We start from the raw sequence: 57,671 nt of genomic DNA on the forward strand, positions 1-57,671 counted from the left end.
CGCACGTATCCACACTAAGCTCTAACGAACTTTTTTGTGTAAAAACTATTCTGCCCAGCCACATCTGTCACTAAGGCGAGAAGCGGGTGCTTCTACTTCCATTTCTCAACTTAAACACTATACCATATAACCCTATCTACGTCAATTATTTATACTATTTTTCTTTATTATTCGCTAATTCCCCAATTTCTTTTTCTGTATTTAGTCCGTTTGTTCAAAATGACCAAATACAGATAGTTCTTATTGTAACTTTTGACGGTTTCTTCTTTTATCGATTATGGTAAATTAGCAATTACAAATATTAAAAATTATCTGACGATTCAGAAATTTATTTATTTATTTATAAAAAGGGGGATGAGAAAGTGAAAGCAAAAAAACTAACATTATTAGGCGCTATTTCTGCTACATTACTATTAACAGCTTGTCAAGGAAATTCAACAAACCAAGACACCCAAGGTAACAATGCCCAACAAGATTTAGAATTAAGTTCTTCAGCAGCTATCTCTACAATGGAGCCTAGTCAAGCTGGTGACACAACTTCAACTTTGGCTATGAGCCAAGTTTTTGAAGGTCTTTATGTTTTAGGACCAGATGATGAATTGCAACTAGGAGTTGCTGCAGAAGAACCTGAAATCAGCGAAGATGAAACAGTCTATACATTTACTTTAAGAGATGATGCCGAGTGGTCTGATGGCACCCCTGTTACAGCTGATGATTTTGTCTTTGCTTTTCAAAAAATCACAGATCCAAAATATGCAGCACCCAACGCTGATGTGCTTTTTGATGTAGTGAAAAATGCCCGAGAAATCAACTTAGAAGATGGCGATATTGACACATTAGGTGTCAAAGCAATTGACGATAAAACATTAGAATTTACCTTAGAACGGCCTGTTCCTTACTTCAAGTCACTACTAGCTTACCCAGTATTGTATCCGCAAAATAAAGAATATGTAGAAAACCAAGGGAAAAAATATGCTACTGACTCAGATCATTTAATTTATAATGGTCCATTTAAATTAAGTGATTGGAGCGCTTCTGGTGACGATTGGGGTTATGAAAAAAATGAGAGCTATTGGGATAAAGATGAAGTCAAATTAGACAAAGCAAATGTCACTGTAGTAAAAACACCTTCTACAGCAATTAATTTATATACGACTGATGCTTTAGATATGATTGATAAACTAAGCAGTGAATACATCCCAACCTATAAAGACGATCCATCGTTTGAATCCGTCGAACAATTTACCACTTTCTTTTTGAAAATGAATAGTGAGCGCGATGGCAAAAAGAATGCATTAGATAATGAAAATATTCGTAAAGGGATTGCCCAAGCATTTGATAAGGAGAGCTTTGTAAAAAATATACTACAAGATGATTCAAACCCAACGGATCACTTAATTCCAAAAGGGCAAACTAAAGCTCCTGATGGTAAAAAAGATTTTACTGAAGTAGCAGATGAAAGAAATGATTATCTATCATATGACCCTGAAAAAGCCAAAGAAGCTTGGGAAAAAGGGAAAGAAGAACTTGGTGTTGATAAAGTAGAACTTGGTTTCTTAACTGACGACACCGAAGAAGCTAAGAAAAATGCGGAATTTTTCCAATATGAACTACAAGATAACTTACCTGGTCTAGAAATAACTGTTGAACAAGTTCCTTTTACTGTTCGCGTAGATCGCGACTCCAACAAAGAGTATGATTTAGAACTAGCAGGTTGGGGAACTGATTACCGTGACCCACTAACAGTAATGCGTATCTTTATGTCTAGCAGTGATTTAGGAGGCGTTACTTACAGTAATGAAGATTATGATAAGTTAATCCAAGATACAAGAGAAGATCATGCGGCTGATAAAGAAGCACGATTTGATGATTTTGTTGAAGCACAAGATATACTAATTAACCAAGATGCAGTGATCGCTCCTATCTACAATAGAAGTCTTTCTACTTTAGTAAATCCAAGTGTTAAAGACTTACACTGGCATGCCTACGGACCAAGTTATAATCTGAAATGGGCTTATAAAGAATAAGTCGGATGGTAACATAGCATCTTAAGCAATAAAATATCCGAACGAACAAAAGATTGTTGCTGCAATAAGCAGACCTTCTCAAATGTAGTTCGGATATTTTTACTTATGACATAAGCTCTGGTGATCACTCTAGCTCGTTTTCCTGATAAAATTTTAACGCTAGTTGTAACGACAAGGCAATATTAGGTTCAGTAATATCTATGGCCAAAATATTTTCAATGCGTTCAATACGGTATATCAATGTGTTGCGATGAATATAGAGCTTTCTTGCGGTAACTGCAATATTTTGGTGATTAGCTAAATAACTTGCTAAAGTTTGTAGTAAATTTAGCTGATTCTTTTGATCATAAGCAATAAGTTTGTATAAATAATGCGCAGAAAATTCGGCAGCAGCTTGAGTAGAAATTTGTTCTGATAAAAAGGTATCTAGATAAAATTCATTTAAAAAATGAATCCCAGTTTGTTTTGCAGCGATTGTTTTTAACATATTGGTTGCTTCAGAATAACTTTTAGCAACGGATAAAACCGACTGACTAGAACCTACTACAACCGAAAAGTGTAATGTCCGATTGATTTGTTGCTTTAAGTACTTCAACAATCTTTTTAATACTTTACTTTGTTCAGCTTGAATGGCAGCCTTTTTTGTCTCTTTTGCATTACCTAGTAGTCCTATCAATTGATTCCCTTGTTTAAACACATTTGAATCTAAGAAATTATTTTGAATATAGCGATGTAGAGCTGACAATAACATCTGCATCGCCTGTTCTTCGTACTTACGTTGTTCAAAAAGTGTTTTATCCGTAAGTTTGGGAAAATACACAGAAATAATATAAACAGAATATTCCAGCTCTACGTTGATATCTATATTAAAAGACCTTAAAGTTTCAACGTCTGTTATTTTTTCTGCAAATAAACGAGCAAAGAAATCACGATAAACTTGATTGTTCACTCGTTCTTTTTCAATTTGATGAGCGACTTCTAAAGCAATAGACATGGTACAACTTTCTAAGGCAATATGATCCGTATTCACTAGCGAACGATTCGTTAAATAAACAATAATATAACCATAATTAATTTGATTAAAAAAAATCGGCATAACACAACATAAAATTTCTTGCCCGTTTTTATATAATTTACGATAAAATGGGTGTTGTAACTGCTCTACATTTTTAGGAAGGTTTTGCAAATTTTGTTTCGGGAAATGATACGCTTTTCCTTGCTTCATTAAGCTAGTACGTAATTCATTTTCAAAACCTGTTAAAGACAAAACTTCCCAATTAGATGTAGTAACAAGGACAGGATTTTCCACAATTGCTCTGAGTTTTTTGGCAATATAATCGATACCGCCATTATTTAAAGAAGATTCGAAAAATTGCGAATAAATATCTAATGTAAATTGTTGTTCACTTGCTAAATCAGAAGATAATTGATTCATTATCATCTTTAAAATTTTTGAAAAAGCAATCCCATAAGGTATTTCAATCAAAGGAATCTCCAATTGTTGACTAAGTTTTATAAGATCACTCGGAATTTCTTTAAAAAACTGCCCTGTTTTAATACAAACTGCGGCAATATTTAATTCCTGAAAATGTTGGAAATAACGTTTTTGCTGGGCATAGTTTTCATAGAAAAAGTAACCTGATGTAATAATCAGTTCTCCTGCTGTCAGCCAATCATCTGCTTTAGGATTATCCAAGATATTAGCCCCCGTAATGTTATGATCCATCCCTAGATCATCCCCAGTGAGTAATTTAAAGTTATGCGCCATTGGTAATTTCAGAAATTCAGCAATATTCATGGCAAACACTTCTTTCTTTAATAATTTGTATAAGTATATATGATTTAAAAGATAGAAACAATAAATAAACTAATTTTTAAGGAGTGAAAAAATGAAACAATTGATCCGAAACGCCCGACTAGAAACTGGTTACCAAACAAAAGATGAAGTAGTGATAAAAACAAACACTGAAATAACAGACCTATTAATAGAGGAAGGTCACTTTACCAAAATCGGTCCTCATTTACAAGAATCAGCGGATGTCACGATAGATGCTAAAAAGCAGCTATTACTCCCTAGTTTACGTGAAATGCATATTCATATCGACAAAACTTATTTTGGCAATGGTTGGCAAGCCCCTATTCCAGCAAAGAATGGTATCTATACTCGTTTAGAAGAAGAAAAAACATTATTGCCAGAACAATTAGAAGTTGCTGAACAACGTGCCCATACTATGATACAACATTATATTCGGCTCGGGCACACCCATATCCGTACGCACGTAAATGTAGACCCGCAGATTAAAACGAAACATGTACAATTGGTTAAGCGTGTTTTACAGGACTATGAAAATCAGATTACTTATGAAATCGTTGCTTTTCCTCAGCATGGATTGCTACGTAATGGTTCAGAATTTCTAACTATCTTAGAGGATGCATTAAAATTAGGTGTGACTCACATTGGTGGTGTAGATCCTGCTTCTTTGGACCGCAATATTGGCGAGGTTTTAGCAACAACTTTTGCTTTAGCCAAAAAATACAATGTTGGCATTGATATGCATTTACACGACCGTGATACGCTAGGCGCTTTTGAAATCCATCGCATCTTAGACTTTATTGAGCAAAAGAAATTCTCTCAGCCAGTCACTCTCAGTCATGCATTTGCTTTAGCAGGTATTAGTGACAATGAATTAGATGAATTAATGCAACGAATGGCCGAAAATAAAGTAGATGTCACCACCACAGTGGTTATTAGTGATGAAAATCTTACCCTTCCAGTTAAAAAATTATACGACAATGGTGTCACGGTTTCCTTTGGTCACGATAGTTTAACCGATCACTGGTCTCCTTTTGGTACGGGCGATACGATTCAAAAATTAAATTTATTTATTGAACGTTGCGGTTATATCGACGAGTACCAGATCAGTCAATCTTTAAGATATGCTAGTGGTGGTATTACGCCTTTAAATGAACAGGGAGAACAAGTTTGGCCAAAAATCGGTGATCAAGCAAATCTTATCTTAGTAGATGCCGTAAGTAGTGCTCACATGATCGCCCGCCAGTGTCCTATCTCAACAGTAGTTTCTGCTGGTGAAATCATTTATCAAACAGATATTGCATTGAAAGGAGCTTACCGTGGATGAAAACATTAAAAAATGTGCGCTTAGAAACCGGAGAATACTTTGATAACCGACATCGACTGCAGACAAAGACAGAATTATTTGATCTAAGAATTGACGGCAAAAAAATTACACAAATCATACCGACTAAGCAAAACTCAGAAGAAGCTGGTATTGATATGCAAGGACAACTATGTTTACCAGCCTTCAAAGATATGCATAACCATTTAGATAAAACCTACCTATCCTTGCCTTGGAAAGCTTGTATACCTAGCAAAAATTTAGCACACCGCTTAAAATTAGAAGCAGAAGAATTAACAGAATTAGCGGAAACCACTGAGCAGCGAGCTTCTACAATGATAGAAAAATATTTGGCTAGCGGAGTAGACCACATCCGTACCCATGTTAATATTGATCCTTTCATCGGTTTAAAAAATCTTGAAGGTGTTAAACAAGCACTGAAAAAATATGAAAAATATTTAACAGCAGATATTATCGCTTTCCCGCAACATGGTCTACTTGCCCATCCTGAAATGCCAGATTTGTTAAGAAAAGCATTAAATTCAGGAGCAAGCATGTTGGGCGCTTTAGACCCAGGAGGAATCGATCAGGATATTGAACGTTCTTTACAAATAACGATGGACATTGCCAAAGAATTCCAAGTAGATGTTGATATGCATTTTCATGATCCTGGCCAATTAGGCTATTATACAATGGATAAGTGGTTGGACATGGTTGAAGAACAAGATTTTAAAGGAAAAACAGGCTTTAGTCATGCTTTTGGATTATGCGATTTGTCAAATAAAGCATGGGAAAACATCTATCCACGCTTACAAGAACACGCAGTTCAGATTCTTACAACCATTCCTATCAGTATGAAGAAAAAGCTCTTACCTATCGAAGCCTTACAAAAGGCTGACATTTTTGTTGGTATAGGTTGTGATGGCTTTTATGATTCGTGGAGTCCTTATGTATCGGGAGATGTAGTAGAAAAACTACGTAATTATTGTGATTATACTGGAAAAAGTAATGAACAAGCTTTAAGACAAAGTTTAAGTTTAATTACCAATAATCTTACACCTCTTGATGAAAATGGACAGAAACAATGGCCCGAGGTCGGTGATACAGCCAGCTTTGTTTTCACTGATGCTGTATGTAGTGCGCAAGTTGCAGCTCGCATACCGGAAAAAAGAATACTAATGCATGAAGGAAATTTTTATTCTTCTAAATAAAATTTTAATCCCAAATTTGAACAAAAAAACTAGTAAGTAAGAAGGAAGGTAGTCATTCCTCTTACTTACTAGCTTTTAATTTTAGTTCATTATTATTCAGCAGCTAGAGCGGCTTTATTAATATAATTATATGGTTGGTTGAAATGTGGTAAGAAGAATAAATCAAGCATGCCCAATTCGTCAATCGTTACTTGGCGTTCAATTGCTAGTGAGAACATATGAATCGCCATAGAAATATCTGAAGTTGTAGAAGACATTTGTGCGCCTACAATACGGCGAGATCTTGTTTCATAGACAATACGTAATTTTACCGAGTCATTTTCTTTCATAAATTCTGGTTTTTGTGTGTCTTCAATATCTGTATATTTAACATCTAAATTAAATTTAGCTGCCGATTCCACAGAATAACCAGTTGATACCATATGATGTCCAAAGATTGAAATACCGTTTGATCCTTGAACTCCTGGAGATTCTACCGGATTACCCGCAATATTTTCACCAGCAACAATGCCTGTACGTAGAGCATTTGATGCTAGAGCAATATAAGTCGTTCCTTGTAAAGCATTTGAATAAACAGTCGCACAATCTCCTACTGCATAAACATCGGGGTCACTTGTTTGTTGGTGACGATCTACTAGATAAGCTCCGTTTACAAACAATTCTAAATGATCTTTTGCCAATTGATTGTTAGGCAAAAAACCGATCGCGTTAATCACTAAATCAACGTCATATTCGCCTTTTTCAGTCACGATCTGTTCCACTTTGTCTGAACCTTTATATTCCTTAACCAACTCATCATAATGCAATTCAATACCATGATCAGCCAAATTTTTGTCCATATCATCAGTAAACCAGGTATCATAATAATTAGGTAAGCAACGGTCTAAGGCATCAAATAACAATACATTTTTATTACGACGTTTAGCAGCTTCTGCCATTTCTACACCGATATAGCCAGCGCCAATAACTGCGATATTTTTCACATTTTCATTTTCAAACATTTGGTCTATATTTTGACCTTCTTCATATTTTTTCATAAAGGTAATGTTTTCTAATTCACGACCAGGCACCTTAGGAGAGATAGGAATGGATCCTGTAGCTAAAACTAGTTTGTCATAGCTTTCTTCGACCTTATCACCCTGCTGTGTTATGGCATGAACCACTTTTCCATCAAAGTCAATAGATTCAACAGTTGTTTGTGTACGTACTTTAGCGCCTTTAGCTTCAAAATCTTCCCGATTCGTATAAAACAAGCCGTCTACACCGTCAATTTGTTTACCTACCCATAAAGCAGTGCCACAACTTAAATAACTAAAATTTTCATTACGCTCAATCATCACAACTTCTTGATCTGAATTATCTAAAATAGCATTTGCTGCTGCTAGACCTGCATGATTCGTTCCTATAATTACTGTTTTTGCCATCTATTTTTCCTCCCTTATTTTACATATATAATATATCAAGATTGTGAAGATAAGAACTATCAATATTTTTTGCACAACCTAAAGAATTGCAAGGAAATTCACATGAAAAACTAAATCAAAGGATTTGAATCATAGAAAAATTATCTATAAAAATTTATTTGTGAAAAAGGAGGAATATTATAACTTTTTTTCACAAAATAAAATGTTCACTATGAACCTCGTATTTCTGCGAACTTCACGTTAATCATCGACAAAACTTGCTGAGATATCTCCAAACTTTCTACAAAATTCAATTGCTCTCCATTAATTTGGATTTTAGAACTATGATTATAATTTTCATACCATGCAGCGTAACGCCGGTTTAATTCTTTATAATAAGCATCCAAACTAGGATTGTTAATTAGGATATTCTAGCTTTTTTCCTCTAAAAAACCTTAAGATTTGACTTTTTTTCTTATAAAACGTTTTGATTACTTAACGAGAACCTATTAATTTAGTAAAATGTTTAAAGGATAAAAAATGAAAACAGAAAGAGGGACAACATGTTATTTCAGGGAAACGGTCGATCAAACGGAAAAATCATTTTAATTGGGGAACACTCTGCTGTTTATGACAAAGCAGCTATTGTTCTCCCTTTTAATGACACGCAGATTCATGTGACTGTGCAACAAGCGCCTAGAAACTTTTTAATGTCACGTTATTATATAGGTTATTTAACAGACGCTCCTGAAAATCTACAAAGTATCAAAGAACTAACTTATAAATTACAAACTTATTTACATACACCTAATTTTCAGTTAAATATCAATAGCACTATTCCCGTTGCCAGGGGCATGGGATCAAGTGCTGCCGTTGCTATTGCCATTACGCGTGCTTTTTTTGCTTGGAAAGAACAGTATCTTGATCAAGAAACTTTACTATCCTTTACTGATTATGCTGAAAAAATTGCACACGGTAATCCTAGCGGAATGGATGCTGCGGCTGCTAGCAGCAAGGAACCTATTTTTTTTGAGCATAAACAATTCACTACCTTTCCGATGAATATTGACGCTTACTTACTTGTGGCTGATACGGGGGTTCTTGGCCAAACAAGAGCAGCTGTTAAGTCTGTCTCCCAACGATTAAAAACATTTCATAAGCAAACGAGTCATGCAATTGAAGAACTGGGCTTATTAACTGAACGAGCAAAAGAAGCCATCATTATGAACCAACCGGAAATTTTAGGCGAAGTTATGAACCAAGCACAAAATCATTTACGATCATTAACAGTCAGCAATAAATTGTTGGATGATTTGATTCAATTTTCTTTAGAAAACGGTGCTTTAGGAGCAAAGTTAACCGGTGGAGGCCGCGGCGGGTGCTTTTTAGCCTTAGCTAAAACAAAAGAAGAAGCTGAAGAATTAGCCCAACTTTTACAAGAAAGAGGCATAAAAGAAAGCTGGATACAAGGATTAGGAGTTTACCAATATGCATAATGGAAAAGCTAGAGCATTTACTAACATCGCGCTAATTAAATACTGGGGCAAAAAAGATCCACAGTTGATTTTACCTATGAATAATAGTTTATCTTTAACATTAGATGCTTTTTACACTGAAACAAGTGTTTCTTTTTCTAAGGAGTATACAGCTGACAGCTTTTATCTTGATGGTCAATTGCAAGACGAAAAGTCTACAGAAAAAGTTAGGCGGTTTTTAGACTTAGTTCGTGAACAAAGCCAGATTTTTGAATATGCCATTGTTCAAAGTCAAAATTTTGTCCCCACAGCAGCTGGTCTGGCTTCTTCTGCCAGTGGCTTAGCTGCTTTAGCCGGTGCTTGTAACGATGCTTTAGGACTTAACCTTTCCGATAAAGAGCTATCCCGTTTGGCTAGAAAGGGGTCTGGCTCTGCTTGCCGAAGCATCTATGGCGGATTTGTCGAATGGGAAAAAGGAGATTCTGACCAAAACTCCTACGCTTTTCCTGTACCGTCTAACCATTGGGAAGATGAATTGGCGATGATTTTTATCCTTATTAATGATAAAGCCAAAGATATTTCTAGTAGAAATGGTATGCAACGTACAGTAGGCACTTCAACTTATTATACCGATTGGGTAAAAAACGTTGATGTAGATATAAAAAAAGCAAGAGAAGCCATTATTGAACACGACTTTCAAGCTTTAGGCGAAGTAACCGAAAGTAATTGTTTAAAAATGCACGCGACGACTCTAGCGGCTTCTCCACCCTTTACTTATTGGACACCTGATAGTCTAAGAGCAATGAACAAAGTACATGACATGCGTCAGGCGGGTCAAGATTGTTATTTTACTATGGACGCAGGTCCCAATGTAAAAGTTCTTTGTCAAAAAAAAGATAGCCAAAAGATCTATAATGAGTTGCAAAAAGAATTTCCTGTAGAACAACTAGTGATGGCTTATGCAGGAAAAGGAATGGAAACTTTAGAAACGGAAGTGGCAAAATGATTGAGGTCTCTACCCCGGGAAAATTGTATATCGCAGGCGAATACGCTGTTGTTGAACCGGGTCATCTGGCGATCATAGCAGCTGTAGACCAATTTATTAATGTAACTATCGAAAGTGCAACAGAAAACGGCAGTATTCAATCCCAGCAGTATAGCGACCTACCTATACGCTGGACAAGAAGAGAGGGCGAACTGGTTTTAGACCATCGTGAAAATCCTTTCCATTATATTTTAGCTGCTATACGTTTAACAGAACGCTACGCTAAGGAACAAGGGACTTTATTAAGTTTTTATCATTTAAAAGTTACTAGTGAACTTGATAATTCTAGTGGGCGCAAATACGGTTTGGGTTCAAGCGGTGCAGTTACAGTAGGAACAGTTAAAGCACTTAATTTGTTTTATGACTTGCAAATGGATCCACTGATGCAATTTAAAATTGCCGCCCTAGCTCACCTCGCTGTTCAAGGAAACGGTTCTTGTGGTGATATTGCTGCTAGTTGCTTTGGCGGTTGGTTAGCTTTTTCAACCTTTGATCATCAGTGGGTAAAAAAAAGACAAGAAACCTGGAAAATCAGTGATCTACTTAAAAGCGATTGGCCAAAACTTTCTATTCAACCGCTACAGTCTCCTAAAAATATGCGTTTATTAATTGGTTGGACAGGTAGTCCAGCCTCTACTTCTGATTTAGTCGATCAGGTGAATCAGTCCAAAGAAGATAAAGACGATATACAAAAGAATTATGAACAATTTTTAACTGATAGTCATCATTGTGTAGAAGATTTAATGGATGGTTTTGTTAAAGATGATGTGACAAAAATAAAAAAAATGATTAGAAAAAATCGGACATTACTGCAAAACCTGGCTAAAGCAACAAATGTTGTAATTGAAACCCCCGCTTTAAAACAATTGTGTGATCTAGCGGAAAATTGTGGTGGCGCAGCAAAATCTTCGGGCGCAGGTGGCGGTGATTGTGGCATTGTGATCGCCGATCAAAAGACAGGAATTCTGCCTTTAATGAGCAAATGGGAAAAAGCAGACATTATACCATTACCTTTACATGTTTACCATTATCGAGGAGGACCCAAATGAACCGAAAAGATGAACATGTTTCACTTGCAAAAGCATTCCACAAACCACATCATAATGACTTTGATGAAGTAAGAATTGTTCACCAATCTTTTACTTTAAATCGTTTTAGCGATGTATCTATTCGTACTGAATTATTCCAACGTGAGTTTTCTAGTCCTTTTTTTATTAATGCGATGACTGGAGGCAGCGAATGGACGAAAAAAATCAACCAGCAGTTAGCGATTGTCGCCAGAGAAACTGATTTAATGATGGCTACAGGTTCGGTTTCTACCGCCTTAAAAACACCTGAAACCAAAGATTCTTTTTCTATTGTTAGAAAAGAATTTCCTGATGGTTTTTTATTGGCTAATATAGGCGCTGGTTCTTCTTTAAAAAGCGCGCAACAAGCAGTTCATTTGTTTCAAGCAGATGCTTTACAAATTCATTTGAACACTCCTCAAGAGCTTGTAATGCCTGAAGGAGATCGCGATTTTGCCGACTGGCTTTTTTTACTAGAAGAAATCGTAGAGCATATTGAAGTTCCGGTTATTGTCAAAGAAGTCGGTTTTGGTATGAGCAGGGAGACGATTAATCAAATACTGGCAACAGGCGTTAGAACTATTGATATCGCGGGTAGCGGCGGTACCAGTTTTACACAAATCGAAAATGCTCGTCGAAAAAAAAGAGAATTTAATTATTTAGACCAATTTGGTCAAACAACAGTCGAGTCTTTGTTAGAAGCAAATGAAATTTCCCAAGAATTTAATTTGATCGCATCCGGCGGAATTCGAAATGCCTTTGATATTTTTAAATCTCTTTGTTTTGGTGCAAAGATGGTAGGCATCTCTGCTACAATTTTAAATTACCTATTGACCAATGGTTGCCAAGCAACCATTGAACTTATCGAACAATGGAAAAATGAATTAAAAACCCTTTATACGATGAGTGGTGCCTTAAAAACTTCTGATTTAACATCCGTTCCTTTAATTTTATCTGGGAATCCCGAAAATTGGTGTCAGGCTAGAAACATTGACATAAAAAAATATAGTATGCGTAAACCTGTATAAACAAAGCCTTCCACTTTGTTTATACAGGTTTTTTTATAAAAAAAAGACTAGTGCTATACTAGCCCTTAATCTTATGATTTTATTCAAACAACTATTCTTGTGATTCGTCTTTTTCTTCTTGCGATTGTTCTTCAGCATTTCTATCTTCATTATTTGCCTCTTCTGAAGGTTCTGGTGTGTTATCTGTAGGAGGCACTGAAGTGCTTTGTGCTGTTTCTTCACTATAAGTTGGTTTTACTGTACGAATAGACGCACGGTCAAACTCTAAAAAGATTCCTTCACAATCAAGTGTCACTGTCTTTTTGTCATCATCAATTTCTGAAACTACGCCATGTAAGCCACCAATTGTTACCACTTGGTTGCCTGGACGCATGCTATCTAATACCTCTTGACGTTTTTTTTGCTGTTTCTTTTGTGAACGTTGCATAAAATACATCAAAATGATGATAGGTACCAGCATTATAAGTATTTCCATTATTTTTTCACCTCAACTTTTATCGTTTCATTCTCTACTTTATCAGAAGCAAGTACTTTTCACTAGTATTTTTCTAGAAAGTTAGAAATTTTTCGCATTTTCTTCATTAAATCCGTACGCTTCAAAAAATTGTTCCCGAAATTCAAGTAACTGGTCGTCTCTTATCGCTTGACGAACTTGTTCCATCAAGTGTAATAAGAAATAAAGATTATGGTAAGTCGTTAAGCGTATACCAAATGTTTCATCACATTTTAATAAATGCCGCACATAAGCCCGCGTATAATTACGACATGTATAACAATGACATTGTTCGTCGATCGGACGGAAATCTCGTGCAAATTTTGCATTTTTTACAACCAAACGACCTTTTGAAGTCATACAAGTCCCGTTACGAGCAATCCGAGTAGGCAATACACAATCAAACATATCAATGCCACGAATGGCACCATCGATTAAAGAATCGGCCGCGCCCACGCCCATTAAGTAACGAGGTTTATTTTCAGGAATCAAAGGCGTTGTATATTCTAACATACGATTCATTTCTTGTTTAGGTTCTCCTACAGATAATCCCCCGATAGAATATCCTGGAAAATCTAAGCTCACCAAGTCTTTCGCACTTTGTTTTCGTAAATCTTTATAACCTGCCCCTTGAACAATGCCAAACACGCCTTGTGTTTGAGGATTAGCATGAGCTTTTAATCCTCTTTCTGCCCAACGCGAAGTGCGTTCAATAGAATCTTTCACGTAGTTATAGCTTTCGTCATAAGGTGGACATTCATCAAGGCTCATCATAATGTCTGAACCCAATTTATTTTGAATATCAATTGCCTTTTCTGGAGATAAAAACATCTTTAAGCCGTTTAAATGATTACGAAAATGAACGCCTTTTTCTTCAATATTACGCATATCAGCTAAAGAAAATACTTGAAACCCTCCGGAATCAGTCAAAATAGGTTGATCCCAATTCATAAACTTATGCAAACCACCTGCTTCGGCTACAAGATCTTCTCCTGGACGTAACCATAGATGATAAGTATTACTTAAAATAACACCAGCGCCCATTTCTTTTAATTCTTCTGGTGACATCGTTTTTACTGTAGCAAGTGTACCTACTGGCATAAACATTGGTGTTGGAAAAGTTCCGTGCGGAGTAATTAATTCGCCTAAGCGAGCGCCAGTATGCTTTTCTTTTTTGATCAATCGATATTTAATGGCGGGTTGTGTCATCGTTTCGCCCTACTTTCTTAAGTTTATCAGTTAAAAAATACCCTTAACTTTCAAAATATTTACAAACCACCTTTTATCATAAAGGTAAAAACAAGATTTTGCAATATCCAAAGAGACTATTGATACTTCTTAGTTTTGCTTTTTATCGCCCTCTGTTATACTATTTATAAGATAACAATATCTAAACAGATAAAGGAGGGTTTTTATGAAATCAAATGCTGAATTACGTGCTGAAGCTAGACAAATGCTAAAGGGGCGCTGGAAAGAAAGTGTGTTAATGAACTTAGTTCCCGTACTGATTACATTTGCTATAATTGCAATTATCACGATACCCGCTATATTATTTCTCAGCCAAAACTTCCAAGCTATAAATGAACCAACTGCTTATAATACTGGTTCTGATGGATCGAGTGGTAGTTCTTCGGGATTTATTTCAGGGCTTATCACTACTTTTTTTACCGTAGCTATGAGCTGGACATTTTTGGATATTTTACGGGGAAAAAAGGAAATTATTCGTCCATTTAGGGATGTTTTCCGAACTTTTCGCGCTCCCTACGCTTTAGCAGTTCTTGTTATTTACTTGCTGACGGCAATATTCCAATTTTTGTGGACATTATTGCTTGTCATTCCTGGTATCATTAAAGGCTATTCTTATTCACAAAGTTATTTTATCTATTATGATACTTATGAAAAAACAGGAGAAACTCCTCGTTACCTTGACTCTATTACTGCTAGTCGACATTTAATGGACGGTTTTAAAGCAAAATTATTTTTCTTAGATTTAAGTTTTATCGGATGGCATATTCTTTCTTTCCTTACTTTAGGAATTGGTTATCTTTGGTTAATGCCTTATATCTACGCTACCAAAGCAGCGTTTTATGACAGCTTGCCTAAAGAGTAAATAAAATGATTATAAACATTTGGCTAGTAAGACAGCACTTTATCATGTGCTGTCTTTTTTTTGCCCATACAAATATCACAACGAGAAATAAAAAAACCAAACGTCTTCCCTTCATCTTATCGATAAATGTGAAAACATTTGATTTTAATTTTATTTAATAAACATCGCATCGCCAAAGCTAAAGAAACGATAACGCTCGTCAACCGCATGTTGATAAGCGTTTAAAATATTATCTCTACCAGCAAAAGCACTGACCATCATCACAAGTGTGGATTTAGGTAAGTGAAAGTTGGTAGAAAAAGCATCAACAACTTTAAATTGATAACCAGGCGTGATAAAGATATCCGTCCAGCCGCTATCTGCTTTAATCTCTCCATTAAATTTTGTTCCAATCGTTTCAAGCGTACGAATGGAGGTTGTTCCTACAGCAACAATTTTTCCGCCCTGCGCTTTTACTTGATTCAAACGATCTGCTGCATTGTCTGTTAAGCGATAAAACTCACTATGCATATCATGATCTTCAATATTTTCAACGCTCACAGGACGAAAAGTGCCTAATCCAACATGTAGCGTTAAATATACAAGTTCGATCCCTTTTTGCTGGATCTTATCTAATAACTCTTGGGTAAAATGCAATCCAGCTGTTGGCGCCGCGGCTGATCCATTTTCTTTAGCATAAACGGTTTGATAACGTTCCGGGTCATCTAACTTTTCTTTAATATAAGGAGGCAGTGGCATTTCACCTAAAGCTTCTAGGTTTTCCAAAAAAATACCTTCGTAACTAAAACGAATCATTCGTCCACCATGGTCTAGTTCTTCTTCCACTACCGCTTTTATACGACCATCGCCAAAAGTAATTTGGGTGCCTACTTTGGCTCGTTTAGCAGGCTTTACTAACGTTTCCCAAACGTCACCTTCAGTGTTATTTAACAATAAAACTTCAAGATGTGCGCCTGTTTCTTCTTTTTCTCCATATAAACGAGCAGGTAATACTCTTGTATCATTCATAACCAGCGCATCTCCAGGATGTAACTCATCGATAATGTTATAGAAATGCTTATCTTGCAATTTTCCAGTCTTTGAATCTAATACTAATAGACGAGAACTTGTACGATCTTCTAATGGTGTTTGCGCAATTAATTCTTCAGGTAAATCAAAATCAAAATCTTCTGTAGTTAACATTGTTTTCACTCTTTTCTACACAATCTGTTTTACATTTTAGCACTTTTCTTCCTTGCTTCAAAGCTTGCCATTCTATTTATAGAATTGTGTTATAATAAAGATATATTTCTTCTGTATAACAGCCAAAAAAGATGCGGTAGTATAAGTCTTATTCTCTTTGTAACTTTGTCCATAAAAAATGTTACTTTTAGTCAAAATCTTATTTATGCATATTTCTTACTAAATATAAGCTTCAAGCAAATTATTTACAATATATATCGCTTATTCGTTCGTAAATCAATCATTTTATCATTTCCAAAAGACACAAATGTTTGTTTTTTGAACTTAACTGTTGTATTTTTTTAAGTTTTATGCATATTATATAATATAGAGTAACAAATAAAAAAAGTTTGAGGGTGGAAAATTTGATTGAATTTCAAGATGTATCAAAAATCTATAAAGGTGGCAAAAAAGCCGTCGACGATATCTCCTTTATAGTCGAAACAGGAGAAATGGTTTGCTTAATTGGCACAAGTGGAAGTGGAAAGACAACATCTATGCGAATGATCAATCGTATGACTGACCCCACAAAAGGAAAAATTTTGATCGATAACCAAGACGTTACAGATATTAATCCAGTAGAACTTCGTCGCAGAATTGGATATGTTATCCAAAACATTGGGCTCATGCCTCACATGACTATTCGAGATAACATCACAGTGGTTCCTAAGTTATTAAAAACATCACAAGATGATCGAAATAAAACTGCAGAACGCTTGATTAAGCTAGTAGAAATGCCAGAGGAAATGTTAGACCGTTATCCACATGAATTATCCGGTGGACAACAACAACGTGTCGGCGTTATACGAGCTTTAGCAGCCGACCAAGATGTCATCTTAATGGACGAGCCGTTTGGTGCTTTAGATCCGATTACACGAGACTCTTTGCAGGATTTAATTAAAGATTTAAATAAACGGTTAAAAAAGACGATCATCTTTGTAACTCATGATATGGATGAAGCTTTAAAACTAGCTGATCATGTAGCCATTATGAGCGAAGGAAAAGTCATCCAATATGACACGCCAGAAAATATCTTACAAAGTCCAGCCAATGAATTTGTTGAAGAATTACTAGGCGAAGATCGTTTGATGCAAGCTCAACCCGATAATACTTTAGTTAAAGATGTAATGACAACTGCCGTTACAATCACTTCCGAAAAATCAATACAAGAAGCGATTACCTTGATGCGCGAAAAAAGAGTAGATACTTTACTAGTAACAGACAATCGCGAAATTTTAAAAGGTTTCATTGATATTGAAACAATTAATCGAAGAAGCGATCGTACAATGAGCGTTGGTGATATCATAAAAACAGACGTCTCATCTGTAAAAGAAGATACGCTTTTACGTAACACATTACAACGTATTTTAAAACGTGGACTGAAGTATGTCCCTGTCGTTGACGATAAAAATCGCGTTGTCGGTATATTAACTCGTGCTTCATTAGTCGATATCATTTACGATGTCTTATGGGGAGAAGAACAATCGATTAGAGATGCTGTCGAGTCATTTAAGCCAGAAGATACAGAGGAGGTCTAGATTATGCAAGCCTTCTTTTCAGAATATGGTTCACAATTAATGAGTAACCTATTTGAACATATTATTATTTCATTCATGGCACTGTTTTTAGGTACCTTAGTCGCAATTCCTTTAGGCGTTTTATTGACAAGAACCAACAAAATCGCCGGTATCGTGATCAGTACTGCCAGTGCTTTACAAACTATCCCAGCACTAGCTCTACTTACTTTAATGATCCCATTTCTTGGTGTAGGACGAGCACCTGCAATTGTTGCACTATTTATTTATTCTCTATTGCCGATTTTGCGTAATACATATATCGGTATGGAAAATGTAGATCCCAACTACGTAGATGTAGCAAAAGGCATGGGCATGACAAATATCCAATCGATTATAAGTGTAGAACTGCCAATTGCAGTCCCTACTATCATGGCTGGAGTACGATTAGCAGCTACTTATGTTATTGCTTGGGCAACACTTGCTTCTTATATTGGCGCTGGCGGTTTAGGGGTCCTAATCTTTAGTGGTCTGGACAATTACCAACCAGAACTAATCATTGGGGGTACCGTTCCTGCGATTTTACTAGCGATAATTGTTGATTACTTGTTAGAAAAATTAGAAACATTCCTTACTCCAATTTCATTAAGGGGGGGAAGCGAACAATGAAAAAAATGAAAAGTTTTATTTTATTTTTAGGTGGACTACTTTTATTAGCAGGCTGTTCCTTTCCTGGTCTAGCCTCAAATCAATCTGAAGATACAGTTGCGATTACTGGTGGTATCACCACTGAATCACAGATCTTAGCTAGTATGGTTGCAGGTATGGTCGAGCATTATACAGACAAACAAACGTCCATTATTAATAACTTAGGAACAACGAATATTAATCATGAAGCGATGATGAATGAAGATGCTGATATATCTGCCGCTCGCTACACTGGAACCGATGTTGCTTCCACCTTACTTCTGCCGCCAGAAAAAAATCCAGATAAGGCATTGGACCTTGTACAAAAAGAGTTTAAAGAACGTTACAATCAGGACTGGTTGGCATCTTATGGTTTTGATAATACCTATGTTTTCTTAGTGCGTAGAGATACAGCAGAAGAATACGGTTTAGAAAAAGTCAGTGACTTAGAAGACGTCGCTGATGAGTTGACGGTGGGTGCTGACCGAGCATGGATGACACGTGAAGGTGACGGTTACCCAGGATTTACGCAAGAATACGGTTTTGAATTTGACCAAATCTATCCAATGCAGATTGGTTTAGTTTATGACGCTCTAGCTGCGCATCGAATGGATGTTGTATTAGGCTATTCAACCGATGGCCGGGTTGCAAGTTATGATCTTGTGATGTTAGAAGATGATCGCCAATACTTCCCGCCTTATGATGCTTCTCCAATTATAAATGATGAGTTAGCCCAAAGGGATCCGGAAGTAAAAGATGCCCTCGATCGACTCGCTGGTAAAATTGATACAGAAGCAATGCAAGAAATGAATTATCAATCAGATAATAACCTGGTTGAACCATCGATTGTGGCCGAACGTTTCCTAGAAGAACATAATTATTTTGAAGATGAGGAGTGATGGAAAATGGATATGAGTCAAATGAATTTAATGCAACAATTTATTTATTACTTTCAAGAAAATGGAAGTTACGTTTTTTCTCAATTTATTCGTCACTTCTTAATCTCGATTTATGGAGTGATCTTTGCTGCGATAATTGGTATACCTATTGGTATTATCATCGCAAGACGTACAACATTAGCTAGTTGGGTCGTTCGAGTCGCAAATATCATCCAGACTGTTCCCCAATTAGCTATGGTATCTATCTTGATGTTTGCCTTTGGCTTAGGTGTCAATGTAGTTATTATTACCGTATTTTTATATTCTCTATTACCGATTATTAAAAATACGTACACAGGCATGACACAAGTAGATAAAAACGCGCTGGACGTAGGCAAAGGAATGGGGATGACGGCCTGGCAGCGACTGTATATGATCGAATTGCCCTTATCTATTTCAGTGATCATGGCAGGTATTCGAAATGCTTTAGTGGTCGCGATTGGAATCACTGCCATCGGTACTTTTGTTGGTGCAGGTGGATTAGGTGACATTATTGTTCGTGGAACGAACGCAACTGATGGTGCCGCCATCATTTTAGCTGGTGCATTACCAACCGCTTTAATGTCAATTTTAACTGATTGGTTATTAGGATTAGTTGAACACCAACTAGATCCGTCCAGTCGTACTAGCAAAAGTTAATACTAGAATAAAAAGAAAACTAAGCTACTTTACATTTAACACAACAGTTGAATGTAAAGTAGCTTGGTTTCTTTTTTTGTATTTTAGTCTTCTTTGCTCATCTCACGATTTTTATTAGCAGCAGCTTGAACAGCTTTCATAACACTAGCACGAAAGTTGCTTTCTTCCAGGGATTGAACTGCTGCAATCGTTGTACCTTTAGGTGAAGTGACCATATCTTTTAATTCTGCTGGATGTTTCCCGGTTTCTGCCACCATTTTGGCTGCTCCTAAAACAGCTTGACTGGCAAATTCATAAGCATCGCCTCGGGACAATCCTTCTGCTACCGCACCATCCGCTAGAGCTTCGATAAACAAATAAACATAAGCTGGGGCTGAACCTGAAACACCAACAACAGCATCAATAACCTCTTCTGAAACGACTTTGGCCTTCCCAAATTTGTTGAATATATCTACAACAATTTGTATCTGTTTGTCAGAAACAAGTTCGTTTGGCGAAATAGAAGTCATCGCTTCATTGACCATGGCTGGGGTGTTGGGCATTGCACGAATGATTTTATGTGGCCCAGTTAACTCGGCAATTTGTTGAATACTAATCCCAGCTGCAATTGATACAAGAAGGTGTTCTTCTTGTAAATATGCCTTTATTCGAGGAAGTATCTGAAGCAAAATTGCTGGTTTGACTGCTAAAATAACCACATCCGTTTGTTCAAACAATTCTTTTTCATCTATAACTGCCTGAATACCATACTTTTTTTCTACTTCTTGCAAAGTTGGTTCATAACGATGATTATAAACAAAAATTTCTTCTTTCTTATAAATATTAGAAGCAACTAAACCTGCAATAATTGCCTGAGCCATATTTCCTGCTCCATAAAATCCGATCCGATGTCTCACATCAATCACTCCTCTGTTTTAAATGTTAATACTTTGCCATTTTCAGCATGTAAGTATCCTCTTTGTGGTACTTGTAAATGTATGTACAAAGAAAATGCTAATTCAAGTTGATACTCTTTTTCTCCTTGCTGAAAGATGCCATAGAATTTTCCTAAATTATTTTCCTTTTGCTTTTCCACCAGCAAATAGTAACCATAAACCCCTTGCTTTCTTGTTTTAAAGAAAAATTGCCAAATTTGTTTAAAAATTAATGACAATAATAATCCAATCATAAGAACGACAACGAGATATCCCAAGTTTTCACCTGCTTTTTTATGTACTGAGGCCTTCTTCATTAACAACTACATCAATGCCAATACTAACTTTTAATGCCTCATTCGCTTTTTCCATTGTTTCTTCTTCTAAAATGCATACTTTTTCTTTTAAACGGGACTTATCCACCGTTCGAATCTGCTCTAATAAAATAACCGAATCTTTATCTAAACCTTTCGTCGTTTTCTCAATGCCGATATGTGTAGGTAGACTCGTTTTTTCCATTTTCGCGGTTACTGCAGCCACAATAACTGTTGGACTAAAATAATTACCCAAGTCATTGGAAATAACCAAAACAGGACGAATACCGCCTTGTTCTGACCCTACAACTGGAGATAAATCTGCGTAATAAATCTCTCCACGTTTTATCATAGACTTCATCCTTTTTCTACATATTCTCTTGGTACACGATTTGAAATTAAGCAAGCCACTTCATAATTATTTGTACCTTTATATGTAGCGATATCTTGCAAGGTGATTTCATTTGTTCCATCTTTTCCCACTAAGGTTACTTTTGTACCTTCTTTTACTTTTTCCGGCAAACGTACCATGATTTGGTCCATACATACACGTCCTACAACTTCACAGAATTCACCGTTAATCAGTACGTGAAATCCCTGTAGATCACGAGTAAACCCGTCGGCATAACCAATCGGTATGGTAGCAATCCATTCCTCAGTTTTTGTTTCATAAGTTTTACCGTAACCAATACCATAGCCTTTAGGTAATTTTTTTGTTTGAACAATCTCTGAAACTAGAGAGAGGGCTGGGACTAAAGGATAAGTAGAAGTAAGTGCTGTTCCGGAAGGATTTAACCCATACATTGCTATACCCAAACGAACCATATTCCCTATGTCCTGATGCCACATAGCAGTTGCGCTATTGGCCGTATGAACATACTTAGGTTGATAAGGTAATGTATTTAGTATCTCATTAAAATAACGGCTCTGAGCTTGAAAATATTGTACATCTTCTTGGTCAGCCGTAGCAAAATGCGTAAAAATACCTTCCCAATAAAAGTTCTGTTCTTTTTCAATAACTGCTAGTGCTTGTGTTGTTTCTTCTGCATTTAAAAAACCGATTCGACCCATGCCAGTGTCTATTTTAATATGTAAATGTAGTGTTAAAGAACTGTCCTTTAAGTATACAGCTGCTTCTTTCAACCACTCGATCTCTGCCACTGGTACAGATAAGTGATAAGCTGCAGCTAATGCTGCATCAGCCGGAGAAATAATCCCTAAAATAAGAATGGGCTGTGTGATCCCACTATGGCGTAATTCTATAGCTTCATCAAGTGTAGCAGTACAAAATCCTTGAGCGCCAGCTTTTAAAGCAACTTTCGCAACAGAAACCGCACCGTGTCCGTAACCATCTGCTTTAACTACAGCAAAGATTTCTTTTTCTGGATGACGTTGCTTTTCTTGTACGATATTTTGCCAAATAGCATTTAAGTCGATCACTGCTTTTGTTGGACGGTGATATGAAATAACCAAAATTCATTTCCTTCTTTCTACTACAATATATTTATGGTTTATAAGACCTGATGAACAGGTTCTTTTATCCAGCTCGTTGTTTAAGCTGTTATAATGAGGAGGCAATCGGGTATATCGACTTTCTTTCTTGGACTTAGCGTCCGTAATTTAGACTGATAACCCGCACCTCATTTGCAGCGTTCGTTTTATGCAGGTTGAACTGCTGTCCTACAGTACGTTCGTGTCACACCCCAGTAGATTGAATAGGCAATGAGTCAAACGGGTCTTTATCCATTGCAATTTTTTTAAAGGAGTGACGAATTTATGAATCGAAACGCTGTAGGTATTGACGTCGCTAAGGGTAAAAGCATGGTAGCTATTCTTCGCCCCTTTGGAGAAGTGGTTTCTTCCCCCTTTGAAGTTCACCACACCTCCGATGAGATCCGTTCTTTAATTGAACAGATTCAATCCGTTCCAGGAGAAACGCGTATCGTTCTGGAACATACAGGGCGTTATCATGAACCCCTCGTCCACGAGCTTTCCCAAGCCCACCTCTTTATCAGCCCCGTTAATCCTAAACTGATCAAAGATTTTCGAACCCCCTCTCTTCGTAAAGTAAAGTCAGACAAGACCGATGCATTAAAGATCGCCCGCTATGCTCTTGACAGTTGGCCAGAATTGAAACAGTATGGACCTATGAACGAAATACGGAATCAATTAAAAACCATGAACCGACAGTTTGACTTTTATATGAAGCATAAAACCGCTATGAAAAACAACTTGATTGGGGTCCTCGATCAAACCTATCCAGGAGCCAACGCCTACTTTAGTAGTCCTGCTCGCAATAACGGACACCAGAAGTGGGTAGATTTTGTCACGACTTACTGGCATGTGGACTGCGTTCGTCAAAAGACGCTCCCGGCTTTTATCGACCATTACCAAAATTGGTGTCAACGCAAGAAGTACAACTTCAATCCAACAAAAGCGAAAGAAATTTATGAAGGCGCTAAGAAGCTTGTTCCTGTACTTCCTAAAGACCCTTTGACTCACCAATTAGTAAAGCAGGCGGTCGAACAATTAAACACGGCTTCCATCACCGTAGAGGGACTCCGAACCTTGATGAATGAAACGGCAGCCAAGCTCCCAGAGTACACGATCGTCATGGCCATGAAAGGCGTCGGCCCTTCTCTCGGTCCTCAGTTGATGGCTGAAATCGGAGATGTGACACGATTTACTCATAAAAGCGCCATCACGGCATTTGCGGGCGTTGATCCAGGTGTGAATCAATCGGGAGCCTATGAACAAAAGGGAGTCCGTGCTTCTAAGAGAGGCTCTTCCACCTTACGTAAAACGTTGTTTCAAGTCATGGACGTATTGATCAAGACACAACCCCAAGAAGATGCCGTCTATCAATTTCTGGATAAAAAGCGAGCCCAAGGGAAGCCCTATTATGTTTACATGACGGCAGGGGCGAATAAGTTCCTTCGCATTTACTACGGAAGAGTCAAAGAATATTTAAATGCTCTTTCCCAGTAATTTTTTTCACATACCTCCTCTTTTCAAACCAGCAAAATCGATGGTTCTATTTGTGCTGCTTAATTTTCTGCACAAAACTTTTTGCCTAAAAGTCTAATTTCCTATTGACTTTTTATTTGCAGGCTAAGTTTCCAAAATAATTTGTGCCAAAGCTAAGTCATCAGTATGAGTAATGGAAACAAACGCTGTTCCCTCAAACGGTGAAGCAGTGACGACTGGCGCTCCAACCGCGTTGGATAAAACCTCCATTTCCTGAAAAGATATTTTTCCAATACCAGTACCCCAAGCTTTAGAAAATGCTTCTTTACAAGCATAACGTCCCCCTAAAAATTCAACTTGTCGTTTGGTGGATAGCTGTGAAAATAATTGTTGTTCATTTTCAGTCAAAATACGTTGAATCAACTTTGGTTTTTCTTTAATAATTGTTTTAATACGTGCTAATTCGACCACGTCTAGCCCAATACCATAAATCATCTCATTTTCCCTTTTCTTAGAATTTACACTTATTTTATCAAACTTTTTTGAAAAACTATATATATTTATATGAAAACAAAAAAATGATTGAGAAATTTAAATTTCTCAATCATTTTTCTTAACCCTTACCGTTTCGAATCACAAAATCTTGTTTCTTTTCGTTTCCACGTCGGCTTTTTTTAGGATAACTATTTTTGTTTCCTTGGTTTTTATTATTCTTTTTATAGTAATCATTATTATTTTTCCGCCGATTACCATTACTATTATTACGGTCGCGCGAGTAATTCTTCCGACGTCCTTTATTTGATTTACCCTTAGGTAACGGACGTTCTGGTGTGATTTTTACTGGCACTGATTCCGCAGGATCTTTAGCTAACGTCTTTAATAATAATGCTGCTAAATCTTGAGCTGAATAATGCTCCAACAATTCACTAGCATCTTTAGTGTATTTATCCAAGCCATTTTCGTTCATCTTTTCGTCAATTAATTCTACCGCTTGAGAAACTTGACCTTTGAACGCTTCTTTATCAGAAGGTGGACGCATAGATGTCATACGTTTTTTCGTTAAGTTTTCAATAACGTGCAAATAATTCATTTCATTGGGCGTTACAAAAGTCACTGACATCCCGCTTTTACCAGCGCGGCCAGTCCTTCCAATACGGTGCACATAACTTTCTGGGTCTTGAGGAATGTCATAATTATACACGTGAGTGACCCCAGAAATGTCTAAGCCTCTTGCGGCTACATCAGTTGCAACTAAAATATCCAAACGACCCTTTTTAAAGGATTGTAAAATATTCATCCGTTTTTGTTGAGAAAGATCTCCATGGATCCCTTCTGCTTTATAACCACGGGCTTCCAGTCCACGTGCGATTTCGTCAACACGGCGTTTGGTGCGGGCAAAAATAAGTGTTAGTTCTGGCAATTGAACGTCAAAAAGACGCGTCATAATATCGAATTTCTCATAATCTTTTGCCTTTACATAATATTGGTCAATGGAATCGGCTGTCATTTCTTTAGCTTTGATTCGAACATGATGGGGATCTTTCATGAATTTTACGCCAATACTTTTAATTTCTTTAGGCATTGTAGCTGAAAATAACAATGTTTGACGTTGTTCAGGGACTTGGGCAATAATTTTTTCAATATCTTCCAAAAAGCCCATATTCAACATTTCATCTGCTTCATCTAGAACCAACGTTTCAACTGTAGAAAGTTTTAATGTACGACGATTGATATGATCAAGCATCCGTCCGGGCGTTCCTACAACAATTTGTGGATTATCTTTTAATTGACGAATTTGTCTGCCAATATCTGCTCCACCATAAACCGCTTGTACCCGAATTTTCTTCTCTTTTCCTAAACGAAATAGCTCTTCTTGGGTTTGAATTGCCAATTCCCGTGTAGGTGCAATGACCAAGCCTTGAATTTGTTTCTTTTTACCATCTATCTTGTCTAACATAGGCAAGCCAAAGGCAGCTGTTTTCCCCGTACCTGTTTGCGCTTGGCCAATGACATCTTTTCCTTCCATCGCTAATGGAATTGTTTCTGCTTGTATCGGCGTTGCTTCTTCAAAACCGATTTTTGTCACAGCATCCAATAATTCTTGTGACAAATTTAATTCTTTAAACTTCAAATAAATCCTCCTCTTTAAAAAACATGAAAAAGATTACTTTTTCCTTTTCACTTTTGTGAAGCGTCTGCTTTTTTCTGTGATCACTTAAAACCTGTCCCCAAATAAGGTTTAAAGCATCGTTTCTACCGAAAAACCGCTTCTTGAAGGCATTAGAAAAGGCTAGGACAAAACATACTCTTTTTTTGTCTTAGCCTCATTTGAATTTATTCTGACGAATTTTACTATTTTTAACCTATAAAAGGTAGCGTTGTTTATCAGTTATTTCAATATATACTTCATCTTTCGGCACGTCCATTAGTATAGCATAATTTGAAACTTTCAGCAAGTTTGCAAGCTTCATTTCACTTTTCTTGTAAAGCCGTGATAACTTCTGCCAATCCCATACCATTACTCCCTTTTAAAAGCACCGAGTCTTGCGCTTGAATATCTCTTTTGATAGCTTCTATCATTTCTTTTTTTCTATCCTCAGTAAAATAAAAAACATCTTTATTGCTATCTTTTAATACCTGATATAAAGCCTCCATGTCAGAACCGTATAGATAAACTTCGGCCAAGGAATCACCAATATGTTTTGCCATTTGGCGATGCATTTGTTTAGAATCTTTTCCTAATTCAAGCATATCTGCCAATACAGCAATCTTTCTGCCTGGCAATGTTAATTCAGCAAAGCTATCTAACACTAACCCCATCGCTGTGGGATTTGCATTATATACATCGCTTAGGATATCCGCTCCGTTAGCGGCTTTACTCCATTGCGTACGATCTTTGGTTAAATGAAAATTCTTTAGACCCGCTGCGATTTCTTCATTACTTAGGCCAAAATAATGGCCAAAACTATAAGCAACCAAGGCATTTTTGACATTATAGCTTCCAATAACAGGAATCAAAAAGTTTTTTCCATCAATGGAAAACTCTGTACTTTGTTTTGTAGTATTTAATACCTCAGCTTGAACCATCCCTTCTTTTAAACCAAAAGTTACTACTTTTTGATTTAAAGGACGAATAAGTGGAGATAATAGAGGTTCATCTACAGGAATAAACAATACACCGTCTTTCTTTAAACCAGCAGCAATTTCCATTTTGCCTTTTGCAATACCTTCTCGTGAGCCCAAGCTTTCAATATGAGCCTCACCGATTAAAGTAATCGCTGCTGCATCTGGCTGGCCTATCTGAGAAAGAAGTGTTAAATCACCTGCGTGATCCATTCCCATTTCCAAGACTAAAATCTCTGTTGTTTCAGGCATGTGTAAAATCGTATAAGGCAAACCCAATTCGTTATTATAATTTCCTTGTGTTTTATACGTTTGATACTTTTGCGCCAAAACTGCTTCTGTCATATCTTTAGTCGTTGTTTTGCCGTTACTTCCTGTGATCGCCAGAACTTTAGGCGCAAGTTTTTGTCGATAGTAACTAGCTAATTTTTGGAAAGCTTTTTTGGTATCTGACACAAAAAATACAAATAAACCTGCTGGTGCTTCAGATACATCTTCACTCCAAAGTGTAGCAATCGCGCCACTTTCTTGGGCATAGGCAGCAAACTCATGGCCATCTCGTGTTCCCTTTAAAGGAACAAAGAGATCTCCTGTGGTTATTTTTCTACTATCAAATTCAACATTTGTAATCTTTTGTTCGCTAGTTTGAGAGCTTCCCAAGACTTCTGCAATTTCTTTAATCGTTAGATCCATATGTTCTCCTTAATATAATTGTTATTCGTAGTTCTTTACTTTGTCTTGTTCATCTTGATATCACTAAACGGTATTAATTAAAATCATTTTTAATCAAGCTAAAAATTTCAATCGATAGATAAAAAAGCAATACAAAAACAAGGCACTACAAAATTGTTACTTGTGTGCCTTGTTTTACATTTATTCATCTACATCGACATGTAATTTTTTCTTTTGATTGTACTGATTCAAACCAAGCTGAATCAACTCTTCAATCAAATCCCCATAAGGCAACCCTGTTTTTTCCCACAAAGAAGGATACATACTAAATTGTGTAAAACCAGGCATAGTGTTTAATTCATTTAAGAACAGTTCATTTTTACTAGTCAAAAAGAAGTCACAGCGACTTAATCCACTGCCTCCTAAAGTTGTATATGCTCTTTTGGCATATTGACGTGCTTTTTCTTGAACCTCTTCAGGAATTTTTGCCGGAATCTGCATTTTTATATTGTTATCAATATATTTAGAATTATAATCATAAAACGCCACATCTTTAACAATTTCACCTGGTAATGTTGTTCGTACATCTTCATTACCCAAGATAGCCACTTCAATCTCACGTGCTTCTATACTTTGCTCAATCACTACACGTGAATCATAACGGTAAGCTTCAATCAAAGCTTCTTGCAGTTCTTCTCGATTATGAGCTTCTGATATCCCAACACTAGAACCCATATTAGCTGGTTTAACAAACATTGGATAAAGCAATGTTCCTTCACATTGCTCAAAAACTTTTTTAGGATTTTCTTTCCACTGATTTTTCAACACAGGAACATAAGGTACCTGCGGAATATCTACTGCATGTAAAATATATTTGGTTGTGATTTTATCCATACTGCTTGCGCTAGTCATGACTCCTGCGCCAACATAAGGCATATCAATTGTTTCAAGGAAGCCTTGAATCGTCCCGTCTTCACCATTTGGTCCATGAAGAATAGGCAGTACAATAGCATTATCTTCTTTAATTTGACAAGCTTGGATAACTTGAGCAGTGTCTCCCTCGTTTTGCCAATGAAGATGGAGTACTTCTTCTGACTCTGGCTTTTCGTTAAGCAACGGACCTTTGACCCATTGACCATCTTTTGTGATATAAACTAATTGGACTTGGTAATAGTTATAATAAACTGCATTGAGTACAGAAAAAGCTGAAAGGATCGACACGTCGTGTTCTGCACTTTGTCCTCCGTATAATAAAATAATTCTCAAGGCTTTTCCTCCTGTATTTGAGTATCACTTTTAAGTTATTTCTTATATATTTTAGCACAAAATGTAGAAAGCGAACATATTTTTTTCATATCCTCTTTTTACCGACTCAGTTCTTTTTTTAAGGCTTCATCCAACACCGCAAAAAAATGTTCACGGTCTTTTTGTGTAAAAGCTTTGGGTCCTTTAGTTTTTTTGCCTGCCTTACGCATCTGGGCACTCATATATCGTTTATTTAATAAAATATCGATCGTTTCTTTTTTATATTCTTCGCCAGAATGATGAAATACACGAGCGCCTTTAGGCAGTGCTAAAGAAGCCAAACCATAGTCTTGTGTGATCACAATATCATTAGGTTCTACCAATTTAATAATCTCATAGTCCGCCCGATCTGCGCCTTTGTCGACATAAACAAAATGAACAAAGGGAGGTTCTTCCTTATTCGTATAATGATCTATGCTTGTCACGATCAAAACAGTTAATTGAAACTTTTCCCCTAAGTAAATGACTTCTTCTTTCACAGGAGAACCGTCTCCATCAATAATCAGTCGCATTACTAGTGCATCCTTTACTTTCTTTTTTATAACTTTTAATACTACGGTTGGCTACTAAGTACATCTGTAATGCTGTATTCTCCATCACTTTCATGATCTTCTACCTGATCCTTAGCCTCAAGATCGTTGAAATGCCACCATTCAGAAGCTAGTGGTGTCATACCTGCATTGACAAAGTAGTCTTGTAGTGACAGCGCTGCTTGATTCATTTCAGAACGTAGCTCTGCCTCTTTCCAAGCATCAGGATCCAATGCCGTGACTGGAGCTGTAAAAACAGCAGAAGCCACACTAAGTTCATGCATAGGCGAAGGCATATCATATTCGGTATAACCTTTCACTACATCTACAGAATAATCACCATAAAATTCAGTTTCTTGTTCATCAATCTGTGCTAAACTGACGTCAATAGCATAGCCTTTTTGATGGTTAGATACATCGTCATGAATAAACCAGAACATTTCCCACGGTGCAGTATCAGCTCCAGCTTTTACTGTTGAATTTTCATCCGCTAATTCTGTCAGTTGATCATATACCTTTTTCTGTGCATTATGCGGGCGATAAGTTTCGTAAATAAGTAAACTTTCATCGTTTTCTAAAGCTTGAGATTGAGCATCGTTTATTTTTTTAGCAGTTGTATATAAAACAGGTATGACAAATTCTTCTTTTTGCAATCTTTCATTATCAGCTTTACCATCATATAAAGAAGTATTCGTAACCTCAGGAATGTCTATACCTGAAGACCGATATAAAGACGAATAAGTATTAGTATTATTATAAACCGCTGAAGGCACCACGTCAGGTAAATTGATAAAAGCGTACTGATGTTGTACCCATCCTTTTGCTTCATCGCTTTCAACTTCCCACCAGTCTCCTTCTTCTTGTAAGATACGAAAAGCTGTCCCAGGTGTAAGTGTTTCTTGTGTTTTGGCATCATCGTCTGCTTCACTCTTTACATCTAAATCAATTGGAGCAAACCCTGAAGCGTTTTTGACAGGAAGTTCAAACTCGCCCTCATAAGGATTTTCTTCTTGCTGAGCAGGTTCTTCACTCGAAGACTCTTGGGAAGTGTCTGTCGTGGAACTTGCTTCTTCTGAGGAATTATTAGCAAATGTGGAAGTTTCGGTTTGATCTGTCGAAGGATTAACTACATTATTAAAAATAAGAAAACTAATAGCTGCAGCCACCATGATAACTAGCATTAATCCTAAGATGATTTTTTTATTTCTTTTCAATTTCTAATACCTCCTCAAAAGATATAATATCTTAATACGTATAAAATCAGAAGATGACCTGGATAGATAATATAAAAGCTCCACTTCATTAGAAAAGACTTTTTCCCTAACGTCCCGTCATACATTGTAAAAAGCGGAAGTGTCAATAAGATTCCTAAACGAAAAATAGAATTAGGATCAAGGATTGAAAAATCTGGTAAAACATAAAAGAGTATGCCAACCAAAATAAAGCTTGTCATTTGTAAAGAAAAATTATTTCTAAAAAGGCCAAAAGCTAAAATCCATAACACACTAATATAATTCCAGTCCGCTGTCCATGACATTAAACAACAAAGCAAAATAAAAAAGACCTTCAATCCCAGAGGCATTACCTTTGATTGACTAATTGATAATGCTAAAAAGCCAGCGAACAAGCCCCAAATAATACTTGTTGTCTGAAAAGAGGTCAAATTGAAATATAAAATATAAGGATAATGAGAAATTAAGGCAAAAATAAATAATCTTTTTAGATATTTTTTCTTATTTGACGTATGAAAGTAACCTTCTGAAATTAAATAACACATAATAGGCGCTGCAAGTCTGCCAATCATACGCAAAATAACATAGAACAATGTGTCACTGGGCACTAACCAAAATGTAGTATGGTCGACGATCATGGCCATTACGGCTATAATCTTTAATGCATTCGCATTTTACGAAGGCTTGTAGGTAATTTCCAAAGAGACACCCTTTCTTTTTCCATGATGAACTTGCTAGTACAATTATTTTATTGTTCAAAAAATCTACTTTTTACATATTCACAAAAATAAGGTGACAAAGTCGTCCAACAATACCTATTTTTGAATATAGTATCATATGAATGCTTTTTCTTAATATTAAATGTTTTTTTCAAAAGATTAAATTTATGACAATCTTTCTATAAATTATGAGTTCAGGAAAAAATTACCTTCCTTGTAGTACCAACCTTATTCAAGTCTTTAAATTATTTCAGCAATAAATTGCAGACGTTTTTAAGCATAAAAAAAGACCGTTGTTACAGCTTAGATAGCTAAACAACAGTCTTTTACAGTACTTATTTAGTAGGAAATGTCTTTCCACAAAAACATTTACCCGGCATCCTGCAATCCGGCAGGTGAGCGTATACTCTTATGCCGCTGTTTGAGGTACCGACAAATGTCGGCTTCTCGGCTCATCGCATAATACATTTTACCATAAAAAACGACAAATCACCAATTAATTTCCTAAAAACGTATCAATTTTTGTATTGATAAGATCAATAGCCACGTGGTTCTGGCCACCTTCTGGTACCACGACATCAGCATAGCGTTTCGTTGGCTCAATAAACTGATGATACATCGGTTTAACGACAGTTAAATACTGGTTGATCACCGAATCCAGTGTTCGTCCTCTTTCTTCTATATCGCGTTTAATGCGTCGAATAATTCGAATATCATCATCAGTATCCACATAAACCTTGATATCCATCATATTACGCAAACGTTCATCTGCTAAAATCAAAATCCCTTCTAAAATAATAACTTCTTTTGGCTCTTGAATTTCAACTTGCTCACTGCGCGTATGTGCTACGTAATCATAAACCGGTTTTTCCACTGCTTCGTAATTCAATAACTTATGTAAGTGCTCAATGAATAAATCTGTATCAAACGCAAATGGATGATCGTAATTGGTCTTTAACCTTTCTTCAAAAGGAAGGTCACTCTGATCCTTGTAGTAAGAATCATGTTCAAGCATCATAATTGAATGGTTTGGAAAATGATTTAAAATCGCATGACTAACGCTTGTTTTCCCGCTACCAGAGCCACCTGTAACGCCAATAATAATCGGTTTATGTTCTGTCATCATGCTGCCTTCTTTCGTTTCTTTTTATAAAATCTATAAGAATTCGCTATTCTTGTAATTTAAACCGTTGACCCAAACTGTACCCTTGTATCTTTACTAAAGAATATCGTACGCTAATTGTGAAATCACGTCAATAAACACTCTCTAAGTCTTCAAACATGGAAAGCCAAATCGCTTTTACTTTCCATATTTAATAATAAATCGTTTGAAATTACAATACTAATCAATTATTTGACTTATTTAGAATTTTCTTTTAAAGTAATAACATAAGTAAATAGAGTTTCTCACTACACACAGCGTTAAGACCTGGTGGAGAAAGTTATGAAAGATTGTCTGAGGGGTAGCTGTGTATTCAGTTGCCCCTTTTTATATAACTTATCGATCATGTATTATCATCTCAGTATTTGAGTAACCAATATTTGCTTGAAAAATATTGTTTAACACAAAATTTAGGAGGAAAAATAAGTTATGGCAGTTGCATTAGAAGTAGAAAAAAGAGCTGTACGTCCACGTTCAATCAGAAATAAATTGCGTCATGAAGGCAGAATACCTGCAATCGTTAATGGTTATCAAATCGAAAGTACACCAATTTCTGTTAATGCGCAAGAACTAGATAGAGTATTGCGTGAAAATGGACTAAACTCAGTTATTACAATGAATATCGATGGTAAAAAAGTGAATACTTTAGTTCAAGACTATTCAGCAGATACATTTACTCAAGATCTTATCCATGTTGAATTCCTATCTGTAAACATGACAGAAGAACAAGAAGTTGAAGCAGAAATCAACCTTGTCGGCGAAGCTAGCGGAGTAAAAGCTGGTGGTGTTCTTACTCAAACATTATACAGTGCTAATGTTTCAGCTACACCAGACAAACTACCTGAAAACATCGAAGTAGATATTTCTAATCTAGAAATCGGTGATTCTATTAATATCAGTGATATTCCGGTCGCAAAAGATTATACGATTGTTAATGATCCGGAAGAACAAATAGCTTCGATTAACGAACCAGAAGTTGAAGAAGAACCAGAAGAAGAAACGGAAAAAGCTGAACCAGAAGTTATCGGTGAAAGCGACGAAGATTCTGAAGAATAAAAATAATAAAGCTCTTGAAATCTAATATTGATTTCAAGAGCTTTTTACTTTAATTATTATAAATTATCAAATTCAGATTGTTCGACATCTTTTAAACTAAGAATCCAAGCATTCATTTCGTCTTCGTCATTTAACACATCTACATTTTCATCTGCTTTTTCATTGATAGAAGAAACCGTTCCTGATAAAGGGCTAGTAAGAGCGCTTGTTGCTTTTTCTGCTTCAATTTCAACCAAGGTATCACCTTTTGCATAGTTTTGGCCTGCTTTAGGAAAAGTAGCAAATGTAATATTTCCTAGTTCATCTTGCGCTTCATTTGTCAAACCTATAACGTATTCTTTTCCGTTAAACAGCACCCACAAATTATCAACTTTTTTTAGACATTGCTTTTCCATAATGTAAATACTCCTTCATAATCATTCTCATTAAATCCGATCGCTAAGAAATGGTTATCTTTTACTAAAATCGGACGCTTGATCAGCATACCGTCTGTTGACAGCACCTGGCAAGCTTCTTCAAGTGTATACCCATCTATCTTATCTTTCAAGCCTAAAGCCCGGTATTTTTGCCCACTTGTATTAAAAAATTGACGAAGGGACAAACCGCTTTCTCTCATCCACTTCTCTAGTTGTTCTTTAGAGGGGACTTCTTTAATCATATCCACAAATGTAACTTCTTTACCTTGTGCTTCTAACCATTTTTTTGCATTTTTACAACGACTACATTTAGGATACCCATACAACGTTAACAATAGTTAACCTCCTGCTTTCTTAAGCTTCATTTGTTGCCTGATAACGCATCGCTAAAATCAAGCCTACACCTACCATATTGCTCAAAAGTGCAGAGCCCCCTTGACTGATAAATGGAAGCGGAATCCCCGTTAAAGGCAATAGTCCAATATTTGCTCCAATATTTTCAAACACATGGAATAAAATCATCATAATAATTCCGGTTGCCAGATAAGAATAAAATTCATTATTTGTATCAAAGCAAACACGAATCATTCGATAGATTAAAATAAAATACAATAAGACAACAAACGCGCTTCCGATAAAGCCAAAATTTTCTCCAATAACAGAAAAGATCATATCAGATTCACGCACTTGCACAGCGATTTCACTAGTATTAAATCCTTTACCAAATAAACCACCCGAACCAATCGCCATCATGGCAGAAGCTACTTGCATAGAGTCTCCTTGAACATCATGAAACGGATCTAGCCAAGAATCTATTCGCGCAAATTGGTATTGAGAAAACAAACCAATATCAGACAGAAATTCTCGACCCCCGTCACTTACTACAAGGGCAATCGTACCTACACTGATCACTAAAAAGACTACAATTACAGGTATGATAATCCGCCATGAAATACCAGACATCAAAAATATACCGCCAAAAATAGCTAGAAAGACTAACATTGAGCCAAAATCATCTTGTAACATAATTAAAAATAATACAGGAGCTACAACTGCTAGCATTTTTCCGATCAATATACCGTCTGATTTTAAAGTACGTTGTTGATAGGAAGCATTATGTTTAGTAACCACCATTGCTAACATCAAAATCATAGCAATTTTCATCAATTCAGCCGGCTGTACTGTAATAGGACCTAGACTAAACCAGTTTTTAGACCCTGTGGCTCTTTGCATGTCTTCATCATAAAATTGCACCAATAATGCCATGACAGCTAAACCCGCTGCATACGCATATTTAGTTATTGTCCAAAGCTGTCTAGGCTTGATATGCATAATAATTATTACTGCAATTACTCCTACAGCATACCAAAGCAACTGTTGAAATACGTCATTCCAAGGATTGCTATTTGATATCGGATCGTGGTAGGAAGCAACATATAAAGAAGCTAAGCCAACCAAACATAATAAAAATACTGGTAGAATTACGCCATAATCGATTTTATTGTCATTTTTAAAAAGGTTCCTTTTTTCCATCTGCTCTCTCTTTTCATAAAAATTACTTTCTTCATTATAGAGGTAAACAGTGATAAAAGAAAGCTTTGTACCCAGACATTCAAAAAAAGTTTAGAATTTATTTTAAAGATGACTTTTCACTTTTATTAAAAATAAAAAAGCATTTAGCACTTTTTTGGTACAAAAAAAGCGATAAACGCTGATATAACAGTGTCTATCGCATAATTTAAATGCCAGCAACAGGACTTGAACCTGCGACCTACGCGTTACGAGTGCGTTGCTCTACCAACTGAGCTAAGCTGGCAAAATACATATGAAATTATAAGGAATTTTTTACTGTTTGTAAAGCTAATTTTTTAAAATTATGTTATCTGAAAATTTCCAAAAATTATGTTACAATAAATATAAGGAGGTTTTATATATGGCAGCATTTGGTAAGTTTGATTCGTCTATTGACCCATCAGAAGTAGGCAAAGAATTCTCAGTTAACGAGCACGTAAAATTTCAAGTACATAATCAGCCGGAAACAGGCACAATTACAAAGCAACTGAAAAACTCAGCCGTTATTGCCATTGATGAAACAAGTTCCAATCAGGAGTTGATCTCCGAAAAGAACGGTGTCATTATCATTAACTACAAACAGATGGAACCAACAGATCAATAAAAAAGAAGCTGGAATTCCAGCTTCTTTTTTATTGCTATTTCGTACCGAATAAACGATCTCCCGCATCACCTAATCCTGGAACAATATAACCATCTTCATTTAAATGATCATCTAAAGCAGCTGTGTAAATATCTATATCCGGATGAGCTTCTTGTAAGGCTTTAACCCCTTCCGGAGCAGAAACGATACAAACAAATTTAATATTAGAAGCACCACGTTTTTTCAAAGAGTCAATCGCCATAATCGCTGATCCTCCTGTGGCAAGCATAGGATCAACCACCAATAGTTGGCGACTATCGATATCTTCTGGCATTTTGACAAAATACTCATGAGTTTCTAATGTTTCTTCGTCCCGATACAAACCAACATGCCCTACTTTAGCCGCTGGGATAAGTTGTAAAATACCATCTACCATACCCAAACCTGCACGCAAAATTGGAATAATAGCCACTTTCTTACCAGCTAATGTTTTTTGCGTTGATAGTTCAATTGGTGTTTCAATTTCAACATTTTCAGTTGGCATATCACGAGAAATCTCGTAAGCCATCAACATTGCAAGTTCATCAACAACTTCTCGAAAAACTTTTGTACCACAGTTTTTCTCCCGTATAATTGTTAACTTATGTTGAATTAATGGATGTTCCATTACTTGAAATTTTCCCATTTTTTAAGGCCCCTTTATTTTTTCTCTATTGTAATCTAAAAGCAGTATACAAGCAATGCATCAAAAGAAATTGCCTTTAATATACAACTTAATGCGTATAAATTGGATGAGCTTCAGTCAGTTTTGCAACAGCTTCTTTGACCTCATTAAGCACTGCCTGATCTTTGTTATTTTCTAAAACTTTTATAATCAAACGAGCGACTTCCGCCGCTTCTTTTTCTTTAAAACCACGACTAGTGATGGCAGGTGTCCCTATACGTATACCACTTGTTTTAAAAGGACTCAATTTTTCAAAAGGAATGGCATTTTTATTTACTGTAATATGCACAGAATCTAAAAGCTGCTCAGCCTCTTTTCCTGTCATACCATAGTCGGTCACATCAATTAAAAGTAAATGATTTTCTGTTGCACCAGACACTAAACGTGTTTTTGCAGCTTGGTTAAATTCGGCTTCCATTGCCTTAGCATTATTTAGTACCTGTTGACTGTATGCTTTAAAATTATCATCCAGTGCTTCATTAAATGCAACAGCTTTTCCTGCAATTACATGTTCTAAAGGTCCTCCTTGAATACCAGGAAATACATTACTATTGACTTTTTTTGCAAGTGCTTCATCGTTTGTTAAAATCATACCACCACGAGGTCCTCGTAATGTTTTGTGTGTGGTAGTCGTCGTAATATCAGCATAAGGAATCGGATTAGGATGAAGCCCACTAGCAACTAAACCAGCAATATGAGCCATATCCACCATCAATTTGGCACCCACTTCGTCCGCAATTTCTTTAAAAGCCGCAAAGTCAATATAACGAGAATAGGCACTGGCTCCAGCAACAATCAGTTTAGGCTGATATTTATGCGCTAAAGTGCGAACATCTTCAATATCAATAATTTCAGTTGTCGGATCAACACCGTAACTAACAAAATGATAAGTTTTACCACTGAAATTTACCGGTGATCCATGTGTTAAATGCCCACCTGCAGATAGATCCATTCCTAAAACAGTATCTCCTTCTTCAATCAATGACAAATAAGCCGCGGTATTGGCCTGCGAACCAGAGTGTGGTTGAACATTAGCAAACTCGGCACCAAATAGTTTTTTCGCCCGTTCAATCGCTAAATTTTCAACGACATCTATAAATTCACAACCACCGTAATAACGACGTCCGGGATACCCTTCTGCATATTTATTCGTTAAAATACTTCCTTGAGCTTGCATTACCGTTTTGGAAACAATGTTTTCTGAGGCAATCAATTCCAGATTATCTTGCTGACGCCTAGTTTCGTTTTCAATTGCAGTGCCGATCTCAAAATCAAAATCTTTTATAGCCATATCAAGAACACCCCTTTTACTTTCTTACAATATTGTATCACAGGAAAATTAAGAAATCTTTTAACCTTCAAAATACTTTTGAGCAGCAGCTTTTTTTAAGCGATTCATATAAGCTAGGCCTAAACCTTCTTCAGGCAAAACAGCGACCAAAATAACATCTAAAGATAATTGTCCTTCATCTAATGCACGCATGCCCGCATATAAACCTCTAGTAGCTGCTAGCATACTATCATCACTATAAGAAAAAGTAGCTGCTGTATTTGCGCGAACTTCATCACATATTCTTGGTCCAGCCAGCACTCCTGCACATAGATTATTTTCTTTTACCCAGTGAACAGCAGCTGGCCAATCTTGTTTTTTTACCATTAGAACTTTTGTATCGGGTGAATAATGTTTATACTTCATTCCCGGTGATTTAGGTGTCTCAGAAGTTTCTAATAGATGCTTATCATAGCTAACCTCAATCCCTAGGTCTTGTTGGATTTGTTCTTTAGTAATAGCGCCCGGACGTAAAATCATTGGATTTTGCTCAGGGTCACTAACATCAATTACCGTCGATTCCACCCCAATTTTTGTTGCACCATCATCTAAAATTCCATCAATTTTGCCCTGTAAATCATGATAAACATGTTCATAAGTTGTAGGACTAGGTTTGCCCGAGGTATTAGCACTAGGTCCTACCGCGGGAACGCCTGCTTTTTTGAGTAACATTAAAGTAGCCTCGTTATCTGGCATGCGGAAAGAAACCGAGGGTAAACCTGCAGAGACTTCTTTGGCAAATAAATCTGTTTTTGTTTGACAAATTAAAGTCAGCGGACCTGGCCAGTAAGTATCAGCTAATTTTTGCGCATAAGGATGCAACGCAACGACATAATCTTTTACCTGTTCAAAACTATTCACATGGACAATCAACGGATTGTCATGAGGTCTTCCTTTAACATCAAATACGCCAGAAACTGCGTCTGAATTCATTGCATTTGCGCCTAAACCATAAACAGTCTCAGTTGGAAAAGCTACTAAGCCACCTTTTTTCAACTTTTGCGCCGCTTCACCTATCTCATCAACTGTCCAATGTTTTGTTTCTTTTATTTCCACAGTTTATCCACACCCTTTCTTTTTATCAACACCAAGTTATCAACAATTCCGGTTAAGTTATACACAATCTGTGGAAAAAGTGACATCTTATTGTGTATTTATCTGTTTATAACTTGAAAATAGCTATAATTTCTGTATTATTCGCCTTTTTTCCGAAATAATTTTTATAGAATCACTAGTTACCCACAAACTTGTGGATAACTAGTGCACAAGTAACATTCGTTCATTTCCTGATAAATCTTTTTTCCGCTGAATTGTTTTTTGCGGAAAACTCCTTTGAAAAATTTCTTCTACTTTCCCTCCTTGATTAAAACCAATTTCTAAAAATATTTTTCCTTTTTTAGTGAGCTTTTCTTGCGCTTGTTCAGCAATTTTTTGATAAACAGCTAAGCCCTCATTTTCAGCAAATAAAGCGATGGAAGGCTCATAACGTTGAACACTTGTATCCATCAATGACCATTCGTCTTGGCTAATATAAGGCGGATTGGCAATCAGAATATCGATAGAGTGTTTGATAGGCTCCAAGGTATTACCTAGGTAAAATTCTACTTTTGCTTCAAGCAAATCGCTATTCACCTGTGCTACTTCCAAAGCGTTTTTTGAAATATCCACAGCGCTTATCTGCCATGCAGGTCGTTCTAATTTTAAAGTAGCCGCAATAGCTCCAGTGCCAGTACCTACATCCACTACCTGGAGTGCTTCTTCTTTTTGCTTAACAGTGTTTTGTAAACACCATTCAACTAATTCTTCTGTCTCTGGACGTGGGATCAATGTATTAGAATTGACTTTGAAACTTCGTCCATAAAATTCTTCATAACCAAGTAAATATTGTGGGGGATAATCGTTTAGCAACTGCTCTAGGTCAATTTGTAATTGATCGTATTCTTTTTGTGTTATTTTGTCTTTCATGTGTGACAACCAATCTGTTTTTGTCCATTTTTTACGAGCTAAAAACACATAGAAAATCGCATAACCTTCTTTACCATGATTTTCTAAAAAAGAAGAAGCCCAATTCAGGACTTCTTGATACGTTTGTTTACTCATTTTGCAACTCTTCCAATTTCGAAGTTTGGTCATATAAAATTAAAGCCTCGATAATTTCTTCTAAGTCCCCATCTAAAATTTTATCTAATTGTTGAACAGTCAAATTGATTCTATGATCAGTCACTCGATTTTGCGGGAAATTATACGTACGAATACGCTCGGAACGATCGCCAGATCCGATCGCTGATCTCCTATTGGCATCGTACTCATTTTGAGCTTCTTGTTCATACTTATCATAAAGACGTGCACGCAAAACTTTCATTGCTTTTTCGCGGTTTTTAATTTGCGAGCGTTCATCTTGCATCGCTACCACAATACCTGTTGGAATATGTGTTAAGCGTACAGCAGATGCCGTTTTATTGACGTGCTGTCCGCCTGCACCGGAAGCATGATAAATATCCGTGCGAATATCCTTATCATCTATATCTAACTCCACTTCCTCAGCTTCTGGCATCACAACCACTGTTGCAGTTGAAGTATGCACGCGGCCTTGTGATTCAGTTTCTGGCACACGTTGTACACGGTGAGCGCCGCTTTCATACTTTAATTTCGAATACACTTTATTACCAGTGATCATCATAATGACTTCCTTATAGCCACCAATACCGGTAATACTAGCATCCATCACTTCTACTTTCCAACCTTGTGATTCTGCATAGCGTTGATACATATCAAATAAATCGCCAGCAAAAAGTGCGGCTTCATCGCCGCCAGCTGCCCCTCTAATTTCCATAATAATATTTTTATTATCATTAGGATCTTTAGGTAATAACAGAATTTTGATTTGTTCTTGTAGTTCTGCTTCTTCTTTTTTTAACTCTGCTAATTCTTCTTTGGCTAAATCAGTCATTTCTTCATCCAAATTTTCGCTTAACATTTCTTCGTCTTCGCTAATATCTTCTTCTACTTTCTTGTAGCGTTGATAAACCTCTACTGTTTCACGTAAATCCGCTTCTTCTTTAGACAGCTTCATGAAACGATTGGTGTCTGCGATCACATCTGGATCGCTCATTAATTCGCCTAATTCCTGATAGCGATCTTCAATCTTTTGTAATTGATCGTAATACACTTAACATTCTCCTTTACTCGATTTCTGGGTGAAAATAATGATGACGACAAACAGGATAATATGCATCATTTCCCCCAATTTGTACTTGCTCTCCTTCATATACTGGCTTTCCATCTATAAAATGTAAATTCATGATTGCCTTTTTATGACAAAACCAGCAAATCGTCTTCATCTCTTCGATTTTATCCGCGTATAATAATAAATATTTAGAGCCTTCAAATAATTCGTTACGAAAATCGTTTTTTAATCCAAAGGCCATCACTGGAATCTTTAATTCATCTACAATCCTCATAAATTCTAAAACGTGATGTTTTTTTAAAAATTGCGATTCATCGATCAATATACAGTACGGTCTGGGTTCCAGTTGCACAATAAGCTCGTAAACATTTGTTTCTTCAAATATCGGCAGTGCTTTTTCTTCTAAGCCAATTCGGCTAGAAATTTGCCCAACACCTGCCCGTGTATCTAAGCCGCTTGTCATCAAAACAACTGGTTTTTCTTGTTCTTCATAGTTATGAGCAACTTTTAAGATCTCAATTGATTTGCCACTGTTCATCGCGCCGTACTTAAAAAATAGTTGTGCCATCTTCTCATCCTCCGTATACTTCCCACTAAAAGTATACTTGAAAACAAATGATTTTTACAGCCCTAGCCTTTTGAAATTTAACTAAACAAAAAGGAAGAGCACTGTGCTCCCCTTTTACTTTCTTATATTATAACCAGCTATATCTTAATTAATAACGTCTTTGTTTTTTAAATGCATTTTCTACTTGTTCAAAACCTACTTTAGAGTAAAAAGAACTTGCACTAACTGCCGATATTAAAACAATTGAAATATTTTTTCCCTGATTTTTTCGCAATGTAGACAATAATTTAGTACCAACGCCTTGTTCTTGATAGCTTTTTAAAACAGCTAAATCTGATACAAACGTACAGTAAGACATGTCAGAAACACCACGGAGTACACCTACTAATTTAGCATTATCCCAAGCAGTATACAAAATATTAGCATTATCTAACATTCGTTTAATCCTTGCTTGATCGTAAACCGGTCGCTTAATTCCCGAATGAGCAAAAATTTCTATCAAGTCTTCTACCGTAATTTTTTCCTTATCTCGAATTTCTATCATCGCTAGCCCTCCCTATGTATGCGATACATCTTATCTGTGGGCTGAAAATCGAGTTGCTTATAAAAACCCAAAGCTTTTTCATCTGCCCTTAAGGAAATTGTCGTTTTGCTACCTAGGTATTGTTTCATCTCATCGACCAAAATTTTTCCAATTCCTTGCTTTTGGTAAGCTGGTAAAATTAAAATGTCACTTAAGTAACAAAAGTACTCAAAATCTGTTAAGCAACGCGCAAAACCTAACAAAATCCCATTGCGCCACGCACTAAAAACTAAAGGCGTATGATTTATCATCTCTTGCAACCTATTCTTATCTTCAAGCGGCTTATCAAAGGCAGTTTCTTTATAAACAGCCGCCACTTCTTCTACTGATAAAGATTCATTTACTTTGATTTCAACATTGTTTTCTTTCATTTTATTCAACTCTCCCTATATTGTTAATAACAATTAACTGCTAGCAGTTACCCAATTTGAGATGTCCCGTCAAAAACATAATTTCCCAGATACCTCTTTATTTATACGCCTACATTTTCCTTTATTTGACTACTATACGCTAAAAAATAAAAAACTTCAGCCAAATTTTTATAAAACTTGCTATAACCTGGATGATTTCTAAAAAGCTTGTGGATAACTTTCGTGCCGAATGAAAGCGTCTTTTTGATGTTATTGAATCATTTCTTTGCCTTTTTTGGCAAATGACGGTGCTGGACAACTTTCTATATCTAAAAGTGAACATACTTCTTCCTAGAATGTCTTTAAGGCGAAAATCAAGACGCTATTTTTTCTTCTTTTTTTCTCATTTTTATAGATTCAGTCGCTGGATTCTGGCAAGAACGTCCCAGAATAAAGTGTCATAAACATTCGTATTCGAAAGATGGATTTGAATTTGTCGTGCATGCGCCGTCATTCTGCCTGCTATATGAAACAGTTTAAAACGGATGGTATCGATCACTGTCGCTTTTTCTGTCGAAGGAAAGGTTAGATGCTTCATCAAGTGAATAATGTTGTAAGCCATAAAACTTAAGGCTAAACGCGCTTGATTGGCGGTAAACGAAGCGCTATCTGTTTTTTCGGCAAAGAAGCCGCCTTTCATTTCTTTAATGAAGTTTTCCATGTTCCCTCGTTTTTGATAGAGTTGAAAAATCGTCTTGGGATCGAGATTCTCAAAGTTTGTAACGATAAACTGAAAATCGCTAAAAAGTAAGGACCCGGCAAGACGAGTGGCTTTCATGGCGACTCGACGTGATTGTCGCCATTTGTTAGCCCGATAGTCCATTAGAAAATATTGCTGTTCGGTTTTCGTATAATCGGTGTCATCTTGATAAAGGACTTGATGTTGAATGTGGTCGAGCAAACGGGCGTTGCTTTTGAGTTTGATCACATAACGGACTTGACGGTCTTCGCAATGGGAAAAAATTTCGGGCTTGGCAAATCCGCTATCTCCACGAACCATGATCAGAGGATCACTGGATCGCTGCTGATATCGATCTAACATCTCCTCGAGATAATCTTCGGCATGGGTAGACGTATAGGATTTTCCGTGACGATGGCGAACATCTAAAGCAAGCCCGGTCAATCCTTCAAAAGTGACAAACGGATGATAGCCATTGATGCCATAGTGATAGATAAACTCGGCTTCTTCTTGTTCCCCGTAGGTGGGACAAGCCGTCGAATCAAAATCGAGCACTAAGTGTTGTGTATTGTCATGGTCTAACCATAGATCCGCTAAGTCTTTGGCTACTTGTGAAAGTTGCGACACATTTTCTGTCGTTAATGTATGCAGAAAGGTCGAAAGCATGGACTGCGAACTAAGGTTTTCTTGTTGAAGCGCTTCTTGAAAGAGGCGATCGTATTGCACTTTATTGGCGTCTCGATCGCGTGAATATCCCGCAATCAATTGATAAAGCCATTGTTTCAAGATTTCTAGCCAGGAATGATGTGAAAATTTGCGGCCATCGTTGATATAAATCCGTTCATTTAATAACTGATCAAAATGAATCTTCTTTAAAAATTCGGCAACCAATACCATTCCGGCATCATTGGTTAAGGCGCCCCCATCATTGGCGATAGAAATTTTCTTTTGAGAATTGAACATTAATGGTTTTTGTTGTAAAGTGAAAGACATAAGAACGCACTCCTTATTGTTATGTTTTGTCGACTTTACAATAACACGAAGTGCGTTCTTTTTGTACACCCAAAAGGTGAAGCAACTAAACTTTTAGAAAAATGAGCATACCAAGGATTGAATCATTCTTGGAAAAATTTATAAATCATTCAGGTATAATATTTTCAAGAACTTGTATTAAATAAAAAAGAGAACACGTGAAGACTAGTGCAAAAGCCTTCGTGTGTTCTCTTCTTTCAGCGTTAACTTTCATTACTGATATTCAATTATTTAATATCAATTTTCTTTTTATCTTCATCTTTGCCTGGTGCTTTTGGTAATTCCAAATTCAAGACACCATCTTTAAATGAAGCATCGATTTTATCTTCATCAATTCCTTTTAACATAAATTGACGACGGAAAGAACTGCTACTACGTTCTCGACGTAGGAAATTGCCTTCTTCATCTTTATCTTCACTTACATCATTACGACTTGCTTCAATTGTCAAAATATCATCGTCATAGGTAACATTCAAATCTGACTTATCAAATCCTGGTAGGTCTGCTGTTACTTCATAGTTATTATCTTTTTCCTTGATATCGACTTGAAAATTATCGTTTCCCATAAAGTTTGAGAAGAAATTATCGAAAAAGTCATCTCTCATGTTCATAAGATCATTGTTTCTTGACATTAAGTTTGCCATAAATAATCCTTCCTTTCTTTTTCTTTATTACAAAAGAATTGGCAGTTTCTTTTGTAAAACGGGATTTTTCAATCTCGATTTATCCTATCGGAAGCTCTCTAACTTCCTTACAATTACAATATACAACCTTAGTCAAAAATGGTCAAATAATTAACACTCAAATCCCGAGAGTGCTAATTATTCATTTTATTTAAACTGTTTCTCCTTTTAATAAGGAGATAAATTGTTCACCATATTTATCCAACTTATTTTGCCCTACACCCTTGATCTGTAAAAATTCAACGGGGGTTTTGGGTTTTTTCTGTGCCAATTCTTGCAATGTTTTATCCGAAAAAATAATATAGGGCGGCAAGTTTTGCTCTTGAGCTAGTTCCAAGCGTAAAGCGCGTAATTTTTCAAATAACTCGTCGTTATCTGCTAACTGTTTTACAGCTGCTTGTTTACGATATACTTTTTGCTTACCTAGTAAAACATCAATACCTGTTGATGAAACGATTAACTTAGGAAACTCACCCTTACTCAATGTTAAATATTGTTCAGCTGTCAGATAATCAATCAAACTAACGACTTCTTTTTGTGACCATCCCTTCATTAATCCATAGGTGGTAAGCCGATCAAAGTGCCAATCCTTTACTTGTTTAGTCTTTGAAGCTGTCAAAACTCTTGCCACCATAGTTTTACCAAAGCGTTCCTCCATACGTTTCACACAAGATAATATTTTTTGCGCATCAAGAGTAATATCAACTGCTTCACGTTCATCCAAACAATTACTACATTTACCACATTTTTGCCCATTTTCCCCAAAGTACCGTAAAATGTAACATTGTAAACACATTTGGGTGTGGGCATATTGATTCATTTGTCTTAGTTTTTCGTATTCATTTTGTTGATAGCTATGGGTTAAATTGGATTGTTCAATGAAAAAATGTTGAATTTGTAGATCTTGGGGGGCATACAATAAGATAGCATCACTTGCTAATCCATCCCTACCTGCACGCCCTGCTTCTTGATAGTAAGATTCAATATTTCCTGGTATCTGAGCATGGATAACAAAACGCACATTACTTTTGTTGATTCCCATTCCAAAAGCATTTGTCGCTACTATAACCTGCGTGCGCTCAAACAGAAAGTCTTCCTGACTTTTTGCTCGTTGTTTTTTATCCATGCCCCCATGATACATCCCCACAGAAAAATCATTATGTCTTAGCAAACGATAAAGTCTTTCAACCTCTTTTCTGGTTGTCGCATAAATAATTCCTGATTGATTTTTATTTGTTTTTAGATAGGTAAACAAATAACTATCTTTTTGCTCTTTAACCACTTGAAAAGCTAGATTTTCCCGAGCAAAACCAGTATTGATTTGATTTTGTTCTGGTATAGACAATAATTGAGAGATATCTTGTGCAACTTGTTGTGTGGCCGTAGCTGTCAAGGCTACAACTGTCGGCAGTTGCTTTAACGATTGAATCATTTGTGCTAACTTCAGATAACTAGGACGAAAATCATGACCCCATTGCGAAATACAGTGAGCTTCATCAACTGCCAAAAGGTCAATTTGAACGGTTTCTAATAAACGTAAAAATTCCTCTGATTCTAAACGTTCTGGAGCAATATACAACAACTTAATGCGACCTTTTTTTGTATCATCTAGTCTTTGATTTATCTCTAAATAAGAAAGCGAACTATTAATAAACGTAGCTGGTATCCCCATATCATTTAAACTATCTACTTGATCTTTCATTAAAGAAATTAAAGGAGAAATCACTAGTGTCAACCCATCCAATAAAAGCGCCGGTAACTGATAGCATATAGATTTCCCTCCTCCAGTTGGCATGATTCCAAGTACATTTTCTTGGTTTAAAATTTTTTGAATAATAGCTTCTTGACCTCTACGAAAGCTAGTAAATCCGAATTTTTCAGCTAAAATACTTCTTAAATCTGTCATTTTTTCGCCTCTTTCCTCTTTCATTATAGCGAATTTTTCTTTATGAACCAAAGTTATTTTCTCACTTCATTTTTCTTTTTTTGACAAAAAAATACGCCTTCGACTAGAAAGCGTAAAAAAGCAAAGTGTAACTACAACTACCTTTCAAATTTGTTAATTAATTTAGCCAAAAGTTTAATTATTTACTCAAGTTTCGCACATAAAAAAATAGGATAATCCATTGCCAGATCTGGGCCTGCATTGAATTCAATCGCCTTCTTGACTTTTTTAACAAAAGATACAAAAAGAACTCGCTTTGTTTTATAATTGATTTACCACAAATCAAAGACAAAGGAGTTCTTGCCCTTATGATACACTTAAAAGCCATCAAAAATCAATTACCAAATGAAGTAAAAGCGACTTTTTCCGAATTAAAGGTGCCTTCCTTTTTGCGTCAAGCTCACATCCACAAGCAAAAAGGCTATTCCGTCGCAGTCATCTTTACTTTTCTTTTTTCTTTAGTCTTTAAAGGCAAATCGCTTCATCAAGTCCTTTCTGGACGTGAGGCGGACCAATGGATGAAAAAAGATACGGTCTATCGTTTGATGAACGATCCTCACAATAACTGGCGGACCTTTCTTCTTCGTTTCAGTACTTCGGTGATCGAAAAGATCCATCGTCTGACGGATCCTCAAACTCATCTACGCACCTTGATTTTAGACGATTCTACCTTTTATCGAAATCGGAGTCAAAAAGTCCCTGGTTTAGCCCGTCTATGGGATCATGCCTTGCAAAAAGGCTACAAAGGATATCGTATGCTCACGTTGGGCTTTTCCGATGGGTATTCGTTTCTGCCTATTGATTTTAGTTTGCTTTCTGGCAATAAAAAAGTCCAGCCCACCATCTCTGTACAAGACCAGCGAACCGTGGGCACTCGTCGATTCAAAGAAGCGCAGCGTCCCATGCCTGAAGTGGCGGTTGAAATGGTGGCACGTGCCCTTGATCAGGGCATTTATGCCACGCATGTGCTCATGGACAAGTGGTTTACTTGTCCGAAAATGATCGATCGGTTACACGATTTAGGCATTCATACGATAGGGATGATGAAAAACGGAAAAACAAAATATCTCTACCAAGGGCGTTTTTATAAATTAAGCGAACTCTACCAAAAATCGACGGAAGAAGTAACTGCTGAAGCTATTCTTTCGTCCATTATCGTCCAGCCCTGTGCTGGTCAGCATCCTGTGAAGATCGTTTTTGTGAAAAACCACAGTAAACAAAGTGCCTGGTTAGCCATTATGACGGATGATCTGACGCTGTCTTCTCAAGAGATCGTCAAAACCTATTCTTTACGGTGGGATATCGAAACATTCTTTAAAGCATCAAAATCACTGCTTCATTTAGCGCAAGAAACACAGACACGGAATTATCAAGCCCTGCTCTGTCACACGACCATTGTATTTACCCGTTATATTCTCTTGAGCTGGCAACAACGCTGTGCCAATGACGAGCGGACACTGGGCGGCTTATTTTATGAACTCGCAGATCAGATGAAAGAACTTGATTGGTCTGTGGCATTGCTTGAGTTGGTCAAGATCATTCAGGCTGTCAGCGAAAAAGCAGAAAGTACACTACAAGACTTTATTGAAAGTCAACTACAACACTGGATCGATACGCTACCCAACTATATCAAGGGTTATCTACCGAATTTGGTGTGCGAAACTTGAGTTATTTATAATAGCAATTTCGTTCAGCGGCCAATAACGAAAAACTACTTCGCCTTCGATCAAAGAACGATTTACAAAGCCAAACGCGCGGCTGTCTTTAGAAATCAAACGGTTATCGCCTAAGACAAAATATTGACCTTCAGGAACTTTATAAACAAAGTCACTCGTAAAACTAGCTGCACCTGCAGCAATATCTTGAAAAGCTGGATTATAGCTATACTCCGATTGCATTTTATCGTCAGCAAATTTTTGCTGATAAGGCTTCAAATATGATTCATCTACTTGCTCGCCGTTAACCGTAAGTACGTCGTCTTTCATCTGAACTCGATCACCAGGCAAGCCGATCACTCTTTTAACAGCCAATTTATCTAAGTCATCAGGTTCTTTAGTCGTTACAACATCAAAACGATCAATATTAGATAACTTATAAGTTATCAATTTTTGTCCATCAGCTAACGTCGGGTCCATAGAATGACCATTTACCGAAACAGGCGTAACCACAAATATATACAATGCCCAAAAAATCGCTAAAATAAGAAAAAAAGGACCCCAATTTTTTATAAATTCTTTCAAAGTGTAAACTCCTTATTGATTTTGATAAAATTTCATTTATTATTTTTTATATTATTATACTATGTTAGTATAACATAGCCTAAAACAATAAGGAAAAAACATCTTCTCTCTTAAAAAACTTTTGAATTTTTTCTTTTTTATATTTTATCATTCAACTATCTGGAATACAGTATCTTTTTTGTTATACTATGCGTAATCTATTAGAAATGGAGTCTTTAAAATGTCAATAAAACTTTTCATACGAGATACTTTACAAAAGAGCAGGTTTTTTCTTAAACACAAGCTTTCTTCTGTGCAAGTTATTGTGTCTTATTACCTATTAGTGACATTGATTGCAATTGTTTTATTTTACCTGCCTATCTTTCGCCAGCCTGGCTCCCATGTATCATTTATTGACATGCTTTTTATGGCAGTTAGTACAATTAGCGTGACCGGATTATCAACTTTTTCAGTCACAGATGTTTTTAATGAACAAGGTGTTATTCTATTAGAAATCCTTTTCCAAGTAGGGGGATTGGGTATTATGATGATTTCCACTTTTTTCTTTATTCTTTCAAAGAGAAAAGTTACCTTGAAACAGCGACAATTAATTATGACAGATATGAATCAACCACGTTTAAGCGGTATTGTTCGTTTAATCCGAACGACTTTCGTTATTATTTTAGGCGTGCAGATAATTAGCGGTATTGGCTTTAGCATATACTTAAAATTAAATGAGTACTATACATCATGGACCGATGCATTTTATTACGGCTTCTATCAAGCTGTTTCTTCAGTGACAAATTCTGGTTTTGACGTTACAGGTGATTCAGTTTCTCCTTATGCAAACGACTTCTTGTTTTTATTAACAATTATGTTTTTAATTTTTATCGGAGGAATTGGCTTTCCAGTTTTAGTAGACGTTAAAGAATGGATTGCGTATAAGTTTCATAGAAGACCTAGACTCTCGCAATTTCGTTTCTCTCTATTTACTAAAATTGCCTTATTGTCCTCAGTAATATTGTTTATTGGAGGAAGTATAGTCATTTTTCTTTTAGAAAAAAACCATCTATTCGCTAATATGAGTACGCTCGGACAAGGTATCCATAGTATGTTTTATGCGGTTACAACAAGAAATGGCGGACTACAAATTCATGACTTGGATAGTTTTCAAACGACAAGTCTAATTGTTTTCGCTATGCTAATGTTCATTGGTTGTAGCCCTAGTTCAGTAGGAGGAGGCATTCGTACAACCACAATCATGATTATCGGCCTTTACATTTATTCATTTTTGAAAGGGAAAGCTCATGTTCATATTTTCGGACGTAATATCAATAAAGAAGACATTCGTAAATCCATAGCTGTTTTTATGCTCTCTCTTATCATGTGCTTTAGTTGTGTCGTTTTTTTAACTGCTATTGAAGATGTTTCCTTGATTTCTATCATTGTTGAAGTCACCTCTGCTTTTGGTACCACAGGCTTATCTTTAGGTATTACAAGTGACTTGTCTACCATCGGAAAACTGGTCATTGCAGGTTTGATGTTTATCGGGCGGGTAAGCATGCTGTATACCCTGATGTTGTTTATTCCCCAAAATCCTCATGATTCAGGTTATCGTTATCCTACTGAAAAAATTATTATTGGCTAATGCATTACACAAAAGTAAAAGGCCTGACTAAACTTATTTAGGCTTTTTATTTGCTTTTTTTATAATCATTTATACTTTAACTGTTTAGATATTAGCGAATAAAAAAAAGACCTACACAAAAATTCTTACGCCTTTGCAACCAATAACAGACAAAGAATTTTCACTTATTCTTAAGAACAAGAAAATTGATTTAATCTTTTTTTTAAGTTGTGGTATGATAAATTGAATTTATGTTTATATGATGGAGGTTTGACATGGGATTTCGAAGTTATATTGCTTCTTTTGTAGGAAAGAGTTCGCAATGGTTTTTAAAAACTTTTACTAAAGGCGGATCAAGTTTACCGGGAAAATTAGCTTTAAAAATTGATCCAGCTATTTTAGATCGCTTGGCCAGTGATTATAAAGTGGTTGTTGTTACTGGTACAAATGGCAAAACGTTAACAACCGCATTAACAGTTAATATTTTACAACAAGAATTTGATGATGTATTAACCAACCCAACAGGCGCCAATATGGTACAAGGAATTGTTTCTACTTTTCTTTCTGCTAACCCTAAAAATGAACAGAAGAAATTTGCTGTTTTAGAAATTGACGAAGCAAGTTTGAGTAAGGTCACTGACTATATTAAGCCAGAATTATTTGTCTTTACAAACATTTTTCGCGATCAAATGGATCGCTATGGCGAAATTTATACAACTTATCAGTTAATTGTCGATGGTGCAGCAAAATCGCCAGAAGCCACTATTTTAGCCAACGGTGACTCACCGATCTTTAATTCACTTGAAACAACAAATCCTAGAAAATATTATGGCTTTGACCATGAGTCTGATAAAGAGCAAATGGCACATTACAATACGGATGGTGTTTTGCGTCCTAAGTGCCAACACATTCTACATTATAAAATGATTACCTATGCAAACCTAGGTAAATACTATTGCCCAAATTGCGGATTTACACGACCCCAATTAGATTATAAGTTAACAGACTTGCGAAACATGACTAATACCTCGGCAGAATTTACAATCGACAATAACGATTATAAATTAGAAGTCGGTGGTATGTATAATATATATAATGCCCTAGCGGCAACCGCTGTAGCTGAATATTACCATGTTGCACCAGAAAAAATCCGTAAGGGAATTGGTTTTGACGAAAAAGTTTTTGGCCGTCAGGAAGTTGTAGATATTGACGGTAAAAAATGTACCTTGGTTTTAGTTAAAAATCCCGTTGGTCTAAATCAAGTCATTGATATGATTGGTTTATCGCCTTATAATTTCTCTCTTGTTTCTTTACTAAACGCTAATTATGCCGATGGTACAGATATTAGTTGGATTTGGGACGGAAATTACGAAGCCTTTAGCAATACAGAGATACCAAAAGTAATTTCCGGCGGGGAACGTCATGAAGATATGACCAAACGTTTAAAAGTAGCAGGTATTTCCGAAGATAAAATTACAGAAACACAGAATTTAGATGAGGTCATTGAACAGATCAAACAATTACCCAGCGAACAAGTTTATATTCTATCAACCTATACTGCTGTTTTACAATTACGTAAAAAGCTAGCAGATATGGGATATATAAAAGGAGGTATGGATCGTGGCTGATTATCAATTAAAGATGGCACATCTATACGGCAATTTATTAAATACTTACGGCGATAATGGAAACATCTTGATGCTTGGCTACATAGCACAAAATTCAGGTGTTCGTTTAACTACTGAAATCGTCAGTATCCACGAACCTTTCGACCCTAAGCGCTACGATCTAGTATTTTTTGGTGGCGGTCAAGACTTTGAACAGTATATCGTTTCAAAAGATATTCAAACAAAAAAAGAAAGTTTGACTGAATATATCGAAAATGATGGCGTGATGCTGGCAATTTGTGGTGGTTATCAACTCTTAGGTCATTACTACACCGGCGCTCACGGAGAAAAAATTCAAGGCATTTCTGCATTAGACCACTATACCTTAAGTCAAGATAATAATCGCTTTATCGGAGATATCAAAATTTATAATGATGAATTCGATGAAAGTTATGTTGGCTTTGAAAACCACAACGGCTATACAGTCTTAGGAAAAAATGAAAAACCGCTGGGCAGAATTATTGAAGGTTATGGAAATAACGGAAAAGATCAAACTGAAGGCGCTCATTACCGCAATGTTTTTTGCTCTTATTTCCATGGTCCAATTCTGGCAAGAAACGAGATATTAGCCAAGCGTTTAATTGACACTGCTTTAGTAAATAAATATGGTGAACAAGCTCGCCAGGCTATTTCTTAATTAAAAAGACTTTTTTTATTATATAAGAACCTTTATACTGTTAATAGGTAGTATAAAGGTTCTTATATTTTAATACCCGAGAGGAGTTTTAATTATGTTTTCTTTTTTAAAAAAGAAAAAAACCGCTTTATTTAGTCCCGCCGATGGACAGTTAGTACCATTATCAAAGGTTGAAGATCCGGTCTTTTCGCAAGGAATGATGGGCCCTGGCATTGCTGTTTTACCTTCTTCAGATGATATCTATTCTCCCGTTGAAGGAACGGTATCCAATGTCTTTCCAACAAAACATGCTATTGGACTAAAAACAAAAGATGGCAAAGAAGTGCTGCTGCATTTTGGTATCGATACCGTAGAATTAAAAGGAGAAGGTTTCGAAGTATTTGTAGATGTTGACGATAAAGTACAAAGCGATACGCTTTTGGCTCGAATGGATCGCGCCTATTTAAAAGAACAAGAAAAAATTGATACTTTGATGGTCCTATTCCCAGAAGAAAAAGAGTTTCCAAGTGTAGAAGAAAAAGCAGTAAATGCCAAAGATGAACTGTTTGAATTAGATTAATAAGGAAGATATGTAGGCTTTGTATGCTTGCATATCTTTTTTACTATAAATTTTATTGACTATTGAAATCGTTTTCAATTACAATAAATGTATGAACCAATAAACGGAGGGCTCCCTATGAAAAAAATACACTCAACTTTAGATATTCATCCTTGGAAAATTACTAGTACTAAACTTGACCAACAAAATCGACGACTTCATGAATCTATCACCAGTATCGGGAATGGTTATATGGGTATGCGTGGGAATTTTGAAGAAAATTACAGCGCAGACCATCACCGAGGGACTTATCTGGCCGGTGTCTGGTATCCAGATAAAACACGTGTTGGTTGGTGGAAAAATGGTTACCCTGACTACTATGGAAAAGTCATTAACGCGATAAACTTTATTGCGCTAGATCTCTATGTTAATGGTACACAAATTGATCTGGCTAGCTGTGATTATGAAGATTTTTATATAGAGCTAAATATGTATGATGGTATTCTTTATCGTCATTTCACTGTTAGCATCGGTAATACCAAGGTAAAATTTTCTTTTGAACGTTTTGTAAGTATCACCAAAAAGGAACTTGCATGTATCACTATGAAAGCTGAAGTCTTAAAAGGACAAGCGAAAATTTATGTCATTTCAAAGTTAGATAATAATGTACAAAATGAAGATAGTAATTATGAGGAGATGTTTTGGCAAAAACGAAATCAAAAGATCACAGATAAAGCAAGTTTTTTAACAGTACAAACCATCGAAAATCCTTTTGACGTTGGACAATTTGTTGTTACTTCAAGTATGAGGCATAATTTAACTCCTGTAAAAACAAGAAAAGAACCATTGGCTATTAGTAATGAATTTGAGTTTTTTCTAGCTACGGGTGAAATTGCCCGCTTAGAAAAAGAAGTTGTTGTAGTAACAAGCCGTGATGTAACAGAAGAAAAACAAATCAGCCATGCCCAAACACTATTACAATCTTTTGGTAGCGATTTTTCTGCTTTAAAAGCTGAACACGAAAAGGCCTGGCATAAACGCTGGGCACTCTCTGATGTCCTTATTGAAGGCGACAAAGCAGCTCAACAAGGGATTCGCTTTAATTTATTCCAGCTTTTTTCTACTTATTATGGTGAAGATGAACGTTTAAATATTGGTCCTAAGGGTTTTACTGGGGAAAAATATGGCGGCGCAACTTATTGGGATACAGAAGCTTTTGCCGTTCCTTTATATTTGGCGCTAGCTCAACCGGAAGTAACAAAAAATCTTCTAAAATACCGGCATAAACAATTGCCAGAAGCTTATTATAACGCTGATAAACTTGGGTTAAAGGGTGCTCTTTACCCCATGGTAACTTTTAACGGTGTTGAATGTCATAATGAATGGGAAATCACTTTTGAAGAAATTCACCGTAATGGTTCAATTGCTTATGCTATATATAATTATACTAACTATACAGGTGATACTTCTTATTTAAAAAACGAAGGGTTGGAAGTTCTTATTGCTATTTCGCGCTTTTGGGCCGATAGAGTACATTACTCTAAAAGAAATAAGGCTTATATGATTCATGGTGTGACTGGACCTAACGAGTATGAAAACAATGTAAATAATAATTGGTTTACCAATAAAATTGCTAGTTGGGTACTACAATATACCTTAGATAACTATCAAAAATTTAAAAATGAAACATCGCTTCAATTAGCCAAAGAAGAACAGAAGAAGTGGCAAAATATAATTGATTATATGTATTTTCCTACTGATGAAGACTTAGGGATTTTTGTACAACATGATACCTTTTTAGACAAAGAGCTAATGACAAAAGATTCTTTAACAGCTGATGAATTGCCGCTAAGCCAACACTGGTCCTGGGATCGTATTTTACGTTCCTGTTTTATCAAACAAGCTGACGTCTTACAAGGTTTATATTACTTTGGTGACCAATACAGTCTAGAAGAAAAAACACGTAACTTTAATTTTTACGAACCAATGACTGTCCACGAATCTTCCCTATCTGCCTGTGTACACGCTATTTTAGCAGCGGAAATCGGCAAAGCCGACAAAGCCTTAGAGTTGTATGAACGAACCGCGCGCTTGGACCTGGATAATTATAACAATGACACGCAGGACGGTCTTCATATTACGTCTATGACTGGTAGTTGGCTTGCTATAGTACATGGTTTTGCCCAAATGAAAACTTTCAATGAAACACTAAGTTTTGCGCCAATATTGCCAAAGACCTGGCAATCCTATGCTTTTCATATTAATTACCGAGCTTGTTTATTATTTATCCAAGTTTCTTCTGATAAAATTGAACTCCAACTAAAAAAAGGCGCTCCTTTAACAATTAATATTTACCAAAAAGCATATACCTTAACAGATAATCTAACAATTAAAACTAAAACGATTTAATTTTAATATAACACGTTATTTTAGTCTTTGAAAACAAAAAATCACCTCGGCGAAAATTGTACATTTATTAATTCACCGAGGTAATTTTTTTGTTTTTACACATTCTCTCCTGGTTCAGAAGCGATTAACGTAGCTTCTCCCTGAAGTTCCCAACTTTCAACATCATTAGGCAAAATAAAACTTGTTCCCATTGTTAGTTCAAAGGTCTTATCTTCTACAATTAATTTACCATAACCTTCTGTAACCGTAGCTAAGGTATAAGGGGCCTGTTTCTTTAACTTTAAAAAACCGTGAACTTGCCATTCATAGACATTAAAAAATTCTGTTTGTAAATAGGTAATAACAGAGGAGCTTCCTTGCTTATTTTCTGAAATATTCAAGGTATTTTCTCGTGCTGGAACTGTCGTTACATCTTCTGATTGACCAATGTGTAACTCTCTACGATTTCCTTGGTCATCCTTACGATCATAATCATAGACACGGTAAGTAGTGTCCGAACTTTGTTGAGTTTCTAAAATCATGATCCCTTTGCCAATGCCATGGATAGTGCCACTGGGTACATAAAAAAAGTCACCCTTTTTTACAGTAACCTTGTGCAACAAATCATCCCAACGTCCTGCTTCAATCATTTGTGCCAATTCTTCACGTGTTTTGGCAGTATGGCCATAGATGATCTGTGCGCCCGGTTTAGCGTCTATAATATACCAACATTCAGTTTTTCCAAACTCGCCTTCATGTTTTAAAGCATAATTATCATCTGGATGTACTTGCACCGATAGATCATCTGCAGCATCTAAAATTTTTACTAAAAGAGGAAAAACATCACCTTCTTGCTTACCAAACAATTCTTGATGATCACGCCAAAGCTGATCA

The 57,671-nt window shown here is 36.3% G+C and carries 54 protein-coding genes, 1 tRNA gene and 1 other annotated feature (2 of these 56 cut by a window edge); of the genes, 21 read left to right on the forward strand and 34 right to left on the reverse strand.

Annotated elements, in window-relative coordinates:
* Positions 1 to 104 (reverse strand) — a sequence feature (ribosomal protein L20 leader region); it reaches 35 nt to the left of the window's first position.
* Positions 105 to 362: 258 nt separating this feature from the next.
* Complete coding sequence (locus tag C7K42_RS07345) at positions 363 to 2,027, forward strand: peptide ABC transporter substrate-binding protein (RefSeq protein WP_014123622.1); 1,665 nt, start codon at positions 363 to 365, stop codon at positions 2,025 to 2,027.
* A gap of 124 nt (positions 2,028 to 2,151) precedes the next feature.
* Here the strand turns inward: C7K42_RS07345 and C7K42_RS07350 are convergent, their stop codons facing one another.
* Entirely contained in the window at positions 2,152 to 3,825 is a 1,674-nt protein-coding gene (locus C7K42_RS07350; protein WP_103099787.1) for a PucR family transcriptional regulator, read from the reverse strand.
* A 91-nt stretch (positions 3,826 to 3,916) separates the two neighbouring features.
* Between C7K42_RS07350 and C7K42_RS07355 the strand changes: the two genes are divergently transcribed.
* Entirely contained in the window at positions 3,917 to 5,167 is a 1,251-nt protein-coding gene (locus C7K42_RS07355; RefSeq protein WP_014123619.1) for an amidohydrolase, read from the forward strand.
* Positions 5,164 to 6,375: an amidohydrolase gene (locus tag C7K42_RS07360; RefSeq protein WP_094244023.1), complete on the forward strand. Its 1,212-nt coding sequence runs from the start codon at positions 5,164 to 5,166 to the stop codon at positions 6,373 to 6,375. Before C7K42_RS07355 ends, C7K42_RS07360 begins: the two co-directional genes overlap by 4 nt.
* A 92-nt stretch (positions 6,376 to 6,467) precedes the next feature.
* On the opposite strand, the gene nox is transcribed toward C7K42_RS07360, so the two are convergent.
* The gene (gene nox / locus C7K42_RS07365) at positions 6,468 to 7,799 is read right to left on the reverse strand and encodes a H2O-forming NADH oxidase (RefSeq protein WP_094244024.1); all 1,332 of its coding nucleotides are present in this window, start codon (positions 7,797 to 7,799) and stop codon (positions 6,468 to 6,470) included.
* A 542-nt stretch (positions 7,800 to 8,341) separates the two neighbouring features.
* On the opposite strand from nox, the gene mvk reads away from it, so the two are divergent.
* Genes mvk through fni form a run of 4 tightly spaced genes read left to right on the forward strand, consistent with a single transcriptional unit; the run spans position 8,342 to position 12,393 of the window.
* Entirely contained in the window at positions 8,342 to 9,274 is a 933-nt protein-coding gene (mvk, locus tag C7K42_RS07375; protein WP_014123615.1) for a mevalonate kinase, read from the forward strand.
* Positions 9,267 to 10,259, forward strand: a complete 993-nt coding sequence (gene mvaD / locus C7K42_RS07380; protein WP_014123614.1) for a diphosphomevalonate decarboxylase — start codon at positions 9,267 to 9,269, stop codon at positions 10,257 to 10,259. The genes mvk and mvaD overlap by 8 nt, the downstream gene beginning before the upstream one ends.
* Positions 10,256 to 11,347 carry a phosphomevalonate kinase gene (locus tag C7K42_RS07385; RefSeq protein WP_014123613.1) on the forward strand — a complete coding sequence of 364 codons (1,092 nt, stop codon included), beginning with the start codon at positions 10,256 to 10,258 and terminating at the stop codon, positions 11,345 to 11,347. Before mvaD ends, C7K42_RS07385 begins: the two co-directional genes overlap by 4 nt.
* Complete coding sequence (fni, locus tag C7K42_RS07390; RefSeq protein ID WP_103097255.1) at positions 11,344 to 12,393, forward strand: type 2 isopentenyl-diphosphate Delta-isomerase; 1,050 nt, start codon at positions 11,344 to 11,346, stop codon at positions 12,391 to 12,393. Before C7K42_RS07385 ends, fni begins: the two co-directional genes overlap by 4 nt.
* 91 nt (positions 12,394 to 12,484) lie before the next feature.
* On the opposite strand, the gene yajC is transcribed toward fni, so the two are convergent.
* Both yajC and tgt read right to left on the reverse strand, forming a co-directional pair.
* Positions 12,485 to 12,868 carry a preprotein translocase subunit YajC gene (gene yajC, locus C7K42_RS07395; protein WP_014123611.1) on the reverse strand — a complete coding sequence of 128 codons (384 nt, stop codon included), beginning with the start codon at positions 12,866 to 12,868 and terminating at the stop codon, positions 12,485 to 12,487.
* A gap of 81 nt (positions 12,869 to 12,949) precedes the next feature.
* Entirely contained in the window at positions 12,950 to 14,095 is a 1,146-nt protein-coding gene (tgt, locus tag C7K42_RS07400) for a tRNA guanosine(34) transglycosylase Tgt (RefSeq protein ID WP_103099786.1), read from the reverse strand.
* Between the two features lie 205 nt (positions 14,096 to 14,300).
* On the opposite strand from tgt, the gene C7K42_RS07405 reads away from it, so the two are divergent.
* On the forward strand, positions 14,301 to 14,996 hold the full coding sequence (locus C7K42_RS07405; RefSeq protein ID WP_069028559.1) for a DUF975 family protein: 696 nt from the start codon (positions 14,301 to 14,303) through the stop codon (positions 14,994 to 14,996).
* 150 nt (positions 14,997 to 15,146) lie between these two features.
* Here C7K42_RS07405 and queA read toward each other — a convergent pair whose 3' ends face one another.
* Positions 15,147 to 16,178 (reverse strand): tRNA preQ1(34) S-adenosylmethionine ribosyltransferase-isomerase QueA, encoded by a 1,032-nt coding sequence (gene queA / locus C7K42_RS07410; protein WP_069028558.1) that lies wholly within the window; start codon positions 16,176 to 16,178, stop codon positions 15,147 to 15,149.
* 404 nt (positions 16,179 to 16,582) lie between these two features.
* Here queA and C7K42_RS07415 point away from each other — a divergent pair, with 404 nt between their 5' ends.
* Genes C7K42_RS07415 through C7K42_RS07430 form a run of 4 tightly spaced genes read left to right on the forward strand, consistent with a single transcriptional unit; the run spans position 16,583 to position 19,995 of the window.
* Positions 16,583 to 17,755, forward strand: a complete 1,173-nt coding sequence (locus C7K42_RS07415) for a betaine/proline/choline family ABC transporter ATP-binding protein (protein WP_069028557.1) — start codon at positions 16,583 to 16,585, stop codon at positions 17,753 to 17,755.
* A gap of 3 nt (positions 17,756 to 17,758) precedes the next feature.
* On the forward strand, positions 17,759 to 18,400 hold the full coding sequence (locus tag C7K42_RS07420) for an ABC transporter permease (RefSeq protein ID WP_069028556.1): 642 nt from the start codon (positions 17,759 to 17,761) through the stop codon (positions 18,398 to 18,400).
* A complete protein-coding gene (locus tag C7K42_RS07425; RefSeq protein ID WP_069028555.1) occupies positions 18,397 to 19,317 on the forward strand; it encodes an osmoprotectant ABC transporter substrate-binding protein in 921 nt (306 codons plus the stop codon). Before C7K42_RS07420 ends, C7K42_RS07425 begins: the two co-directional genes overlap by 4 nt.
* A 6-nt stretch (positions 19,318 to 19,323) precedes the next feature.
* A complete protein-coding gene (locus C7K42_RS07430) occupies positions 19,324 to 19,995 on the forward strand; it encodes an ABC transporter permease (protein WP_061841206.1) in 672 nt (223 codons plus the stop codon).
* An 83-nt stretch (positions 19,996 to 20,078) separates the two neighbouring features.
* On the opposite strand, the gene proC is transcribed toward C7K42_RS07430, so the two are convergent.
* From proC to alr, 4 genes are read right to left on the reverse strand one after another with little or no spacing between them, the layout of a single operon-like run.
* Complete coding sequence (gene proC / locus C7K42_RS07435; RefSeq protein ID WP_094244026.1) at positions 20,079 to 20,891, reverse strand: pyrroline-5-carboxylate reductase; 813 nt, start codon at positions 20,889 to 20,891, stop codon at positions 20,079 to 20,081.
* A 5-nt stretch (positions 20,892 to 20,896) separates the two neighbouring features.
* Positions 20,897 to 21,187 carry a hypothetical protein gene (locus tag C7K42_RS07440; RefSeq protein ID WP_061841207.1) on the reverse strand — a complete coding sequence of 97 codons (291 nt, stop codon included), beginning with the start codon at positions 21,185 to 21,187 and terminating at the stop codon, positions 20,897 to 20,899.
* Positions 21,188 to 21,203: 16 nt separating this feature from the next.
* Complete coding sequence (locus C7K42_RS07445) at positions 21,204 to 21,575, reverse strand: type II toxin-antitoxin system PemK/MazF family toxin (RefSeq protein ID WP_041591743.1); 372 nt, start codon at positions 21,573 to 21,575, stop codon at positions 21,204 to 21,206.
* Positions 21,576 to 21,580: 5 nt separating this feature from the next.
* Positions 21,581 to 22,696: an alanine racemase gene (gene alr / locus C7K42_RS07450; protein ID WP_103092128.1), complete on the reverse strand. Its 1,116-nt coding sequence runs from the start codon at positions 22,694 to 22,696 to the stop codon at positions 21,581 to 21,583.
* A gap of 303 nt (positions 22,697 to 22,999) precedes the next feature.
* On the opposite strand from alr, the gene C7K42_RS07455 reads away from it, so the two are divergent.
* On the forward strand, positions 23,000 to 24,211 hold the full coding sequence (locus tag C7K42_RS07455; protein WP_103092127.1) for an IS110 family RNA-guided transposase: 1,212 nt from the start codon (positions 23,000 to 23,002) through the stop codon (positions 24,209 to 24,211).
* A 123-nt stretch (positions 24,212 to 24,334) separates the two neighbouring features.
* Here the strand turns inward: C7K42_RS07455 and acpS are convergent, their stop codons facing one another.
* From acpS to udk, 8 genes are all read right to left on the reverse strand, one after another.
* Positions 24,335 to 24,685, reverse strand: a complete 351-nt coding sequence (acpS, locus tag C7K42_RS07460; protein WP_103092126.1) for a holo-ACP synthase — start codon at positions 24,683 to 24,685, stop codon at positions 24,335 to 24,337.
* Between the two features lie 118 nt (positions 24,686 to 24,803).
* Positions 24,804 to 26,321 (reverse strand): degradosome RNA helicase CshA, encoded by a 1,518-nt coding sequence (gene cshA / locus C7K42_RS07465; protein WP_170157603.1) that lies wholly within the window; start codon positions 26,319 to 26,321, stop codon positions 24,804 to 24,806.
* A 341-nt stretch (positions 26,322 to 26,662) separates the two neighbouring features.
* Positions 26,663 to 28,006, reverse strand: coding sequence for a UDP-N-acetylmuramoyl-tripeptide--D-alanyl-D-alanine ligase (locus tag C7K42_RS07470; protein WP_103091840.1), 1,344 nt, complete (start codon positions 28,004 to 28,006; stop codon positions 26,663 to 26,665).
* Positions 28,007 to 28,186: 180 nt separating this feature from the next.
* Entirely contained in the window at positions 28,187 to 29,251 is a 1,065-nt protein-coding gene (locus C7K42_RS07475) for a D-alanine--D-alanine ligase (RefSeq protein ID WP_014123574.1), read from the reverse strand.
* 98 nt (positions 29,252 to 29,349) lie between these two features.
* Complete coding sequence (locus tag C7K42_RS07480; protein WP_014123573.1) at positions 29,350 to 29,802, reverse strand: YaiI/YqxD family protein; 453 nt, start codon at positions 29,800 to 29,802, stop codon at positions 29,350 to 29,352.
* 41 nt (positions 29,803 to 29,843) lie between these two features.
* Positions 29,844 to 31,034, reverse strand: coding sequence for an SH3 domain-containing protein (locus tag C7K42_RS07485; protein ID WP_094244029.1), 1,191 nt, complete (start codon positions 31,032 to 31,034; stop codon positions 29,844 to 29,846).
* A gap of 14 nt (positions 31,035 to 31,048) precedes the next feature.
* The gene (locus C7K42_RS07490; RefSeq protein ID WP_256729016.1) at positions 31,049 to 31,708 is read right to left on the reverse strand and encodes a TraX family protein; all 660 of its coding nucleotides are present in this window, start codon (positions 31,706 to 31,708) and stop codon (positions 31,049 to 31,051) included.
* Positions 31,709 to 32,267: 559 nt separating this feature from the next.
* Positions 32,268 to 32,894: a uridine kinase gene (gene udk / locus C7K42_RS07495; protein ID WP_041591738.1), complete on the reverse strand. Its 627-nt coding sequence runs from the start codon at positions 32,892 to 32,894 to the stop codon at positions 32,268 to 32,270.
* Positions 32,895 to 33,362: 468 nt separating this feature from the next.
* On the opposite strand from udk, the gene C7K42_RS07500 reads away from it, so the two are divergent.
* The gene (locus tag C7K42_RS07500; protein WP_103099784.1) at positions 33,363 to 33,989 is read left to right on the forward strand and encodes a 50S ribosomal protein L25/general stress protein Ctc; all 627 of its coding nucleotides are present in this window, start codon (positions 33,363 to 33,365) and stop codon (positions 33,987 to 33,989) included.
* A 56-nt stretch (positions 33,990 to 34,045) separates the two neighbouring features.
* Here C7K42_RS07500 and C7K42_RS07505 read toward each other — a convergent pair whose 3' ends face one another.
* The 4 genes from C7K42_RS07505 to C7K42_RS07520 form a co-directional block, all read right to left on the reverse strand.
* A complete protein-coding gene (locus C7K42_RS07505; protein ID WP_103099783.1) occupies positions 34,046 to 34,384 on the reverse strand; it encodes a glycine cleavage system H family protein in 339 nt (112 codons plus the stop codon).
* Positions 34,366 to 34,740 (reverse strand): arsenate reductase family protein, encoded by a 375-nt coding sequence (locus C7K42_RS07510; RefSeq protein WP_103099782.1) that lies wholly within the window; start codon positions 34,738 to 34,740, stop codon positions 34,366 to 34,368. Before C7K42_RS07510 ends, C7K42_RS07505 begins: the two co-directional genes overlap by 19 nt.
* A 19-nt stretch (positions 34,741 to 34,759) precedes the next feature.
* Positions 34,760 to 35,938: an FtsW/RodA/SpoVE family cell cycle protein gene (locus tag C7K42_RS07515; protein ID WP_103083498.1), complete on the reverse strand. Its 1,179-nt coding sequence runs from the start codon at positions 35,936 to 35,938 to the stop codon at positions 34,760 to 34,762.
* Between the two features lie 210 nt (positions 35,939 to 36,148).
* A tRNA-Thr gene (locus tag C7K42_RS07520) sits at positions 36,149 to 36,221 on the reverse strand.
* A gap of 117 nt (positions 36,222 to 36,338) precedes the next feature.
* Here C7K42_RS07520 and C7K42_RS07525 point away from each other — a divergent pair.
* A complete protein-coding gene (locus C7K42_RS07525; RefSeq protein WP_014123565.1) occupies positions 36,339 to 36,581 on the forward strand; it encodes a hypothetical protein in 243 nt (80 codons plus the stop codon).
* A 34-nt stretch (positions 36,582 to 36,615) separates the two neighbouring features.
* Here C7K42_RS07525 and upp read toward each other — a convergent pair whose 3' ends face one another.
* The 11 genes from upp to recQ all read right to left on the reverse strand — a co-directional run bounded on the left by upp (position 36,616) and on the right by recQ (position 47,662).
* Positions 36,616 to 37,245, reverse strand: coding sequence for a uracil phosphoribosyltransferase (upp, locus tag C7K42_RS07530; RefSeq protein ID WP_069028544.1), 630 nt, complete (start codon positions 37,243 to 37,245; stop codon positions 36,616 to 36,618).
* 88 nt (positions 37,246 to 37,333) lie between these two features.
* On the reverse strand, positions 37,334 to 38,575 hold the full coding sequence (gene glyA / locus C7K42_RS07535; protein ID WP_014123563.1) for a serine hydroxymethyltransferase: 1,242 nt from the start codon (positions 38,573 to 38,575) through the stop codon (positions 37,334 to 37,336).
* A 60-nt stretch (positions 38,576 to 38,635) separates the two neighbouring features.
* Complete coding sequence (locus C7K42_RS07540) at positions 38,636 to 39,670, reverse strand: L-threonylcarbamoyladenylate synthase (RefSeq protein ID WP_082786912.1); 1,035 nt, start codon at positions 39,668 to 39,670, stop codon at positions 38,636 to 38,638.
* 201 nt (positions 39,671 to 39,871) lie between these two features.
* Entirely contained in the window at positions 39,872 to 40,714 is an 843-nt protein-coding gene (gene prmC, locus C7K42_RS07545) for a peptide chain release factor N(5)-glutamine methyltransferase (protein ID WP_014123561.1), read from the reverse strand.
* Positions 40,707 to 41,783: a peptide chain release factor 1 gene (gene prfA / locus C7K42_RS07550; RefSeq protein ID WP_014123560.1), complete on the reverse strand. Its 1,077-nt coding sequence runs from the start codon at positions 41,781 to 41,783 to the stop codon at positions 40,707 to 40,709. The genes prmC and prfA overlap by 8 nt, the downstream gene beginning before the upstream one ends.
* Before the next feature lie 13 nt (positions 41,784 to 41,796).
* Positions 41,797 to 42,369 (reverse strand): thymidine kinase, encoded by a 573-nt coding sequence (locus C7K42_RS07555; RefSeq protein ID WP_014123559.1) that lies wholly within the window; start codon positions 42,367 to 42,369, stop codon positions 41,797 to 41,799.
* Positions 42,370 to 42,517: 148 nt separating this feature from the next.
* The gene (locus tag C7K42_RS07560; RefSeq protein WP_014123558.1) at positions 42,518 to 42,913 is read right to left on the reverse strand and encodes a GNAT family N-acetyltransferase; all 396 of its coding nucleotides are present in this window, start codon (positions 42,911 to 42,913) and stop codon (positions 42,518 to 42,520) included.
* 2 nt (positions 42,914 to 42,915) lie between these two features.
* A complete protein-coding gene (locus tag C7K42_RS07565) occupies positions 42,916 to 43,323 on the reverse strand; it encodes a GNAT family N-acetyltransferase (protein WP_014123557.1) in 408 nt (135 codons plus the stop codon).
* Between the two features lie 388 nt (positions 43,324 to 43,711).
* Positions 43,712 to 45,034 (reverse strand): IS1380 family transposase, encoded by a 1,323-nt coding sequence (locus C7K42_RS07570; RefSeq protein WP_014123528.1) that lies wholly within the window; start codon positions 45,032 to 45,034, stop codon positions 43,712 to 43,714.
* A 266-nt stretch (positions 45,035 to 45,300) separates the two neighbouring features.
* Positions 45,301 to 45,717 carry an Hsp20 family protein gene (locus C7K42_RS07575; protein WP_014123556.1) on the reverse strand — a complete coding sequence of 139 codons (417 nt, stop codon included), beginning with the start codon at positions 45,715 to 45,717 and terminating at the stop codon, positions 45,301 to 45,303.
* A gap of 190 nt (positions 45,718 to 45,907) precedes the next feature.
* Positions 45,908 to 47,662 carry a DNA helicase RecQ gene (recQ, locus tag C7K42_RS07580; RefSeq protein WP_041591737.1) on the reverse strand — a complete coding sequence of 585 codons (1,755 nt, stop codon included), beginning with the start codon at positions 47,660 to 47,662 and terminating at the stop codon, positions 45,908 to 45,910.
* Between the two features lie 347 nt (positions 47,663 to 48,009).
* Here recQ and C7K42_RS07585 point away from each other — a divergent pair, with 347 nt between their 5' ends.
* Positions 48,010 to 49,368: an IS4-like element ISTeha3 family transposase gene (locus C7K42_RS07585; RefSeq protein WP_103099640.1), complete on the forward strand. Its 1,359-nt coding sequence runs from the start codon at positions 48,010 to 48,012 to the stop codon at positions 49,366 to 49,368.
* Here C7K42_RS07585 and lepB read toward each other — a convergent pair.
* A complete protein-coding gene (gene lepB, locus C7K42_RS07590) occupies positions 49,342 to 49,941 on the reverse strand; it encodes a signal peptidase I (RefSeq protein WP_103099781.1) in 600 nt (199 codons plus the stop codon). The genes C7K42_RS07585 and lepB overlap by 27 nt on opposite strands.
* 220 nt (positions 49,942 to 50,161) lie before the next feature.
* On the opposite strand from lepB, the gene C7K42_RS07595 reads away from it, so the two are divergent.
* The 5 genes from C7K42_RS07595 (at position 50,162) to C7K42_RS07615 (ending at position 56,798) form a co-directional block, all read left to right on the forward strand.
* A complete protein-coding gene (locus C7K42_RS07595; protein WP_014123552.1) occupies positions 50,162 to 51,568 on the forward strand; it encodes a TrkH family potassium uptake protein in 1,407 nt (468 codons plus the stop codon).
* Between the two features lie 254 nt (positions 51,569 to 51,822).
* Positions 51,823 to 53,175: a Mur ligase family protein gene (locus C7K42_RS07600; protein WP_124175414.1), complete on the forward strand. Its 1,353-nt coding sequence runs from the start codon at positions 51,823 to 51,825 to the stop codon at positions 53,173 to 53,175.
* Complete coding sequence (locus tag C7K42_RS07605) at positions 53,168 to 53,851, forward strand: type 1 glutamine amidotransferase (RefSeq protein WP_014123550.1); 684 nt, start codon at positions 53,168 to 53,170, stop codon at positions 53,849 to 53,851. Before C7K42_RS07600 ends, C7K42_RS07605 begins: the two co-directional genes overlap by 8 nt.
* A 94-nt stretch (positions 53,852 to 53,945) precedes the next feature.
* Positions 53,946 to 54,410, forward strand: a complete 465-nt coding sequence (locus tag C7K42_RS07610; RefSeq protein WP_014123549.1) for a PTS sugar transporter subunit IIA — start codon at positions 53,946 to 53,948, stop codon at positions 54,408 to 54,410.
* Between the two features lie 117 nt (positions 54,411 to 54,527).
* A complete protein-coding gene (locus C7K42_RS07615) occupies positions 54,528 to 56,798 on the forward strand; it encodes a glycoside hydrolase family 65 protein (protein ID WP_103099780.1) in 2,271 nt (756 codons plus the stop codon).
* A gap of 95 nt (positions 56,799 to 56,893) precedes the next feature.
* Here C7K42_RS07615 and manA read toward each other — a convergent pair whose 3' ends face one another.
* Positions 56,894 to 57,671, reverse strand: the 3' portion of a protein-coding gene (gene manA, locus C7K42_RS07620; protein WP_103091897.1) for a mannose-6-phosphate isomerase, class I. 176 nt of this gene lie beyond the right edge of the window; only the last 778 of its 954 coding nucleotides appear in the window; its start codon lies beyond the right edge, outside the window; its stop codon occupies positions 56,894 to 56,896.

It is taken from the genome of Tetragenococcus halophilus subsp. halophilus DSM 20339, assembly GCF_003841405.1.
Classification (GTDB): Bacteria; Bacillota; Bacilli; order Lactobacillales; family Enterococcaceae; genus Tetragenococcus; species Tetragenococcus halophilus.

Excerpts from the sequence above, each read along its gene's own strand:
- prmC (WP_014123561.1), bottom strand. The coding sequence starts at position 40,714 with ATGAGTAAACAAACGTATCAAGAAGTCCTGAATTGGGCTTCTTCTTTT.
- C7K42_RS07385 (WP_014123613.1), top strand. The coding sequence starts at position 10,256 with ATGATTGAGGTCTCTACCCCGGGAAAATTGTATATCGCAGGCGAATAC.
- C7K42_RS07360 (WP_094244023.1), top strand. The coding sequence starts at position 5,164 with ATGAAAACATTAAAAAATGTGCGCTTAGAAACCGGAGAATACTTTGAT.
- C7K42_RS07565 (WP_014123557.1), bottom strand. The coding sequence starts at position 43,323 with ATGAAAGAAAACAATGTTGAAATCAAAGTAAATGAATCTTTATCAGTA.
- recQ (WP_041591737.1), bottom strand. The coding sequence starts at position 47,662 with ATGACAGATTTAAGAAGTATTTTAGCTGAAAAATTCGGATTTACTAGC.
- C7K42_RS07405 (WP_069028559.1), top strand. The coding sequence starts at position 14,301 with ATGAAATCAAATGCTGAATTACGTGCTGAAGCTAGACAAATGCTAAAG.
- C7K42_RS07355 (WP_014123619.1), top strand. The coding sequence starts at position 3,917 with ATGAAACAATTGATCCGAAACGCCCGACTAGAAACTGGTTACCAAACA.
- tgt (WP_103099786.1), bottom strand. The coding sequence starts at position 14,095 with ATGACACAACCCGCCATTAAATATCGATTGATCAAAAAAGAAAAGCAT.
- glyA (WP_014123563.1), bottom strand. The coding sequence starts at position 38,575 with ATGGCTATAAAAGATTTTGATTTTGAGATCGGCACTGCAATTGAAAAC.
- C7K42_RS07560 (WP_014123558.1), bottom strand. The coding sequence starts at position 42,913 with ATGATAGAAATTCGAGATAAGGAAAAAATTACGGTAGAAGACTTGATA.
- acpS (WP_103092126.1), bottom strand. The coding sequence starts at position 24,685 with ATGATTTATGGTATTGGGCTAGACGTGGTCGAATTAGCACGTATTAAA.
- upp (WP_069028544.1), bottom strand. The coding sequence starts at position 37,245 with ATGGGAAAATTTCAAGTAATGGAACATCCATTAATTCAACATAAGTTA.
- queA (WP_069028558.1), bottom strand. The coding sequence starts at position 16,178 with ATGTTAACTACAGAAGATTTTGATTTTGATTTACCTGAAGAATTAATT.
- C7K42_RS07445 (WP_041591743.1), bottom strand. The coding sequence starts at position 21,575 with ATGATAAAACGTGGAGAGATTTATTACGCAGATTTATCTCCAGTTGTA.
- C7K42_RS07480 (WP_014123573.1), bottom strand. The coding sequence starts at position 29,802 with ATGCGACTGATTATTGATGGAGACGGTTCTCCTGTGAAAGAAGAAGTC.
- C7K42_RS07610 (WP_014123549.1), top strand. The coding sequence starts at position 53,946 with ATGTTTTCTTTTTTAAAAAAGAAAAAAACCGCTTTATTTAGTCCCGCC.
- C7K42_RS07515 (WP_103083498.1), bottom strand. The coding sequence starts at position 35,938 with ATGGAAAAAAGGAACCTTTTTAAAAATGACAATAAAATCGATTATGGC.
- yajC (WP_014123611.1), bottom strand. The coding sequence starts at position 12,868 with ATGGAAATACTTATAATGCTGGTACCTATCATCATTTTGATGTATTTT.
- C7K42_RS07555 (WP_014123559.1), bottom strand. The coding sequence starts at position 42,369 with ATGGCACAACTATTTTTTAAGTACGGCGCGATGAACAGTGGCAAATCA.
- udk (WP_041591738.1), bottom strand. The coding sequence starts at position 32,894 with ATGACAGAACATAAACCGATTATTATTGGCGTTACAGGTGGCTCTGGT.
- C7K42_RS07500 (WP_103099784.1), top strand. The coding sequence starts at position 33,363 with ATGGCAGTTGCATTAGAAGTAGAAAAAAGAGCTGTACGTCCACGTTCA.
- C7K42_RS07505 (WP_103099783.1), bottom strand. The coding sequence starts at position 34,384 with ATGGAAAAGCAATGTCTAAAAAAAGTTGATAATTTGTGGGTGCTGTTT.
- fni (WP_103097255.1), top strand. The coding sequence starts at position 11,344 with ATGAACCGAAAAGATGAACATGTTTCACTTGCAAAAGCATTCCACAAA.
- nox (WP_094244024.1), bottom strand. The coding sequence starts at position 7,799 with ATGGCAAAAACAGTAATTATAGGAACGAATCATGCAGGTCTAGCAGCA.
- C7K42_RS07595 (WP_014123552.1), top strand. The coding sequence starts at position 50,162 with ATGTCAATAAAACTTTTCATACGAGATACTTTACAAAAGAGCAGGTTT.
- C7K42_RS07615 (WP_103099780.1), top strand. The coding sequence starts at position 54,528 with ATGAAAAAAATACACTCAACTTTAGATATTCATCCTTGGAAAATTACT.
- C7K42_RS07350 (WP_103099787.1), bottom strand. The coding sequence starts at position 3,825 with ATGAATATTGCTGAATTTCTGAAATTACCAATGGCGCATAACTTTAAA.
- C7K42_RS07425 (WP_069028555.1), top strand. The coding sequence starts at position 18,397 with ATGAAAAAAATGAAAAGTTTTATTTTATTTTTAGGTGGACTACTTTTA.
- C7K42_RS07600 (WP_124175414.1), top strand. The coding sequence starts at position 51,823 with ATGGGATTTCGAAGTTATATTGCTTCTTTTGTAGGAAAGAGTTCGCAA.
- C7K42_RS07585 (WP_103099640.1), top strand. The coding sequence starts at position 48,010 with ATGATACACTTAAAAGCCATCAAAAATCAATTACCAAATGAAGTAAAA.
- C7K42_RS07525 (WP_014123565.1), top strand. The coding sequence starts at position 36,339 with ATGGCAGCATTTGGTAAGTTTGATTCGTCTATTGACCCATCAGAAGTA.
- C7K42_RS07575 (WP_014123556.1), bottom strand. The coding sequence starts at position 45,717 with ATGGCAAACTTAATGTCAAGAAACAATGATCTTATGAACATGAGAGAT.
- C7K42_RS07455 (WP_103092127.1), top strand. The coding sequence starts at position 23,000 with ATGAATCGAAACGCTGTAGGTATTGACGTCGCTAAGGGTAAAAGCATG.
- C7K42_RS07430 (WP_061841206.1), top strand. The coding sequence starts at position 19,324 with ATGGATATGAGTCAAATGAATTTAATGCAACAATTTATTTATTACTTT.
- C7K42_RS07570 (WP_014123528.1), bottom strand. The coding sequence starts at position 45,034 with ATGTCTTTCACTTTACAACAAAAACCATTAATGTTCAATTCTCAAAAG.
- mvaD (WP_014123614.1), top strand. The coding sequence starts at position 9,267 with ATGCATAATGGAAAAGCTAGAGCATTTACTAACATCGCGCTAATTAAA.
- C7K42_RS07470 (WP_103091840.1), bottom strand. The coding sequence starts at position 28,006 with ATGGATCTAACGATTAAAGAAATTGCAGAAGTCTTGGGAAGCTCTCAA.
- mvk (WP_014123615.1), top strand. The coding sequence starts at position 8,342 with ATGTTATTTCAGGGAAACGGTCGATCAAACGGAAAAATCATTTTAATT.
- C7K42_RS07420 (WP_069028556.1), top strand. The coding sequence starts at position 17,759 with ATGCAAGCCTTCTTTTCAGAATATGGTTCACAATTAATGAGTAACCTA.